Annotated in this window: 51 protein-coding genes and 3 pseudogenes (2 of these 54 cut by a window edge); 16 read left to right on the plus strand and 38 right to left on the minus strand. The window is 67.2% G+C overall.

The window, feature by feature from the left end; all coding sequences use genetic code 11:
- Positions 1–157 carry the start of a peptidyl-prolyl cis-trans isomerase gene (locus ACXJJ8_RS11395; protein WP_499030040.1) on the minus strand. 719 nt of this gene lie to the left of the window's left edge, so 157 of the gene's 876 nt are visible here — the first part of the coding sequence; the start codon lies at positions 155–157; its stop codon lies off the left edge, out of view.
- 6 nt (positions 158–163) lie between these two features.
- Positions 164–2,056 carry a DUF3604 domain-containing protein gene (locus tag ACXJJ8_RS11400; protein WP_499030043.1) on the minus strand — a complete coding sequence of 631 codons (1,893 nt, stop codon included), beginning with the start codon at positions 2,054–2,056 and terminating at the stop codon, positions 164–166.
- A 199-nt stretch (positions 2,057–2,255) separates the two neighbouring features.
- Between ACXJJ8_RS11400 and ACXJJ8_RS11405 the strand changes: the two genes are divergently transcribed.
- A complete protein-coding gene (locus ACXJJ8_RS11405) occupies positions 2,256–2,525 on the plus strand; it encodes a hypothetical protein (RefSeq protein WP_499030045.1) in 270 nt (89 codons plus the stop codon).
- Positions 2,526–2,528: 3 nt separating this feature from the next.
- On the opposite strand, the gene ACXJJ8_RS11410 is transcribed toward ACXJJ8_RS11405, so the two are convergent.
- From ACXJJ8_RS11410 to ACXJJ8_RS11435, 6 genes and pseudogenes are all read right to left on the minus strand, one after another.
- Positions 2,529–4,814: a winged helix-turn-helix domain-containing protein gene (locus ACXJJ8_RS11410; protein ID WP_499030048.1), complete on the minus strand. Its 2,286-nt coding sequence runs from the start codon at positions 4,812–4,814 to the stop codon at positions 2,529–2,531.
- Positions 4,815–4,899: 85 nt separating this feature from the next.
- Positions 4,900–5,211 (minus strand): protease inhibitor I42 family protein, encoded by a 312-nt coding sequence (locus tag ACXJJ8_RS11415; RefSeq protein WP_499030050.1) that lies wholly within the window; start codon positions 5,209–5,211, stop codon positions 4,900–4,902.
- 204 nt (positions 5,212–5,415) lie between these two features.
- Complete coding sequence (locus ACXJJ8_RS11420) at positions 5,416–7,194, minus strand: S8 family peptidase (RefSeq protein ID WP_499030052.1); 1,779 nt, start codon at positions 7,192–7,194, stop codon at positions 5,416–5,418.
- Positions 7,195–7,260: 66 nt separating this feature from the next.
- The gene (locus tag ACXJJ8_RS11425; protein WP_499030546.1) at positions 7,261–7,473 is read right to left on the minus strand and encodes a YadA-like family protein; all 213 of its coding nucleotides are present in this window, start codon (positions 7,471–7,473) and stop codon (positions 7,261–7,263) included.
- Positions 7,474–7,659: 186 nt separating this feature from the next.
- A pseudogene (locus ACXJJ8_RS11430) lies at positions 7,660–7,917 on the minus strand (YadA family autotransporter adhesin); the annotation flags it as partial.
- A 330-nt stretch (positions 7,918–8,247) separates the two neighbouring features.
- A pseudogene (locus ACXJJ8_RS11435) lies at positions 8,248–10,362 on the minus strand (hypothetical protein); the annotation flags it as partial.
- 270 nt (positions 10,363–10,632) lie between these two features.
- Here ACXJJ8_RS11435 and ACXJJ8_RS11440 point away from each other — a divergent pair.
- On the plus strand, positions 10,633–12,228 hold the full coding sequence (locus ACXJJ8_RS11440) for a M20/M25/M40 family metallo-hydrolase (RefSeq protein ID WP_499030055.1): 1,596 nt from the start codon (positions 10,633–10,635) through the stop codon (positions 12,226–12,228).
- Position 12,229: 1 nt separating this feature from the next.
- Here the strand turns inward: ACXJJ8_RS11440 and ACXJJ8_RS11445 are convergent, their stop codons facing one another.
- On the minus strand, positions 12,230–12,922 hold the full coding sequence (locus ACXJJ8_RS11445; protein ID WP_499030058.1) for a response regulator: 693 nt from the start codon (positions 12,920–12,922) through the stop codon (positions 12,230–12,232).
- Entirely contained in the window at positions 12,919–14,370 is a 1,452-nt protein-coding gene (locus ACXJJ8_RS11450; RefSeq protein ID WP_499030060.1) for a sensor histidine kinase, read from the minus strand. Before ACXJJ8_RS11450 ends, ACXJJ8_RS11445 begins: the two co-directional genes overlap by 4 nt.
- Positions 14,371–14,513: 143 nt before the next feature.
- On the opposite strand from ACXJJ8_RS11450, the gene ACXJJ8_RS11455 reads away from it, so the two are divergent.
- Positions 14,514–16,418: a potassium transporter Kup gene (locus ACXJJ8_RS11455; protein ID WP_499030063.1), complete on the plus strand. Its 1,905-nt coding sequence runs from the start codon at positions 14,514–14,516 to the stop codon at positions 16,416–16,418.
- A 2-nt stretch (positions 16,419–16,420) separates the two neighbouring features.
- Here the strand turns inward: ACXJJ8_RS11455 and ACXJJ8_RS11460 are convergent, their stop codons facing one another.
- From ACXJJ8_RS11460 to ACXJJ8_RS11475, 4 genes are all read right to left on the minus strand, one after another.
- A complete protein-coding gene (locus ACXJJ8_RS11460) occupies positions 16,421–17,050 on the minus strand; it encodes a phosphatase PAP2 family protein (protein WP_499030065.1) in 630 nt (209 codons plus the stop codon).
- A gap of 74 nt (positions 17,051–17,124) precedes the next feature.
- Positions 17,125–17,640, minus strand: a complete 516-nt coding sequence (locus tag ACXJJ8_RS11465; RefSeq protein WP_499030068.1) for a hypothetical protein — start codon at positions 17,638–17,640, stop codon at positions 17,125–17,127.
- An 8-nt stretch (positions 17,641–17,648) separates the two neighbouring features.
- Positions 17,649–18,947 carry a PQQ-dependent sugar dehydrogenase gene (locus ACXJJ8_RS11470; protein ID WP_499030071.1) on the minus strand — a complete coding sequence of 433 codons (1,299 nt, stop codon included), beginning with the start codon at positions 18,945–18,947 and terminating at the stop codon, positions 17,649–17,651.
- Positions 18,944–19,375 (minus strand): DUF2231 domain-containing protein, encoded by a 432-nt coding sequence (locus ACXJJ8_RS11475; protein ID WP_499030073.1) that lies wholly within the window; start codon positions 19,373–19,375, stop codon positions 18,944–18,946. The genes ACXJJ8_RS11470 and ACXJJ8_RS11475 overlap by 4 nt, the downstream gene beginning before the upstream one ends.
- A gap of 191 nt (positions 19,376–19,566) precedes the next feature.
- Between ACXJJ8_RS11475 and rnk the strand changes: the two genes are divergently transcribed.
- From rnk to ACXJJ8_RS11490, 3 genes are read left to right on the plus strand one after another with little or no spacing between them, the layout of a single operon-like run.
- Entirely contained in the window at positions 19,567–19,947 is a 381-nt protein-coding gene (rnk, locus tag ACXJJ8_RS11480) for a nucleoside diphosphate kinase regulator (RefSeq protein ID WP_499030075.1), read from the plus strand.
- Between the two features lie 30 nt (positions 19,948–19,977).
- Positions 19,978–20,841, plus strand: a complete 864-nt coding sequence (gene ygiD / locus ACXJJ8_RS11485) for a 4,5-DOPA-extradiol-dioxygenase (protein WP_499030077.1) — start codon at positions 19,978–19,980, stop codon at positions 20,839–20,841.
- Positions 20,842–20,846: 5 nt separating this feature from the next.
- The gene (locus tag ACXJJ8_RS11490) at positions 20,847–21,698 is read left to right on the plus strand and encodes a universal stress protein (protein WP_499030079.1); all 852 of its coding nucleotides are present in this window, start codon (positions 20,847–20,849) and stop codon (positions 21,696–21,698) included.
- A 228-nt stretch (positions 21,699–21,926) separates the two neighbouring features.
- On the opposite strand, the gene ACXJJ8_RS11495 is transcribed toward ACXJJ8_RS11490, so the two are convergent.
- From ACXJJ8_RS11495 to ACXJJ8_RS11520, 6 genes are all read right to left on the minus strand, one after another.
- Positions 21,927–22,700 (minus strand): metal ABC transporter permease, encoded by a 774-nt coding sequence (locus ACXJJ8_RS11495; protein ID WP_499030082.1) that lies wholly within the window; start codon positions 22,698–22,700, stop codon positions 21,927–21,929.
- Positions 22,697–23,593: a metal ABC transporter substrate-binding protein gene (locus ACXJJ8_RS11500; RefSeq protein WP_499030084.1), complete on the minus strand. Its 897-nt coding sequence runs from the start codon at positions 23,591–23,593 to the stop codon at positions 22,697–22,699. Before ACXJJ8_RS11500 ends, ACXJJ8_RS11495 begins: the two co-directional genes overlap by 4 nt.
- 17 nt (positions 23,594–23,610) lie before the next feature.
- Entirely contained in the window at positions 23,611–24,963 is a 1,353-nt protein-coding gene (locus ACXJJ8_RS11505; protein ID WP_499030087.1) for a hypothetical protein, read from the minus strand.
- A gap of 60 nt (positions 24,964–25,023) precedes the next feature.
- Complete coding sequence (locus tag ACXJJ8_RS11510) at positions 25,024–25,404, minus strand: hypothetical protein (RefSeq protein WP_499030089.1); 381 nt, start codon at positions 25,402–25,404, stop codon at positions 25,024–25,026.
- A gap of 200 nt (positions 25,405–25,604) precedes the next feature.
- Positions 25,605–26,171 carry a peroxiredoxin gene (locus ACXJJ8_RS11515; protein WP_499030092.1) on the minus strand — a complete coding sequence of 189 codons (567 nt, stop codon included), beginning with the start codon at positions 26,169–26,171 and terminating at the stop codon, positions 25,605–25,607.
- 34 nt (positions 26,172–26,205) lie between these two features.
- On the minus strand, positions 26,206–27,489 hold the full coding sequence (locus tag ACXJJ8_RS11520) for an FG-GAP-like repeat-containing protein (protein ID WP_499030094.1): 1,284 nt from the start codon (positions 27,487–27,489) through the stop codon (positions 26,206–26,208).
- Between the two features lie 135 nt (positions 27,490–27,624).
- Between ACXJJ8_RS11520 and ACXJJ8_RS11525 the strand changes: the two genes are divergently transcribed.
- Positions 27,625–28,404, plus strand: a complete 780-nt coding sequence (locus ACXJJ8_RS11525; RefSeq protein WP_499030097.1) for a hypothetical protein — start codon at positions 27,625–27,627, stop codon at positions 28,402–28,404.
- 29 nt (positions 28,405–28,433) lie between these two features.
- A complete protein-coding gene (locus ACXJJ8_RS11530; protein ID WP_499030100.1) occupies positions 28,434–29,090 on the plus strand; it encodes a glutathione S-transferase family protein in 657 nt (218 codons plus the stop codon).
- On the opposite strand, the gene ACXJJ8_RS11535 is transcribed toward ACXJJ8_RS11530, so the two are convergent.
- A complete protein-coding gene (locus ACXJJ8_RS11535) occupies positions 29,080–30,072 on the minus strand; it encodes an FG-GAP repeat domain-containing protein (RefSeq protein WP_499030102.1) in 993 nt (330 codons plus the stop codon). The genes ACXJJ8_RS11530 and ACXJJ8_RS11535 overlap by 11 nt on opposite strands.
- A gap of 148 nt (positions 30,073–30,220) precedes the next feature.
- Between ACXJJ8_RS11535 and ACXJJ8_RS11540 the strand changes: the two genes are divergently transcribed.
- The 3 genes from ACXJJ8_RS11540 to ACXJJ8_RS11550 all read left to right on the plus strand — a co-directional run bounded on the left by ACXJJ8_RS11540 (position 30,221) and on the right by ACXJJ8_RS11550 (position 35,534).
- Entirely contained in the window at positions 30,221–32,056 is a 1,836-nt protein-coding gene (locus ACXJJ8_RS11540; protein ID WP_499030104.1) for a tetratricopeptide repeat protein, read from the plus strand.
- A 134-nt stretch (positions 32,057–32,190) separates the two neighbouring features.
- Positions 32,191–32,424 carry a WGxxGxxG family protein gene (locus ACXJJ8_RS11545; protein ID WP_499030106.1) on the plus strand — a complete coding sequence of 78 codons (234 nt, stop codon included), beginning with the start codon at positions 32,191–32,193 and terminating at the stop codon, positions 32,422–32,424.
- Positions 32,425–32,714: 290 nt separating this feature from the next.
- A complete protein-coding gene (locus tag ACXJJ8_RS11550) occupies positions 32,715–35,534 on the plus strand; it encodes a hybrid sensor histidine kinase/response regulator (protein ID WP_499030108.1) in 2,820 nt (939 codons plus the stop codon).
- Between the two features lie 9 nt (positions 35,535–35,543).
- Here the strand turns inward: ACXJJ8_RS11550 and ACXJJ8_RS11555 are convergent, their stop codons facing one another.
- The 5 genes from ACXJJ8_RS11555 to ACXJJ8_RS11575 all read right to left on the minus strand — a co-directional run bounded on the left by ACXJJ8_RS11555 (position 35,544) and on the right by ACXJJ8_RS11575 (position 40,697).
- A complete protein-coding gene (locus ACXJJ8_RS11555; protein WP_499030110.1) occupies positions 35,544–36,566 on the minus strand; it encodes a histone deacetylase family protein in 1,023 nt (340 codons plus the stop codon).
- A 54-nt stretch (positions 36,567–36,620) separates the two neighbouring features.
- Entirely contained in the window at positions 36,621–37,505 is an 885-nt protein-coding gene (gene ppk2, locus ACXJJ8_RS11560) for a polyphosphate kinase 2 (protein ID WP_499030112.1), read from the minus strand.
- Positions 37,502–39,151 (minus strand): SulP family inorganic anion transporter, encoded by a 1,650-nt coding sequence (locus ACXJJ8_RS11565; RefSeq protein WP_499030115.1) that lies wholly within the window; start codon positions 39,149–39,151, stop codon positions 37,502–37,504. The genes ppk2 and ACXJJ8_RS11565 overlap by 4 nt, the downstream gene beginning before the upstream one ends.
- 10 nt (positions 39,152–39,161) lie before the next feature.
- On the minus strand, positions 39,162–40,247 hold the full coding sequence (locus ACXJJ8_RS11570) for a CHAD domain-containing protein (protein ID WP_499030117.1): 1,086 nt from the start codon (positions 40,245–40,247) through the stop codon (positions 39,162–39,164).
- Positions 40,248–40,325: 78 nt separating this feature from the next.
- On the minus strand, positions 40,326–40,697 hold the full coding sequence (locus tag ACXJJ8_RS11575) for a hypothetical protein (RefSeq protein ID WP_499030119.1): 372 nt from the start codon (positions 40,695–40,697) through the stop codon (positions 40,326–40,328).
- Positions 40,698–41,021: 324 nt separating this feature from the next.
- Between ACXJJ8_RS11575 and ACXJJ8_RS11580 the strand changes: the two genes are divergently transcribed.
- From ACXJJ8_RS11580 to ACXJJ8_RS11595, 4 genes and pseudogenes are all read left to right on the plus strand, one after another.
- Positions 41,022–41,285 (plus strand): hypothetical protein, encoded by a 264-nt coding sequence (locus tag ACXJJ8_RS11580; protein ID WP_499030121.1) that lies wholly within the window; start codon positions 41,022–41,024, stop codon positions 41,283–41,285.
- A 51-nt stretch (positions 41,286–41,336) separates the two neighbouring features.
- Positions 41,337–41,741 (plus strand): annotated as a pseudogene (locus tag ACXJJ8_RS11585) (ScyD/ScyE family protein); the annotation flags it as partial.
- Between the two features lie 170 nt (positions 41,742–41,911).
- A complete protein-coding gene (locus tag ACXJJ8_RS11590) occupies positions 41,912–42,820 on the plus strand; it encodes an alpha/beta hydrolase family protein (RefSeq protein ID WP_499030123.1) in 909 nt (302 codons plus the stop codon).
- Positions 42,817–44,454 carry a bifunctional AfsR/SARP family transcriptional regulator/alpha/beta hydrolase gene (locus ACXJJ8_RS11595; protein ID WP_499030125.1) on the plus strand — a complete coding sequence of 546 codons (1,638 nt, stop codon included), beginning with the start codon at positions 42,817–42,819 and terminating at the stop codon, positions 44,452–44,454. The genes ACXJJ8_RS11590 and ACXJJ8_RS11595 overlap by 4 nt, the downstream gene beginning before the upstream one ends.
- A gap of 20 nt (positions 44,455–44,474) precedes the next feature.
- Here the strand turns inward: ACXJJ8_RS11595 and ACXJJ8_RS11600 are convergent, their stop codons facing one another.
- The 5 genes from ACXJJ8_RS11600 to ACXJJ8_RS11620 all read right to left on the minus strand — a co-directional run bounded on the left by ACXJJ8_RS11600 (position 44,475) and on the right by ACXJJ8_RS11620 (position 48,683).
- On the minus strand, positions 44,475–45,056 hold the full coding sequence (locus ACXJJ8_RS11600; RefSeq protein WP_499030128.1) for an SCO family protein: 582 nt from the start codon (positions 45,054–45,056) through the stop codon (positions 44,475–44,477).
- A complete protein-coding gene (locus ACXJJ8_RS11605; protein ID WP_499030130.1) occupies positions 45,053–45,838 on the minus strand; it encodes a formylglycine-generating enzyme family protein in 786 nt (261 codons plus the stop codon). The genes ACXJJ8_RS11600 and ACXJJ8_RS11605 overlap by 4 nt, the downstream gene beginning before the upstream one ends.
- A gap of 1 nt (position 45,839) precedes the next feature.
- The gene (gene nirK, locus ACXJJ8_RS11610; RefSeq protein ID WP_499030133.1) at positions 45,840–47,354 is read right to left on the minus strand and encodes a copper-containing nitrite reductase; all 1,515 of its coding nucleotides are present in this window, start codon (positions 47,352–47,354) and stop codon (positions 45,840–45,842) included.
- Between the two features lie 28 nt (positions 47,355–47,382).
- Positions 47,383–47,547 (minus strand): hypothetical protein, encoded by a 165-nt coding sequence (locus tag ACXJJ8_RS11615; protein WP_499030135.1) that lies wholly within the window; start codon positions 47,545–47,547, stop codon positions 47,383–47,385.
- 86 nt (positions 47,548–47,633) lie between these two features.
- Positions 47,634–48,683, minus strand: a complete 1,050-nt coding sequence (locus ACXJJ8_RS11620; RefSeq protein WP_499030548.1) for a PLP-dependent cysteine synthase family protein — start codon at positions 48,681–48,683, stop codon at positions 47,634–47,636.
- A gap of 160 nt (positions 48,684–48,843) precedes the next feature.
- Here ACXJJ8_RS11620 and ACXJJ8_RS11625 point away from each other — a divergent pair, with 160 nt between their 5' ends.
- On the plus strand, positions 48,844–49,251 hold the full coding sequence (locus tag ACXJJ8_RS11625; RefSeq protein WP_499030137.1) for a group III truncated hemoglobin: 408 nt from the start codon (positions 48,844–48,846) through the stop codon (positions 49,249–49,251).
- Here ACXJJ8_RS11625 and ACXJJ8_RS11630 read toward each other — a convergent pair.
- The 7 genes from ACXJJ8_RS11630 to ACXJJ8_RS11660 all read right to left on the minus strand — a co-directional run.
- The gene (locus ACXJJ8_RS11630) at positions 49,243–49,647 is read right to left on the minus strand and encodes a SirB2 family protein (RefSeq protein WP_499030139.1); all 405 of its coding nucleotides are present in this window, start codon (positions 49,645–49,647) and stop codon (positions 49,243–49,245) included. The two genes, ACXJJ8_RS11625 and ACXJJ8_RS11630, sit on opposite strands and share 9 nt — an antisense overlap.
- Positions 49,644–50,879, minus strand: coding sequence for an NnrS family protein (locus ACXJJ8_RS11635; protein WP_499030141.1), 1,236 nt, complete (start codon positions 50,877–50,879; stop codon positions 49,644–49,646). Before ACXJJ8_RS11635 ends, ACXJJ8_RS11630 begins: the two co-directional genes overlap by 4 nt.
- Before the next feature lie 3 nt (positions 50,880–50,882).
- Positions 50,883–53,198 (minus strand): nitric-oxide reductase large subunit, encoded by a 2,316-nt coding sequence (locus tag ACXJJ8_RS11640; RefSeq protein WP_499030143.1) that lies wholly within the window; start codon positions 53,196–53,198, stop codon positions 50,883–50,885.
- Positions 53,199–53,285: 87 nt separating this feature from the next.
- Positions 53,286–54,038, minus strand: a complete 753-nt coding sequence (locus ACXJJ8_RS11645) for a helix-turn-helix domain-containing protein (RefSeq protein ID WP_499030146.1) — start codon at positions 54,036–54,038, stop codon at positions 53,286–53,288.
- A gap of 34 nt (positions 54,039–54,072) precedes the next feature.
- Positions 54,073–55,470, minus strand: coding sequence for an oxygen-independent coproporphyrinogen III oxidase (hemN, locus tag ACXJJ8_RS11650; protein WP_499030149.1), 1,398 nt, complete (start codon positions 55,468–55,470; stop codon positions 54,073–54,075).
- 7 nt (positions 55,471–55,477) lie between these two features.
- A complete protein-coding gene (locus ACXJJ8_RS11655) occupies positions 55,478–55,714 on the minus strand; it encodes a hypothetical protein (RefSeq protein WP_499030152.1) in 237 nt (78 codons plus the stop codon).
- 192 nt (positions 55,715–55,906) lie between these two features.
- Positions 55,907–56,195, minus strand: partial view of a lipase family protein gene (locus tag ACXJJ8_RS11660; RefSeq protein ID WP_499030154.1) — the 3' end only. Its footprint extends 779 nt past the window's final position; 289 of the gene's 1,068 nt are visible here — the last part of the coding sequence; the start codon falls outside the window, past its right edge; the stop codon is at positions 55,907–55,909.

The raw sequence follows: 56,195 nt of genomic DNA on the forward strand, positions 1-56,195 counted from the left end.
GTTCGAAGCGCACCGCGAGGGCGTTGGCCTGCGCCTGGTCGACGACGATGGCCGAAGCATCCGACGCGCCATGCCCGTTCACGGCGGCATTGATCGCGAACAACAAGGCACCGATGGCGAGGAAGTGCAGCAGCGGTTCGCGCAGCAGACGCGGCATGCCCACTTATCGAGGTCCCGCGATCGGCGTGTACCAGATCGGCGAAGTGAAGCCACGCTCTTGCAGCGTCATCTTCACCGACGCCGGCATCTTCGAGTGGAAGCGCACGACGTCGTACGCGGTCCAACGCGGCGTGGGGATCTCCAGCGCGCGCACGTAATAAACGGCGCGCACGCGCGGGTCGAAGTCCGGATCGGTCCAGGCGACCACCAGCGCCGGCGCGCCGATCGTGTTCGAGTACGTCGCCGTCTTCAGGTCGACCGTGCTGCCGACATCGGGCAGGTTCCCGGCGGCGTCGGGCTTGCGATCGCCCGACCACTTGACGTCGTAGACCTTTTCGTAGGTTTGTCCGTCGACCCCCACCCAGCCCTTGATCACCGACACGCGATCCAGGTTCGCGCCGTCGGCATCCTTCATCGCCGCGATGAGGAAGGTCGGCGCCTTCGCGCGTTGCGGTGGGGCCGACAGATCGCCGCCCATGGGCACGCCCTTGGCGTACCCGTTCGCGACGAGCGCGCCCAGGTCGTCGGCGCTGAAGTTGAAGCCGCCGAAGAAGCGCAGCGTCATGCGCGTGCCCGTGGTCGCGAAGGTTTCGCGGCGTTGCATCGCATCCCACAGGGCTTCGCGCGTGTTCGCGGTCGCCCACACGCCCATGTAGCCCGCAGACACCATGTCCGACCCGCGCTTGGCCGCCGGGCCCGACCCCAGGACCGTCGGCTCCCAGCGCGTCGCCGAGGGCTCGACGCCGCGGAACTTGCCCCAGAAGTTGTCCTCTTCCGCGGTGGGCATGCCGGTATGCGTGTCGGTCGCCGCGTTCGCGCCGAGCTTGAAAGGATTGGCACCGAGCTGGCGTTCCAGGCGCAGGCCCGACTTCAACGCTTCGCGCCAATATTCGGTGCGGATCATGCCCGCCTGCTTCGGCAGGCCGACCAGGTTGCCTGCATCCCACAGATCCCAGTTCGCATAGGCGTCCCTGGGCGAAAGGCTGGGATGGCTTTCGCTCTGTCCCTTGATCTGCACCAGTTCGAACAATCGTTCCCAACGCGCGCGCGTCGCCGCGTACTCGCGCGTGAGCGGGCGACCATCGAAGCGTTGCTCTTCGAACATGCGGCCATTCGACAGATTGCCGTTGTGCGGGATCGCCAGCACCTTGCCGCCGGTCTTGCGTTCGTAGTCCGCCATCCAGGCCCACAGCGTTTCGGGATCCTGGCTTTCGAAGGTGGTCAGCGGCAGCATCTGCTTCGCCTTGTCGGCGCCGTCGCGATAGAGGATGTTGCGATGCAGGTTGTTGCCGCCGTTGGCGTTGACGGTCCATTCGTAACCGATGAACGCGGTGAACGTGCCGGGCGCGTTGTACTTGTCGGCGATGGCGACGGTTTTCTGCCATGCCGAGCCCATCCACTTCGGATCTTCCATCACCTTCGGCATCTTGCCGTTGGCCTGGTGGCGGATCAGGTCCATCGCGGCGTCGTGCATGCGATGTTCGTCGCCGCTGCGCAGTGCATTCGACCAGCCCGCGACGACGGGGTCGGCCATCATTCCCGGGTTGCGCGCGATCACTTCGCTGATCGTCCCCATGCCGTCGGAGTGATCGGTGATCGCCATCCAGTCGAGCGGCCGCTTGAGCTTCACCGGACGCCCGGTGTTCGAAGTGATTTCATCGCCGCGTGCCAGGCGGAAGGCATCTTCGGGCGTGGTGATCACGCCTTCGGTGCCCGCATCGACGGACCAACCGGTGTGCACGTGCGAGTCGCCGAAATAGGCGCGCATCGGGTACGCGGTATTGGGGACGGGCTTGGCCTTCGCCATCGGAGTGGGGTTCGCGGGCGCCGGCGCCGAGGGCGCGGTGCATGCGGCCAACAACAGCACGAGGGGCAACGATCGGATGAGCGCGCGCATGGGGTTGGGAGTTGCTCCTCGAACGGTGCCGCCATCTAACGCCGCGCTTGCCAGAAAAGCGAACGAGGTATTTCCGCAGCAGGACACCGAGGATTCGCTTCGAGGACGGAGTCCCCTTGCATGCGGCGCGTCGGTCCTCACGAACTCGCGACGCCGACCGTTTTAAACCACCACGACTCGACACGAAGAGGGCACGACCATGCCACGCGGCGACAAGTCTTCGTACTCATCCAAGCAGAAGCGACAGGCAGCGCACATCGAGGCATCGGAAAAAAAGGAGGGCCGTTCCACCGAAGCCGCCGAGCGCATCGCATGGGCGACCGTCAACAAACAGGACGGGGGCGCGAAGGGCGCGAAGAAGGCAACGAAGAAGGCAACGAAGAAGGCCGTGAAGAAGACGACGAAGAAAGCGGCGAAGAAAGCGGTGAAGAAAACCGCGACGAAGAAACGCGCCCGCAACTCGGCCTGACGATCAGAGCGCGGGTTCGATCCGTACGTCGCGCTCGCCCTGCAAAGCGCGCACGCGTGATTCGGCGCTCGACGCCATCGCGGCCTCACCGAGGCCGCGATACAAGGCGAGCATCCCCCACGCGACGCGATAGTCGGTGTCCGCGAACGCATCGAGGTCGCCCAGGATCGCCGCCGCTGCGTCGCGTTCGCCATTCGCGATGAACAGTCGCGCCTGCAGCACGCCCGCCTGCACGCGATGTTCCGGTGTCCCTTCGCGTTCCATCCGCGTGGCCGCCTCGCGCGCCAGGCGGAGCGCGAGTGCACGATCGCCCGTGGCGTCGGCGAGTAGTGCCCGCGACAGATCCCACGCCACGTCGCCGTCGGCGTGCTTCGGCTCGAGCGCGATCCATCGCCGCGCAGTCGCGACATCGCCATCGCGCAGCGCGCCCTGCACCGCGACGAACGCGAGCGTCCCCGTCGTTTCGGCATCGGCGGGCAACGGTTGCCGCGCGAGCGCCGCCGCCTCCGCCACCGCACCGCGTGCGAGCGCAAGGCGCATGCGCAGGAGGCGCAGCGTCGCGGCGTCGTCGCCCGCCGACGCGGGCACGTCGATCGTCGCGGCCGCCTCTCGCAGGCGGCCATTGGCCAGGGCCACCGTTGCCCGCATGCGTGCGATCGCCGACGACAGATAAGGATCTTCGATCGATGGGGCCAGCGTCGCCGCGTGCGCCATCGACTTCGCCGCGTCGGCCGGTTGCACCTGCACCAACTGCGCTTCGGCCTTGGTCATCCATGCCGCGGCGAGGTAATCGCGCACGTCGAAGCGCTGGAACACCGCGATCGCGCGATCGAGTTCCTGCAGCGCTTGCGGCAGATGCCCGCGCTGCGTTTCGATGCGCCCGAGGTTGACGCCGACGGTCGCGGCTTCCACCAGGTCGCCCGAACGCTGCATCGCGATGCGCGCCATGCTCATGTCGTGCACGGCGCCATCCATGTCCCCCTGCTGCACGCGCGCGACGCCGCGTCCGTTGTAGGCATTGCCTTCGAGAACCGGATCGTCCGGCTTTCCGCGCGCGATGATCGACAATGCCTGACCGTAGTGTGCTTCGGCGGCCGGGTAAAGCTCGCGGCGGATGTCCACCGCGCCGCTTCCCATCAGCGCTTCGGCGCGTACCTCGTCGTCGGACGTGGCTTGCAGGATCGAAGCGAAAAGACGCGCGGCCTCGTCAACGCGCCCGGCGCGAAATGCGAGCTGGCCTTCGCGCAATCGAAGGCGGGGGTCGGTGCGTTGGGATGCGGGCGCGGTTTCGATGAGGCGCCTTGCATTCGCAATCTGCCCGACGAACAGTTCGGCGTCGACCTGCTGCAGCCGTTCGATGAGCGCACTTGGCGCTTCGTCGGCGGTCGTGCGGCCGATGCGCCGCAGCCACGCGTCGGTGGCGGCCGCGGCGGCGGTGAGCGCCGTGTTGCCGCGCGCTTCCACCACGCGCGACTGCTCGTCGTGCACATCCAGTCGCACGCGCCAGCCGCGCGCATCGTGCATCGCCTGCGTGGAAAACACCCAGCGCGCACCGCTGGATTCATGGAGAGCTTGCGGGCGCGCGCGTGTCTTCGTCGACTCTGCCAATGCGCCCAGGCGCAGGCTCTGGTCGCTGGGGACCACCTTGAGCCCGCTGCGTCGCAAACGACTGGCGATGTAATCCATCGCGCCCAAACGAACCCACGCATTGTCGGCGTCGTTGGGCGCGACCGCGACGGGGAGCACGAGGACAAGGTCACCGGCCTGCGTGGTTGCGACGTGCGCCGGTCCGTTGCGTTGCGTCCACGAAAACCAGCCGCCCAGGACCGCGAGCGCGACGCACAGCGCGGCAACCCACCAGCCCCATCGGGATCGTGATGGCGCGGTGTCGGGCACCGGTTCGATGTTCGGCGCGAGGGGAGGCTCGGACACGCGCGCCTCGTCCGGCGGTGCGGATGCAGCGCGCGACCCGATGTCTTCCGCAGGCGCGATCCACTGATACCCGAACCGCGGCACCGTGCGCACGAACGCCTGCCGATCGCCGGTGTCGTCGAGCGCCTTGCGCGCGCGCAACATCGTCTGCGCGACCACGGTATCGCTGACTTCGACGCGGCCCCACACCGCGGCGATCAATTCGTCGCGGCCGACCGCGCGATCGCGATGCGCGATCAGGTACGCAAGGCATTCGAACGATTTCGGTGGCAACGCGACAGGACGCCCCTCGCGCGTGAGTTCGCGCGATGCCGCGTCCAGTTGGAACTCGCCGAATCGATACCGTGAAAGGCGCATGCGCCCGCTTCGCCCTTCTCTCGCGCCGGGACCCGGCGCGGCGGGTCAATGCTAAACCAAACCGCGTGGCACACGGCCTGTCATTTCAGGGGGAAACGCGGATCTCGAACGCCACGGTGCGTTCGTCCCCGAGCGCCGGCGACCAGTGCCGCCCCATGCGGAACCGCAGCGCACCCTGGCCTGCGCGTTGCGCTCGGAACGTCCACGCGTCCACGGTGTCGCCCGGATGCGCGGCGCGAAAGCCGTCGCCGCCCGGATCGGATTCGATGCAGAGGAACGCGGGCACGCCGGGCGCAAGCGTCCAGGCCTCGCCGCTCGCCGGGCTGGCCGGCAGGCGGATGCGCACGAGTGTGCCGAGACCGACGGTGGTGCGTGAGCCCGCGTCGCGCGCATCCATCTCGACGATGCGGCCATCGATGCGTTGGTGGGTGTCGTTGCAGGCGGGAGGGTCGACTTGCGCGACGGGCGCGGTCGGGCCGGGGTTGCAAGCGGCCAGGCACGCACAGACGCACGCCAGCCCGAGGCGGAAAAACGAAGCAGCGATGACACCTCTCCGGATTGCGGGCCGGGCGCTAAGCCCGGCCCGCGTTTCGACAATCGATCAACGCACCGTGGCGCGCATCGACACGCCGGCCACGTCGGCGGCGGCGGTGACCTTGACGTAGTAACGGCCCGCTACCGGCGCATTCAGCACGATCGACTGATTGGTGCCCGGTCGCGCGGAGGCGCCAAGGTTGCCGGTCGTCATCGGCTCGGCTTCGTACTGCGCGTACAGGCGCACGGTGCCGCGGCCGCCGAAGGACAGCAGTTCCAGGCTCTTGGCGTTTGCGGGCACGTCGACCTGGTAGATCACGCTCTGCCCCGCCGCGAGCGGCGGCACGATGTCGGCGATGCCGCTGGTCAGCGGACGGCCGACGACCGGCAGGCCGAAGCTCTGTGCACGCTGCACCGCGGCCGCCGCATCGACGATGCCCGCACCGATCGGGCGATCGGCCTTGACCGGGAACGGACGCGCGGACGCGACGAGCAAGCCTTCGACCTGCGCCGGCGTCAGCGGCTTCGGCGCCACGCTCTGCATCAGCGCGACGATGCCCGCAACGTGCGGCGTCGCCATCGACGTACCCGTGTAACCGGCGTAGACGAAGGCCGCGGGCACGGTGGTGCCGGCGTTGAGCGTCGACCAGATGTAGCCGTTCGGCGTGCCTTCGACGCCTGCGCCGCCCGGTGCGGCGATGTCGACCTTCGTGCCGTAGTTCGAATAGCTCGCACGCTGGCCGGCGTAGCCCGTCGCCCCGACGGTGACGACGTTCGCGCAGCTCGCGGGCGAATGCGTGGATGCATCCCCGTTGTCGTTGCCCGCGGCGACGACGACCGTTGCACCGAGCGAGGTGGCGATGTTGATGGCGTCCTGGGTGATCTGCGGGCAGGTTTCCGAGCCGCCCAGGCTCATGTTGATCACTTCGGCCGGATTGGGATTGACCGGCACACCGGGCACGTTGCCGCCCGCCGCCCAGATGATGCCGTCGGCCACGTCGGAGGTGTAACCGCCGCAATGACCGAGCACGCGCACCGGCACGATGCGCGCATCGGGCGCGATGCCGGCGCCGCCGGTGGCGTTGTTGGTGACTTCGGCGATCGTGCCGGCGACGTGCGTGCCGTGCCAGCTGCTGTTGCGCGCACTGGAGCCGGAACCGCACTGGTTCGCGGTCGTCCAGTCGCCCAGGTCCCAACCGCCCGGTGCGCGATCGTCGGTGCCGCGACCGGAGAGTTCCATGTCGCTGATCATGTCGTAACCCGGCAGCAGGTTCGGTTCGAGATCGGGGTGGTGCGTGGCGCCCGTATCGACGACGGCGACGACGACTCCCGTACCGCGCGCGCCCAGATCCCACGCGGTGGTCACGCGCGCGCCGCCGTTGCCCGTGCCGTAATGCCACTGCTGATGCGTGGCGAGCATCGGATCGTCGGGCTGCACGTCGGCATGCACCCGGCCGTCGACCGCGACGTATTCGACGTTGGCATCGGCGGCGAGCGACTTCATCAGCGCTTCGGCTTCGGTGCGCGTCAGGCGCTGCGAGGCACGCACCAGGTGCATGCCGTTGGCGGTCGCGCGCACCGTCGCCACGCGCAGGCCGACCTGCTTGCCGGTCTTGTCGGTGGTCACGTGGATCAGCGGTTGTGCGCGCGTCGCCGCGGCGGTCAGCGATTGCTGGCGCGCGAGGGCCTGCGTGCGCGGTGCGGTTCCAACTTTGTATTTGACGATGAAGCGCGGCGCGGCGCTCGTGGTGGCGTCGTTGATCGCGCTGAAGTCGACCTGCGCGGCGAGCGCCGGTGCGCACGCGCCGGCGAGCACGAGGCCGATGAGGGAATGGCGAAGCGTCATGTGTGCTGTTCCTGGAATGGATTGGATGGAATCCCCGCGGCGCGTGCCGCGGGGATTTCGAATCGCTTAGAGGTCGATACCGAAGCCGACGCCCGCGCTGGAATCGCTGCCGCTGAACGCGCCGCCGATGCTGACCGACGCGCGATCGCCGAGCTGCTTCGAATAGCCCACCGACAACGCGCTCTGGCCGTTCTGCCAGCCCGCGCCCACGCCGATGCGGCCCTTTTCGCTGCGGCTGTTCGCGGCGTTGATCGCCATGTTCAGCATCGCCGCGCTCATCGCGCCCTGCGTGTCGATGCGCTCGTCCTGCTTGGAGAGCTTGCGGTTCCAGTCGTCGGCGAACGCCGTGAAGCTGTCGCTCAGCGCCTGCACGCGCGCATCCGTGTAACCGTTGGCGCTTTGCAGCGTCGAAGTCGCTCGTGTGTCGGTGTAGGTGTTCGCGCTGGACAGCGTGTTCGCTGCACTGGTGTCGGTGTAGGTGTTCGCACTCGCAAGCGTCGCCGCGTCGCCCGATTGCACCTGGCCGACATTGGCCGCATCGGTCGACGCGGTCCCGGTGGCGACGTTCGTCACGCGACGTTCGTTGCCGGCCGACCCGACGGACACGGTGTTCACCTGGTCGGCCACCGAACCGGCACCGATCGCGACGCTACCCGTGGCCGTGGCCGTGGCACCCGCGCCGATCGCGGTGCCGCTGTCGGCGGTGACGTTGGCATTCGCGCCGAACGCGGTGTCGGTTGTGTCGGTCGCGTTGCTGCCCGCGCCGATCGCCAGGCCGTTGCCCGAGCCCATCGGCAAGCCGAGACCCGGCGTCGCCTGCAGTGCATCCACGCGACTGGTCAGCGTGGCGATCGTCGTGTTGTACGTCCCCATCGTCGCGTTGAAGGCGTCGAAGGTCGCGTCGATGGCGCCGAATGCAGCGCCCACGTTCGAATAGCTGCTCCCCTGGATCGTGTAGCCGGGCATCGACAACATGCCGTTCGCATCGATCGCGGCGCCGCCGCCGAAGGCATCGGCGATCGACTGCAACTGCAGCGCCTGGTTCGCGCCGACCGCGGTCAGTGCGTTGTTGAGCTGGCCGACATTCACCGCGTCGGTGTCTTCCGTGCCTTCGGCGACATTCGTGAGCTGGCGCTCGTACCCGACCGCACCGATGGACACCGTGTTCGCGCGATCAGCCACGGAGTTGGCACCGAGCGCAACGCTGTCGTCTTCCATCGCGATGCTGTTGTAGCCGAGCGCCGCGCTGCTGGCGCCGAGGGCGAACGCATTCGTGCCGTTTGCCATCGCGTAATCGCCGGAGGCATAGGCGTAGCTGCCGGTCGCCGTCGAGAACTGGCCGACGGCCTGCGCGTTGTCGCCGTAGGCGGCGGCGGATTCGCCGGTCGCCATGCTCGACGAACCACTGGCAATCGCGTTCAGGCCCGTGGCCGATGCATTGGCGCCCAACGCGATCGCGTTGTCGGCCATTGCCTGCGAGGCGCTGCCGAAGGCGATCGCGTTGCTCGTGTCGCCGCCATCGGCATTGTCGACGAGCGCGTCCGTGCCGAGGGCGATGTTGTCTGTCCCGAAGCCCCCCAGCGTCTGGGCATTGGTGCCGAGCGCGACGTCCTCGTGCCACGAGGCGATCGCGCCGTCGCCAATCGCGAGGCTGTCGATGCCCCACGCCACGCTGTTGGCGCCCATCGCGATGGCGTACGCATCGTGTGCCTGGCTCTGGAGGCCGATCGATACGCTCGAATGGCCGTGCGCGTCGGCGACGAAGCCCATGCCCACCGAGCCGTTGATCACGGTCGGATCGATCTCGTTGAACTGGCCCGTACCGCCTAGGCGGCTGTCGAAGTCGCTCGTCTTCGTGGCGGGGCCGACCGCCGTGTCGTAGTTGCCCCAGGTGTAGGCCCCGGCGCCAAAGGATTGCGCCCCCAGGCCGAGCGCGGTCGTGCGGCCGTACGCATTGCTGTAAGCGGGAGTGCGCGCGGGCGCCCCGTACGCCAGTCCGTAATCGAGGAAACCGCCGATCGCGCTCGAGCCCTTGCCGACCGCGTAGGTGTACGTGCCAAGCGCGGTGGACTGGTTGCCGTAGGCAATCGCGTTGTAACCGATCGCCGTGCCCCAACCGCGCGCGGTCGCCGCACCGGTGCCGATGACGGTGCTGTTCTGGTCCTTGAAAATCGGTTCATAGAGCGTGAAGCCGGTGACGGGATCAGTGAGCGCAACGCCGAAATCGTCCACCTTCCTCAGCACGACATCGCCCTGTGTGGACGCGCCGGCGCCGATCACGACGTTGTTGGTGCCCTGCGATGCAGCGCCCGTGCCCATCACCGTCGAGTTGGTGGCCAACCCGGGGACGTAGACCGGGCTCACATCGCCGAAGCCGGTGACCATCACGGCGACGCGCCCGTCGGCGCGCGCGCCCTGGCCGATGACGATCGTGCCGTTGCCGTTGGCCTTGGCGCCGGTGCCCATCGCGATCGCGCTGGACGAAGGCGTGGACAGCGTGGTCTGCACCATCGTCCTCACGCCTGCGGTCGTCGTGGCGGTGACGCCGCTGATCGCGTTCTCGGTGGTCGCGCCGTTGCCGATCGCGATGTTGTCCTTGCCGTTGGCGCGCGAGGCGTTGCCGATCGCAACGCTGTTCGCATTGCTCGACGGACCGTTGGCGGTCGTCGTCGTGGTGGTCACCGTGTTGGGCGTGCCCTGCACGGTGGTCTTGGTGGTCGTCGTGTTGAGCGACTGGGTCTGCGACTGGTTGCCGATCGCCACGCTGTTGTTGCCGGTGGCCACCGCCTGCACGCCCACGGCGACGGTGCCGCTGCCCAATGCCTGTGCGGCCGCGCCCATGGCGGTCGAATTGGCGCCCTTGGCCCAGGTGATTTCGTTGGCGTCGACGAGGCCGTCGGCGTCGAGGTCGATCCACGATCCGATGGCCGTGGCGTTCGCACCGTCGGCGACGGTTTCGGCGCCTTCGGCCACCGCCTCTTTACCGTTCGCCTTCGCGCGCGGGCCGCAGGCCAGGGCGTCGAGGCCCGGCGAGGTGCTGTCGACGGGAAGCGGAAGGCCGGTCGCCTGGTCCACGAGCTGGCAGTTGGTCCCGGCGAAGGCCGGCATGGACAGCGCCGACATCAGCGCAAGGGTGAGGACACGGCGTTGCAGCGGTTTGGATCGCATTGTGAGGTCCTTGAGGGAAATGGCAGGGGACGGCTCCGCGGCGACACCGCCCCCTGCCAACTCCCCGGACCGACCCTCGCCCGACGCCGCCTCACCGGCTTGAACGGACGATCACAAACGCACGGCGACGCATCACTTTTCGATGACAACGGCGCAACAGCGCGCCCGGAATGCGCGCGATGTCCGATCCACCATGACTCTTGGCCCAGCTCCCGCCACTGCGCGAAGTGGCAGACTCGATCCTTTGCGTCTTGATCCCGGGGAACATCCATGAAGCGAATGCTGCTGGCGGCCGCTGCCGCCATGCTGGTCGGCGGTGTGCACGCCGAAGAAAAGATTGACCTGTCGATGACGGGCAAGATCCGGCAGGAAGCCTTCACCCATTCGCAGGTGATGCCGCTGCTGACGCATCTCACCGAAGAAATCGGACCGCGCCTCACCAACTCGCCGGCGATGGCGAAGGCCAATGTCTGGACCCGTTCGAAGTTCAACGAGTGGGGCCTGGCCAACGTGAAAGACGAAGCGATGACCGAGCCCTTCGGCCGCGGCTGGGAATTCCGTTCGGCCAGCGTGGAGATGCTGAGCCCGCGCGCGTTCCCGCTGCACGCGCTGCCGAAGGCCTGGACGCCCGGAACGAACGGGCCGGTCGAAGGCGATGCGTTCGCCGCCAAGCTCGAATCGAAGGCGGACTTCGACAAGTTCAAGGGCAAGTTGAAGGGCAAGGTCGTCTTCATCGCCGACGCACGCGCCTACAAGCCGGGCGAGAAGCCCGACTGGACCCGCGAGTCCGACGAAACGCTCGGCGCCATGAAATCGCTGGAAGTGCCGGCCGACCCGACGCCCGAATCGCGCGAGGAAGCGCGCGAGCGCCGCCGCAAGCGCATCGAGTTCACGCCGCTGCTCAACCAGTTCCTCGTCGATGAAGGCGCGCTCGCGTCGATCAGCCCGAGCGGCTGGGACAACGGCATCCTGATCGTGACCGGCGGCGGCTCGCGCAAGGCGGGCGAATCGGTCGGCGTGCCGTCGCTGGCGATGTCCGCGGAGAACTACAACACGGTGATGCGCGCGCTGGGCCGCAACGAAACCGTGCGCCTGCGCGTCGACGTGGATGCGAACTTCACCAGCGAGGCCGATCAACCGGCCTACAACACCATCGCCGAAATCCCCGGCACCGGCCCGCATCGCAACGAAGTGGTGATGATCGGCGCGCACATGGATTCATGGCATGCCGGCACGGGCGCGGCCGACAACGGCGCGGGCGTGGCGGTGATGATGGAGGCGATGCGCATCCTCAAGGCCGTCGGTGCCAAGCCCGATCGCACGATCCGCGTCGCGCTGTGGACGGGCGAAGAGCAGGGCCTGCTGGGTTCGGCGGATTACGTCTCGCGCCATTTCGGCAAATATCCCGACCCGACCGACCCGCAGGAAAAAGCGATGCCGCTGTCCCTGCGCAAGGTGAAGGGCACGCTGCAACCCACGCGCGACTACGGCAAGGTCGCGGCGTACTTCAACCTCGACAACGGCGGCGGCAGGATCCGAGGCGTCTATGCGCAGGAAAACATGGCGGCCGCGCCGATCTTCGACGCCTGGCTCAAGCCCTTCAACGACGTCGGCGCCACCATCGTCACCCAGCGCACCACCGGCAGCACCGACCACATCTCCTTCGACAGCATCGGTTTGCCCGGTTTCCAGTTCGTGCAGGACGACCTGGACTACTTCACCAACGTCCACCACACCAATCTCGACGTACTGGACCACATCGCGCCGGAAGACCTGAAACAGGCGTCGGCCATCGTGGCCTCGTTCGCGTACAACGCGGCGATGCGTGCGGAGAAGTTGCCGCGGAAGGCGTTGACGGAGAATTGAGTCAGGGGGAAACCAATCGCAGCCCGACACCGGGCTCGGTCGCCAGCCAGCGCGGGTGCGCTGCATCGTCGCCGAGTTTCTGGCGCAGCTTGGCCAGCAGGACGCGCAGGTCATGCGCGTCGCGCTGGTGCGTCGGCCCCCAGATTTCGCGCAGGAGCTGCGGCTGGGTCACCACGCGGCCGGCATGCCGCACCAGGAACGCGAGCAGCGCGTATTCCTTGCGCGAAATTGCGACCAGGTCGCCGTGCAGCCGAACTTCGCGCCGTACCAGGTCCACACGCAGCGTCCCGTCGTCGAAGACCGGCTCGGGCGCGCCTGCGGGCAGCGCCTGGGTGCGTAGCAGCGCGCGCAGGCGGGCCATCAATTCCTGTACGCCGAAGGGTTTGGTGACGTAGTCGTTGGCGCCCGCGTCGAGTGCGGCGACCTTTTCCGCTTCGTCGTCGCGTGCGGTCAGCACCAGTACCGGGACCTGCGACCATTGCCGCAGGTCGGACAGGACCTGCAAGCCATCGCGATCGGGCAGGCCGAGATCGAGGATCACCAGTTCGGCGCCTTGCGTGGCGAGTGCTTCCAGCCCCGAGCGCGCGTCGGCCGCATGCAGCACCCGGTAGCCCTGCGTGCGCAGGCTGATGTCGAGGAACCGGCGAATCTGCGGTTCATCGTCGATGACGAGGATGCGGGCGGCGGCGTTCATGCCGCCGTGTCCGGTCCGGGCCGGAGCAATGGCAGGACGATGCGCATCGTCGTACCGCGCGCATCGCTTGCGCCGAGTGCGACGAGCGTGCCGCCGTGCGCGGCCACCATGCCGCGGCTGATCGCCAAGCCAAGGCCGGTGCCTTCGCGTTCGCGATCGCCGCGCGCGACGCTGTAGAACAGGTCGAACACGCGCTCGCGTTCGTCCTGCGGGATGCCGGGGCCGCGGTCGATGACGTCGATGCGCAGCTGGCGCGGACCATCGTTCGCCTCGATCGCGCGCGCCTCCACGCGCACGGGCGCGCCTGGCGGGGAAAAACTCGCGGCGTTGTCGAGCACGTTGAACAAGGCCTGCTCCACGAGCGCGGGCTGCACCCAGACCGGCCCGATCTGCCCCGCGACATCGACGTCGAAACGCACGGACGGATGCGTGCGCCGCAATCGGCCGATCGCCGCGCCGATCAGTTCGTCGACGCCGATCCAGTCGCGTCTCGGCGCGATGCCCTGCCCCACGCGCGTCATGTCGAGCAGATTGCGGATGAAACGTTCCAGCCGCAGCCCTTCCTCGCGCACCGTATCGACCAGGCTGCGTCGATCCGTCTCGTCCATCGCGTCACCGTACAGGGCCAGCGTATCTGCCGCGCCGATCATCGCCGACAGCGGCGTGCGCAAGTCGTGCGAGACCGACGACAGCAACGCGTTGCGCAAGCGCTCGCGTTCGACTTCCATGCGCCGCAATTCCAGCGCCGACGCCAGGCGCACGCGCAACAGCGCCTGCGCGACGTCGTCGGCCATCGCACGTGCGAGCGCACGCTGCGCCTGGTCGATGTCGGCGCCCGGATCGCGCAACTTGATGCCGATGGTCCCGAGCGCGTCCTCCGGCGATTGCAAGGGCAGGAACCACCAACCGTGGTCGTCGGCCGTTCCGCCGATGCGCACGCGCGCTTCGTCCGGCGCTTCGATGCGCACCCAGGTTTCCGCGTCGAGGCTGGCATCGAATGCCTGCTGCGCGGCCTGCAGGATGTCGCGCTCGTTGTTCGCCATGCCCAGTCGCTGCGAAAGTTCCTGGCGCGCCGCGATGTGCCTGCCCGTCGTGCGCAGCGCATCGACCTGCATCGCCAGGCGCGCCGCCATGCGCCCGGCGACCAGCGCGGCTGCGAGGAACAGCACGACCGTCGCGATGCCGTGCTGCGCGTCGATGTACAGCGAGTAACGCGGCGAAATGAAGAAATAGTTGTAGGCGAGGAAGCACAGCAGCGCCGCGAGCGCGGCGGGGCCCGTGTGCGTGCGCGCGGCGACGAGGAGCACCACGAGCATGAAGACCAGCGACAGGTCGTCGATCCCCAGGAAGTGATCGACGAGTGCGGCGACGCCCACGCCGACCGCCGTGCCGAGCACGGCGAGCATGTACCCGAGTGGATCGCGCCTGGTGCGCTCGACGGTTCGCATGGCGCGATTGTGCCGCTTGCGCGCCGGGGACGCAGCCACCTGCCCGGAGAATTGACGAAGAATTGATGCGCGGCGCCCGTTCGCGGATTCCGCCGTGACGGCCCGCGACCGGACACTGGCGGCACGCCGTCCGGATCGCATGCATGAACACCACCACCCTCCCCCACGCGACGCTGCCGACGTCGGGCACCCGCCTGCGCACCATGATGCTCGGTGCCATCGGCGTGGTGTTCGGCGATATCGGCACCAGCCCGCTGTACACGATCAAGGAGGCGTTCTCGCCGCACTACGGTTTGACGCCCGATGCGGCGACCGTGCTCGGCGTCCTCTCCCTGGTGTTCTGGACGCTGGTGATCGTCATCACCGTCAAGTACGTCGCGGTGATCATGCGCGTGGACAACAACGGCGAAGGCGGCATCATGGCGCTGACCGCGCTGGCGCAGCGCACGCTGTCGAAGACCTCGCGCGCCGCGTATCTCGTCGGCATCCTCGGCGTGTTCGGCGCGGCCTTGTTCTTCGGCGATGGCGTGTTGACGCCAGCGATCTCGGTGCTGTCCGCCGTCGAGGGCCTGCAGGTCGCGACACCTGCGTTTTCGCATTGGGTGTTGCCCCTCACCATCGGGGTCCTCGTGGTGTTGTTCGCGACGCAGCGCTTCGGGACCGACCGCGTCGGAACGGCGTTCGGGCCGGTGATCATCGCGTGGTTCCTCGCACTCGCCGCCGTGGGCGCGCACAACATCGCGGGCCATCCCGACGTGTTGCGCGCATTGAATCCCTGGTGGGGCGCGCGCTTCTTCCTCGACCACGGGCCGCACGGCATGTTCATCCTGGGTGCCGTCGTGCTCGCGGTGACGGGCGGCGAGGCGTTGTACGCGGACATGGGCCACTTCGGACGGCGGCCGATCCAGTACGCGTGGAATTTCCTCGTGCTGCCGGCGTTGACGGTCAACTATCTCGGCCAGGGGGCACTGCTGTTGCACGACGCGCGCGCGGTCGCCAATCCCTTCTACCTCGGTCTCCCCGGCTGGGCGCAATTGCCGATGGTCGTGTTGGCGACGGTGGCGACGGTCATCGCATCGCAGGCCGTCATCAGCGGTGCGTATTCCGCGACACGGCAAGCCATCCTGCTCGGCTACCTGCCGCGCATGGACATCCGCCATACCTCGCACGCGACCATCGGGCAGATCTACATCCCGTCGATCAACTGGCTGCTGATGCTCGGGACCATCGGCACCGTGCTCGCCTTCGGCAATTCCACCGCGCTCGCGACGGCTTACGGCGTCTCCGTCACCGGCACGATGCTGATCACCAGCATCCTGTTGATCGTCGCCGTGCGCCAGCGCGCTTCGATGCCGCACGTCGTGTTCTGGCCGCTGGCGGCGGTGTTCGTCCTGGTCGATGTCGCGTTCCTGTCGGCGAACCTGGTCAAGTTCATGGACGGCGCATGGTTCCCGCTGCTGCTCGGTGTCGTCGTGTTCACCCTGCTGCGCACGTGGGCGCGTGGCCGCCACTTGTTGAACGCGCAGATGCGCGAAGACGGCCTGCGGCTCGACGCGTTCCTGCCGGGCCTGATGCTCGCCCCGCCGGCGCGCGTCCCCGGCACGGCGGTGTTCCTCACCGCGCAGCCCGACCTCGTCCCCAAGGCCTTGCTGCACAACCTCAAACACAACAAGGTGCTGCACGAACGCAACGTGCTGCTGACGGTGCAGACGCTGGAAGTGCCGCACGTCGCCCCGGCACAACGCCTGCAGGTCCACACCATCGGCGAGGACTTTCACCAGGCCACGGTCGCCTTCGGCTTCATGGAAACACCCGACGTGCCGATGGCCCTGATGCGTTCGACCGACGCGGGCGGCCCGGTGTTCGACCCGATGGAGACGACTTACTTCGCGAGCCGCGAATCCGTCGTCGCTACCCGGCGCCGCGGCATGCCGACCTGGCGCGACAACGTCTTCCGCTTCCTGCATCGCAACGCGACACCGGCGACGGATTTCTTCCGCATTCCAGGGACGCGCCTGATCGAGTTGGGATCCCGGGTGGAGATCTGAGTTCAGAACCGTTTCTGGTACGCCACCATGACGCCACCGTGGGGCAACAACCCCATGATCAGCGGATGCTCGCGTTTGTGCGCCCAGATGCCCCACGCAACGCCGATCGCGGCGCCCACGATGACATCGCTTTGCCAGTGCCCGTGGACCTTGACGCGCGCGATCATGTCGTAAGCGGGCAGCAGCGTCAGCGCCCACACGGCGGGGTGGTCCTCGTGGTATTCGGCGATGAAGGGCGTCACGATGGAACTGATTTCCGCAGCCTCCCCGCTGGGGAAACTGCCGTACCCGCTGCCGTCGAAGAAGTCGCCGGGATCGGTGTTCTGGCTGGGGCGCTCGCGCGAGAACACCGCTTTCATGACTGTGGTCGTGCCCGCGGTCAGCACCATCGAATCCAATGCCTGGTCGAACGTGCGCCCCATGCGCGAGTCGTTGTCCACGATGAGCGCACCGCCGATCGCGACGACGGCGGCGGTCAGCGCGAACTTCTTCTGCGTGTCCCGGTTCCAGATGCCGGAGTCGTCGTAGGTGACGACGTGGTCGATCAGGAGCGGGTTGCCGGCGCGCGCTGCACACGGCAGTAGCAGGCTGCTTCCCAACGCAAGCACGACGGCGACGCGACGAGGGTCCATGGGCACGCTCCTTGCTGTGCCTACTTATTGGACGAGTCGCGTTAGGCGAAGCTCGGTGGAAACTCAGGCCGGCGTTAAGTCCGTGCCGCGCGTGCGGCGCGGAACTCGATGATCGCCGGCAATGCGCACAACACCGCGGCCGGCAACACGACCGCGATCCAGGCGCCGACCGGCACAGCCGGCATCCGCCATGCCACTTGCCAGTCGCCGCTCAGCACCGCCGGCCAACCGCGCGCAACCATCCAGGCGAACGCGATGATCGGCGCCATGTCCAACACGCTGTGGATGTGTTGTTCCACGGGCAGCAGGACGCGCTTGCGATCGAAGGCGATCCGCGTGTCCCAATAACCGACGAGCGCATGCATCACCACCAGCGCAAGGATCACCAGCGTCGTGGTTCGCCCGGTTTCGAACGCCAGGCCGACGACGATGGCCATGCCGAGCAACCCCAGTTGCAGCAGGTGCGTGAACGACTCCGCGACACCCGAAGTGTGCGGCAAGTCCGTGCGCCGATGGCAAAGGAAATCGGCGAAGCCCGCCGACAACCAGACCAGGTAACCGCAATACGCGAGCCAGGGGTCGGGTTGCATGCGATGCGTCAGTGGGCCGGCACCACGCGCCAGATCGTGTTGGACAAATCGTCGGCGACGATCAGCGCGCCGCGCGGATCCACGCTCACGCCGACCGGGCGGCCCCGCGTCATGCCGTCGCTTCCGCGAAAACCGGTGACGAAATCGATCGGCGCGCCCGCCGGGCGCCCACCGCGGAACGGCACGAAGACGACCTTGTATCCCACCGGATCGTGGCGGTTCCAACTGCCGTGCTCACCGACGAACACGCCATCGGCGAACTGCGCGCCCATCGACGGTTTCGAGAATGCAACGCCCAGCGCGGCGACATGCGACCCGAGCGCATAATCCGGCCGGATCGCGGCGGCCACCTTCTTCGGATCGGTGGGTCGCACGCGCGGGTCGACGTTGTTGCCCCAATAGCTGTAGGGCCAACCGTAGAAGCCGCCTTCGCGCACGGAGGTCAGATAGTCGGGCACGAGGTTCGGGCCGAGTTCGTCGCGTTCGTTCACCACCGCCCACAAACGGCCGGTGCCCGGCTGGATCGCCAGCGCGGTGGGATTACGCAGCCCCGTCGCGTAAGGCCGATGCGCACCGGTCGCCGCATCCACTTCCCAGACGCGCGCGCGGTCGGCTTCGGCCACCATCCCGCGTTCGGTGATGTTGCTGTTCGAACCGATGCCGACGTAAAGCAGCCGGCCGTCCGCGCTGGCTGCCAGCGACTTGGTCCAGTGATGATTGATCGCCGATGGCAGGTCGGTGACTTTCACCGGCGGTGCGCTTGCCCGCGTCTGCCCATCGCGATAATCGAAGCGCACCAACGCGTCCTGGTTGGCGACATACAAACGCCCGTCGACGAGCGCCAGGCCATACGGCGCATTGAGATCGTCGGCGAAGATCATCCTGCCTTCGTACTTGCCGTCGCCGTCGGCGTCGCGCAGGAGCGTGAGGCGGTTGCCGCCTTTCACGTGGGTCGTGCCTTTTGCCTTGATGTAACCGGCGACGATGTCCTTCGGACGCAGCTTGGGTGCGCCCGCACCACCGCGGCCCTCGGCCACCAGGATGTCGCCGTTCGGAAGCACCAGCGTCTGTCGCGGAATCGCCAGGTCCGTGGCGATGGCGGTGATCGTGAATCCCGCGGGCACCCTCGGCCGCGCGTTACCCCATGGCGCCGGTTCGGCGATCTCCATGTCGGGAAGCAAGCCGCTCTGTCGTTCCGGCAACGTCGGGTTCGCACCGAACTGCGCGGCGTCTGGATCGTGGCCGCCGCCGCATGCGCCCACCAGGGCCGCGGAAAGCACGACGACGGAACCTCCGATACGGCTCATGGGCGCAGGCTCCGGCCAGGACGTGCGAAGCCGAGCCACGTCGCGATCGCCGCCAGCACGAGCACCACGATCGACAGCGCGAGTCCGGTCGGCATCGTCGCCCATGCATCCCGGGAGTGCACGAATGCGTCGATCAATCCGATCACCCACATCGGCACCAGCACGATCAGTCCGACCACGCCCAGGTGACTACGTCGCTGCGCGCGCGTGACATTCCACGATTCGCACACGATCGCCAGGCCACCGAACACGAGCGCACCCGCGATCAGCCAGGAGGCGAAGTTGGACCACTGCACTTCGTAGGTTTGCGTATACGCGTAATCGCTCAACACCGCGCCGAGGAACAAGGGCACCATCGCCGCGAGGAAAAACGCATGCGCCGGATGCAACGGCGCGGCGCGTACGGGATCGACCAACGTGGAGGCCATGGGGTTTTCCTCTGATCCACCGCACATTCCGTGCTCCGCCGTGTATGAGGCGTGTTGTAGCGAACGAACTCAGCCGTCGTGCGTGCGTTCACGTGCAGCGTTGACCTTTCGTGCGCGCGGGGCTAGCGTGGTCTTCATTGTCGAGGCAGGGGCGAAGGCCGCTGCCTCTTTTTACGTTCCGGAGACTTGACGTGCCTGCGACGCCGAACATCGTTGTATCGACAAAAGATGCTGCCCGACTGGAAGCACTGCTGGCATCGGCCCAGGCCGGTGACGTCGTCCGCGACCTCGAGGTCGAACTGGCGCGTGCGGAATATCGCGAGCCCGGACAGATGCCCGATGGCGTGGTCAGGATGGGTTCGCAGGTGCGTTGCATCGATGAAACCACCGGCGAGGAGCGTGCGTTGACGTTGGTGTATCCGGCAGAAGCCGATTCGGCCACGGGGCGCGTTTCGATCCTCGCGCCCGTCGGCGCGGCCCTGCTGGGCCTTTCCGCCGGACAGACGATCCAGTGGCCCTTGCCGGGCGGGCGCACGACGCGCCTCACGGTCGGGGCCGTCAGCAACGACTGAACCGGCTCTGGCGCAAACGGAGCGTTCGACATGGCAGACAACATGCAGATGCCCGCTGTCTTCCTCGGCCACGGTAGTCCGATGAACGCCCTGGAACGCAACCGTTACTCCGCGGCGTGGCGCTCGGTCGGTGCGTGCGTGCCGCGGCCACGCGCGATCCTGATGGTGTCTGCGCATTGGTACGTCAACGCCACCGCGGTGACGGCGATGGCGCGCCCGAAAACCATCCACGATTTCTTCGGCTTCCCGCAGGCCCTGTTCGACGTGCAATACCCGGCGCCCGGGTTGCCCGCGCTCGCCGAGGAAATCGCCGACGTCGTGCAGCCCGAGTACGTCGGCGCCGACCACGACAGTTGGGGGCTGGACCACGGCACGTGGTCGGTGTTGGTGCACGCATTCCCGGACGCCGACATCCCCGTCGTGCAACTGTCGATCAATGCCGCCAAGCCCGCCGCCCATCACCTGGCGATGGGCGCGAAGCTCGCCGCGTTGCGCGAACGCGGCGTGCTGGTGATGGGCAGCGGCAACGTCGTGCACAACCTGCGCGCGATGGATCGCAACGCGAAGGACGACGGCTTCGACTGGGCGAAACGGTTCAACGAGAAAGCCATCGGCATCGCGACATCGCGGCCGGAAGACGCGGCGTCGCTGGTGCAGGACGCAGGCTTCCTGCAGGTCGCGCCCACGCCGGAACATTTCCTGCCCTTCCTGTACATCGCGGGTTTCGGCGCGCAAACGCGGCAACCCCTCGAGGTGTTGATCGATGGCTATGCCTTCGGCTCGTTGTCGATGACCTCCTACCTCGTCGGCATGGCGCCCCCGGAGAATGACCGCAGCGTCGGCGGCACCGCACCCCTGGGCAGCAGCGCGCCGCCCGAGGACGCGAACATCTGACGCCCATGAAGAAGATCGCGGTCGCCACCGATTTCTCCGTTCGATCCGACCGCGCGCTGATGCGCGCGACGTTGATGGCGCGGAAGACCGGCGCTGCGCTCGTGTTGCTCCACGTCGTGGACGAAGACCAACCGCGTGAATTGATCGCTTCCGGCGAACTGGCGGCCTCGGCCGTGCTCAACGCCACGGTCCGCACGTTGCGCGACCAGGGCCTCGCCGCCGAAGCGCTCGTCACGGTCGCCGACGTGGCGGGCGGCATCCTCGATGCCGCGGCGCGCACCGGATGCGACCTGGTCGTCCTCGGTCCGCACCGCAGCCGCGCGCTGGATGTCTTCGTCGGCACCACGGTGGAACGTGTCGTACACGTCAGCCGGATGCCGGTGCTCGTCGCCGTCGACACGCCTTCGCGCCCGCACGTGCGGACGCTGGTGGCGCTCGACTTCGACGCGCCCTCGAAGGCCGCCGGCCAGGCCGCGATGGCGCTTGGCGTGTTCGACCATACCGACGTGGCGATCCTGCATGTCTTCGATGCATCGGCCGAAGAGGCGTTGCGCACGCGCGCGATGCTCGACCCCGGAACGATCCACGAATATCGGTCCTCGCAGCAGCACAACGCCACGCAGAAGCTGCATGCGCTGGTGGAGGAACTCGGCCTTGCGAGCGCGAAGCTGCATGTCGTCCCGCTCGCGAGCACGCTGGCGAAGACCATCCTGGACACCGCGAAGCGCGACCTGGCCGACCTGATCATCATCGGCACGAGTCAGCGCAAGGGCTTCGAACGCATCCTGATCGGCAGCGTCACCAGCGACGTCATCAAGGACGCGCACCGGGACATCCTCATCGTTCCCGTGCCGTGAGCCGACGCCCGGCGTTTCCACCGGCGCGCCACAACATCGCCATGCCCAGCACCGCGGCCAACGCGGAGGCTGCGGATGGCCGGATCGATCGGCCGGTCGAGTCCCGCGTTCGTCGTTGAGTGGGCGCTCACCGCGCGATGATTTTCCAGTGCCGGTCGGGCTGGCGTGATTGCAGCGATCGATGACAGCAAGCGCGGCGGGACCCAGGCCCGCCGCGCTCGTGGTTTGTCAACGCGCGGGATGCATCCTTCGCACGGACTGCACCAGCTGCGCCAACATCCCGCAAGCCGCGAGCAACCACACGATCAACGCGCCGCTCGGCAAGTCGAACACCGCTGACAACGCGAGGCCGAGGACATAGCCGGCAATGCCGATGACGTAAGCGGCGATCAACTGTCGTTTCCCCTTGCCGCCGACCGTCGCCAATGCCGGGATGATCAGGCTCGCGAACACCAGGTACACGCCGACCAGTTGCACCGATACCGTGATCGCGAGGGCGAACGCAGCGTAGAACGCGATGCCGCGCAGATTGTTGCGCCGCCACCAGACGAACGCGAGCAACCCCGCCGACAACAGCGCGGCGGGCCACAACTGGTCGTAGCTCACCCACAGGATCTGGCCCACCAGCAAGTCCTTGAGGTGCTCCCCACCCTGCGGATTGTTCGCGAGCAACAGCAATCCACCGGTCGCCGCCAACACGAACAGGGTGCCGATCAGCGGTTCCTGCAACTTCGGCCAACGCTTGTCCGTCCACGCGAGCAACCCCGCGCCTGCGAGCGCGGCAATTGCCGCGGCGATTTCCACGCCGTAACCGTGCTCGTCGACGCCGAGATACTGCGCGAGGATCACGCCGAGCGCGGCGACCTGCGCGATCGCCAGGTCGATGAAGATGATGCCGCGCGACAACACCTGTCGACCGAGCGGCACGTGCGTGGAGAGCACGATCAGGCCCGCGACGCACGCGGGCCCGAGGATGCTGGCATCGAGGCCGTCGAGGTTCATTTGGCGGCACCGAGCAGCTTGTCGATCGTGGAGTCATACAGGCCGAACAGATCCTTCGACTGCGCATCGCCGCCGACGGAGAACGGCAGCACGACGACCGGAACGCCCGTGCGATCGGACAACCAATGCGCGGGCTTGGGATCCTGGTAGGCCGCCGAGATGATCGCGTAGGTCCCCGCGGCCTTCGTCGTCGCGATCAGGCTCGACAGATGTCCGCTGGTCGGCGGCACGCCGGGCTTCGGTTCGAGCGCGCCGATCTGCTGCAGGCCCAGCCACGTGTTGAGATACACCCAGCTGATGTGGTGCACGACGATCTTCTTGCCTTTCAGCGGTGCGGCCTTCGCTTCCCACCGTTTGATCGCCGCCTGCCAGCGCGTCGAGAAATCGGCGAGTCGCGATCGATACGTCGCCGCATTCGCCGGGTCGAGCGTGACCAGGCGTGCATCGAGCGCCTTGGCGATCTTGAGCACGCGATACGGATCGAGCTGCACGTGCGGATTGCCGCGCGGGTGGACGTCGCCATTGGCGCGATCCAGTGCGGTCGGGCGATCGAGCGTCGCGACCTGCTCGCTCGCCATGAAGTAACCGTTGCCGCTGGCCACGCGTGCGTTGCCCGATTGCTTCAACAGTTGCGGCAGCCAACCCACTTCGAGTTCGCTGCCGGTGCAGGCGATCAGGTCGGCCTGGCGCACCTTGGCGATCAGGCTCGGCTTGGCTTCGATCTGGTGGACATCCTGCAGCGCGGTGGTGCCGACGCTGAGTTCGACCTTGTCGCCGGCCAGTTCGGTGACCAGCGCGCCCCATTCGGGTTCGCACGCGAAGACTTTCGGCTTTGCGAAGACAGGCGTCGCGATGAGGCCGAACAGAAGGACACAGGCAAGTTGCTTTTTCATTTCGATTGACCTCGCGATCAGAATTTGTGGGCGCCGTGGGCGCCGAATGCCGCCTGGTATTGCAGGCTGATGATGTTGTCGGTGTCTTGCGCGTTGGGCCGGTCCTGCCCCAACTGCAGCCGCACGAGACTGAATTCGCTGTTGCGCCAAGTGAGCATCACGCTGTTGCGGAACGGGTCGAAGTCGCTTGCGTACGGCCCGCTGTTGTCGGCCCACAATTGGTCGTAACGGTAGCCCGCTTCCCAGGTGCGGTTGATGCGCCAGACGCCTTCCACGTAGGCGCCACGCCGCTGTCCCGACCACGGCTGGTCGAGTGTGGCGTCGACCGGATCGAGATAGAGGCCATCGCGATCTTCGTGGAAGTATTCGCTGCGCAGGGTCACGCCGCCGTCCTTGGTGTTGCCGCCCGGCGCCCACTTCCAGGTGAAATCGGCGACGTACAGGTTTTCGTCGCCGCGGAACCCGTCTTCCGCGCCATCGGTCTGCGAACGCAGCATCGACACGCCAGCCAGCCATTCGTTCTCGTCGCCGACATCGCCGCCCGCATGCGCGAACAGCGTCTTGACGCCCGCGCCCGCGTGGCCTGCGCCGCCGCTCGGGAAACGATCGCCACGCAACACCTCGCCACCGACTTCGAAGAACAGGTCGGTCGGCGCGACCCAACGCACCTGCACGCCGTCGTCGCCGTACTGGTTGCCGAGGAAGGCCTGGTAGGCCAGCGGACGGTCGGAAAATGCATCGGTGTGCGCGTGATGGCTGTTGAGGTAGCCGATGTTGGAGAAGAAGCGGCCGGCGCGCAGCGACAGCCCACCCGGCAGCGCGGTGGTGTCGATGAACGCCTCTTCGACGCCGAGGTGGTCCTCGCCGTCCTCGTTGCCGACAGACAGCGTGACCTGCCCGTAGAACTTGTCGTCGATGTTCGAGGAGAACGCGAACTCGCTTTCGCCGAGCGACAACCCCTGCGGACCGGGGCCCGCTTCGCCGGCGAGCGGGAAGCCTGCGCGCACGTAGTTGTCGGGATTGAGCGAGTTGTAGGCATAGCGGCCATTGAGGAGCACGCTGATCGCGGGGTTGAACGCATTGGGGTTCGACGCCGCGCTTTCGGCCGGCGCGGCAACGTCCTCTGCGGGGGCTTCCTGCGATTCCTGCGCGACCTGCGCTTGCGGCGGGTTGGCCTTCAGCGCATCGATTTCAGCGCGCGCGTCCTGCAGCGCCTGCGTCGTCTGCGCCTGGGCTTGTTCGAGTTGCTGGATCTTCGCTTCCAGCGCGGACATGCGCTGGTCGGCGGTTTGCGCGTATGCGGGTGTGGCCAACACGGCCAGGAGTGCGCTCGCGAGCAAGCCGCGACGCAACGGGTAAGACAATTCCACGGATGACCTCCGGATCGAATGAACAACGGAAAACGCTGCGCAAGGCAGCGGCAAACCGCGTCAGGCGATCGGTGGTCGGAATGGAGAACCCGTTGCTTGCGGGTCGATGGAGGGCGCTTCCATCGGCGGAAGCGCGACGTGCGGAAGTTCCAGCAGCGTGAGCGCGAATACGGGCGCGACCGGCGCGAACGACGGCCCGCCGCCCAGGTTCCAGATGCCATCGGCGCCGTGCGTGTGCTTCGCGCCCGACTGGCCCATGTCGCCCGGATCGTCCTTGTCGCCCTCGAAGTGCACACCGTGCGGATCCTGCGCGGCCAGCAGCGCATGTTGGATCGAATGCACTTCGCACATCACGTGCATGACGGGCATCGCGACCAGGCCCAATACCAGCACCGCCAGCAAGCTGGCGCGCAGGAGTCGGTGGAGGCGGCGAAAGATCATCGCCCGAGCGTAACGGAGGTGCGTGGGCCGTACAACGGCCGGAGGTCACCGGCCTCAGGACCCGTTCGAACGCGTGTTCACGTTGGGCAGCGCGGCATCGCGCTCGCGACGCCGCGCATGGGTGAGCCCCTGGACCTCGGCGCATCGTCCGGGACCACGGCGTGGTGGGGCGACGCAGGCGTTGCGTAGGCCGTTGCCCGTTACTGCGTGGCGTGATCGTGATGCGCCGCCAGTGCCTTCACCGCATCGAGCGTTTCTTTCACGTGCTTGTTCGGATTGAGGTCGGAGTACACGTGCGCGATCGAACCCGACGGCGCGATCACGTAGGAGGTGCGGTTCGACCATTCGGGCTTCTGCGCCAGGATCGCGTCGTATTGCTTCGCGATCTTCGCGCCTTCGTCGGCGGCGACCGCGAACTTGCCGCCGCAGTGTTCGGTTTCCTTCGAGAAATCCGCGAGTTCGCTGGTGTTGCCGGCGGTCACGCCGATCACGGTGGCGTGCGCGGCCTTGAACTGGTCGATCGCCTCGGAGAACAGGTGCGCTTCCAGGTTGCAGCCGGAGGTGTGCGCCGCAGGAAAGAAGTACACGACCACCGGTCCCTTCTTCAGGGCGTCGGCCAGGTTGAAGGTGAACGGCTTGCCCGCCAGGTAGGCCGGCGCACTGAAGTCGGGGGCCTTCGCATCGACTTTCAACGCCGCCAGCGACGGCGCGGCGAATGCAACGACGCCGATCACGCCGGCAGCGGCAAACTTCAGCAGGGCGTTCATGGTGGGGCGGCTCCTCGGTGACTGTCGCTTCAGCCTACTCCGTAAAGGCGACGGGAGACCACGACTGGCTCGTCATGCTGGTGACCGCCTGCGTGGTCGCCGAGCTGGCCGAACGCCAGATCACGTTGGCGCCGGTGCTGGTGTTGCGCCACAGGATGTCGGCACGCAGATCGCCGTTGTAGTCGCCCGCGCCGACGGCCCGCCACGCCGTCGCGACCGTCGCCACCGCCTGCGTCGTGGCCGAGCTGGCCGAGCGCCAGATGACGTTCGCGCCGGTGCCGGTGTTGCGCCAGAGGATGTCCGAGCGGCCGTCGCCGTTGTAGTCGCCCGATCCGACCACGGTCCACGCCTGGCTGGCCATCGTGGCAACTGCCTGCGGCGTCGCCGAACTGCCGGACCGCCAGATCACGTTCGCGCCCGTGCTGCTGTTGCGCCACAGGATGTCGGCGCGGCCATCGCCGTTGTAGTCGCCCGAGCCCACGACGCGCCAGGCGACCGCGAGCGTGGACACCGCCGTCGTCGTCGCCGAACTGGCCGAGCGCCAGATCACGTTCGCGCCGGTGCTGGTGTTGCGCCACAGGATGTCGGCGCGGCCGTCGCCGTTGTAATCGCCCGAACCGGCCACGGTCCAGGACAGGCTGATCATGCTGCCGACGGATTGCGTCGTGGCCGAGCTGCCCGAACGCCAGATGACGTTCGCGCCGGTGCTGCTGTTGCGCCACAGGATGTCCGAGCGACGGTCGCCGTTGTAATCGCCCACGCCCACCGCGCGCCAAGCCACGGCCAGGGTCGCGACCGCCGTCGTCGTGCTCGATGCCGCCGAACGCCAGATCACGTTCGCGCCCGTGGCCGAATTGCGCCACAGGATGTCCGAGCGATTGTCGCCATTGAAATTGCTGAGTTTCGCGATGGGCGCGGTCACGGTGACGCGGCCCGACATGCCCACGCCACCGGCGGCGCCATGGCGCTCGCAGAAATAACGAATGGTGCCGGCCGTCGGGAAGAACACCGTCCCCGACCATGCCGCACTGCTGAGATTGCCGTTTCCGCCGGTGCCATCGCAGCCGTTGGCGCAACGGAACGTCGTCACCGACCCGGGATCGGACCGCACGTTGTGGGTGCCGCCGTTGTTGTGGAACGTGACCGTGTCGCCCGCGGGAATCGTGAGCGTGTTCGGCGAAAACGTCATGTTGGCATTGGCGTTCACGACGTGGTTCGCCGCGAACGCCGTCGTCGAAAGGAGGACACCGGGGGCGACCGCCGACCACGCGACGGCACGGAACCACCCATTGGCGATCGATGTTGGATTGCATTGCATGGCGCGCACCTCGCCGGTTCGACCGGACCGGCCAACCCGTGGATACGGGATCGCGCGATTTTGGTTCGCGCATCGGCGCGTGGATTTCCGGTCCCGCGTGGCCGGGCGCGCCGATTCCGCACGTTGGCATGCAACATGCCACGACGACTCGCCCGGCGCTTGCGCGACCACGATTGGGTCGGCGCACTCATCGACCTGGTGATCGTCGTGGCGGGCATCCTGATCGCGCTGCAGGTCGGCAACTGGCACGAGGACCGCGTCGATGCCAGGCGCAAGCATGCCTACCTCGGGCGCATCGTCGCCGACCTCGAGACCGACCTGCTCGTCAACGCCAATCGCGAACGCTTCCTCGCGCAAGTGCGCAACCATGGCGAACAGGCGCTCGTGCATGCGGAGACCGGTCAATTGGTCGAGGGCTCGGCATGGAAGACCGTGCTCGCGTATTTCCAGGCGGGACAGTTCTACGCGTATTCGCGTGAGAGCAACACCTTCGACGAGATGCGCGACGCGGGCGACCTCGGGCTCATCGCCGATGCGAAGTTGCGCAGCCAGTTGGCGTTCTATTACGCGTCGAGCGCCAACCGCACGGCCGACAGCATGATCATGAACCTGGTGCCGCAATACCGGCAGGACATCCGGAGCGTCACGCCCATCGCGGTGCAGGACTACATCTGGACGCACTGTTTCCGGCTCATGCCGGGGAGCGGACGCGATCAGCGCATGATCGATTGTCCTTCCCCCGTCGACGAAACGCGGGCGCGCGGTATCCTCGCGGCGTACGCGCAATCGCCGGAACTGGCCCGCGAACTGCGATTCTGGTTGTCCAACCAACGTATCGCTTCGATCACCGCGCCCGAGGACAGGCGCGACGCGCTGCAACTCAAGGCACGCCTGGAAGCGGAGCTGCGCGATTGAAACCCTACCCTTCCCGGGAGGCGCCTTCGATGACCCCCACGATCACCGCCTTCGAACATTCGCCCGACCGCGGCAGGGGGTTGTCGCGCGACATGCGCGTGCGCTGGGCGCTCGAAGAAGTGGGCCAGCCCTACGACGTCCGCCTGCTTTCGTCCGAAGCGATGAAGGCGCCGGCGCATCGTGCGCTCCATCCTTTCGGGCAGATCCCGACGTATGAAGAGGGCGGACTGGCCTTGTTCGAATCCGGCGCGATCGTGCTCCACATCGCGCAACACCATGCCGGCCTGTTGCCGGACGATGCCAGTGCGCGTGCGCGCGCCATCGGGTGGATCTTCGCCGCGATTTCCACGATCGAGCCGCCGATCCTCGACCTGGTGATCGTCAAGTTCGTCGAGCGCAACGAACCCTGGTTCGCGCAGCGCCTGCCCCTCGTCGAACAACGCATCCGCCAACGGCTCGGCGAACTCGCCGACCGCCTGGGCGACGCGGAGTGGCTCGACGGCGCGTTCAGTGCCGGCGACCTGATGATGGCGACGGTGCTGCTGCGGGTGAAAGCGGCGGGCCTGCTGGACAGCTTTCCGAACCTCGCCGCCCTTGTCGCCCGCGCCGAAGCGCGGCCCGCTTACCAGCGTGCGTTCGCTGCGCAATTGGCGGTGTTCCAAGCGAGCGAAGCGCCTACTCCCTGAAGTTGATCGGCGACCAGAGATAGAACTGCATCGTCGCGACACCCTGCGTGGTCGCTGCGTTCGCCGAACGCCAGATCACGTTGGTGCCCGTGTCGCGATTGCGCCACAGGATGTCCGCGCGCGCGTCGCCGTTGTAGTCGCCCGATCCACCGACCCCCCACGCCAGGGACACCGCGAGCATCGCTTGCGGCGAAGCCGAATTGGCCGACCGCCAGATGACGTTTGCGCCCGTGTCGAAGTTGCGCCAAAGCACGTCCGATCGACCATCGCCGTTGTAATCACCCGATCCGACGACGACCCACGCCCCGTTGGCGACGGTGTGCACGGCTTGCGGCGTTGCCGAACTCCCGGACCGCCAGATGACGTTCGCGCCGGTGCTTTGATTGCGCCACAGGATATCGGCGCGACCATCGCCGTCGTAATCGCCCGAGCCCACGGCGTCCCAGGTCACGGCGAGCGTGGACACGGCCTGCCGCGTCGCCGAATTCGCCGAGCGCCAGATCAGGTTCGCGCCCGTGATGCCGTTGCGCCACAGGATGTCGGCGCGACCATCGCCGTTGTAATCCCCCGAGCCTGCGACGCCCCAGGCCATGTTGCTCACGCTGCTCACGGCCTGCAGCGTCGCCGTGGCTGCAAGCGAGATCCGCATCGTCCCCATGGTGTCGCGCCACAGGATGTCAGTGCGGCCGTCGCCGTTGTAATCCCCGAGGCCCACGAGCAGCCAAGTGGAGGGCATGGGCAGCACGGCCACCGGCATCCGGGTGGTCGCGTCGGCCGAAAGCCAGATGACATCGGCCGGACCCAGTCCCGGAATCACGAAGCGCCACAGGATGTCCGAGCGCGCGTCGCCGTTGAAATCACTGCGCTTCGCGCCGGGCGTCGTGGCCGATGCCGCTGTCGACACCAGCGTCCCGGCGGACGCCACCAACCCCATCAGTCCGGGCAACAACCCTTTCGCAATCGATGTTCGCGTTGCTTGCATGGCGTGCACCTGCCAGGTTCGCGCGGATGCCCCATCTCCACAAACGGGTGCGTTTCCCGCATCCGTCCATCCCCGGCGTCGCCACCACCCGCTTGCTGTATGGTTGCCTCCGGCGGAAGAGCCCGCCACGCCACGGGCGGCCGCACGCATGGCAAGTGCTCTTTTCGCCGAATTGAAGCGACGCAAGGTCGTGAAGGTCGGCGCCGTCTACCTGGTGGCGGCGTGGCTGGCCGTGCAGGCCGCGAGCATCGGTTTCCCCGCCTTCGATGCACCCGCCTGGGTGCTCCGCGTTTTCATCCTCGTGTTGCTGCTCGGATTCCCCATCGTGGTGGTCCTGACGTGGGTGCTCGAACTCACGCCCGAGGGCATGCGCATCGAGGCCTCGCCGGTCGGCAACAAGCGCGTGGTCGGCATCGCCATCGTCCTGGTCGTTCTTGGCGTGGCCTGGTATTACTTCGGACAGCCGAGCGTGCGGCCCGGCCAGCAGGTCGTCGAAGCCGCCGCGAAACCCGCACCGGTTTCCGCGCCAGCGCCCGCGGTCGACAACAAGTCGATCGCGGTGCTCGCCTTCACCGACCTGAGCCCGAAGCACGACCAGGATTATTTTTCCGACGGCATGTCGGAGGAGATCCTCAACGCACTCGCGCAGATCCGCGACCTGCGCGTGGCCGGGCGCACGTCGTCGTTCTTCTACAAGGGGCGCAACGTCGACCTGCGCACCATCGGCAAGGCGCTCGGCGTCGCGCACGTACTCGAAGGTTCGGTGCGGACGCAAGGCAACAAGGTGCGCATCACCGCGCAGTTGATCCGCAGCGTCGATGGCATCCATCTGTGGTCGAAGCAGTACGACGGCGAGTTGTCGGACGTGTTCAGGCTGCAGGACCAGATCGCCCGCGCGATCGCCGACGAGTTGCAGCTCGTGCTGGACGACGAGCAGAAATCGCGCCTGGTGACGAAGGCCACCGACAACCCCGAGGCCTACCGGCTCTACCTGCGCGCGAGCGAGTTGTTGAACAAGCGCGACTACCCGCGCGCGAAGGACGCGGTCGCGTGGCTGGAACAGGCGCTGGCGCTGGATCCGGAATTCGTCCGCGCGCGCTCGCAACTCGCGCTGGTGCAGATGGTGCTGAACGTGCGCGATCCCGCGCATGCGGCGGAAGCCGAGCGTCACGCGCGCGCAGCGATGACGATGGACCCGCACCTTGCGCAGCCGGTGTACGTGTTCGGGTTGACGCTGCGCTATGCCCGCCATTTCGCCCAGGCGCGCCAATATCACGAACGCGCCGTCGCGATGGCGCCGCAGGACGCTTCGGCGCACATGTACCTGGGCCAATGGTTGATCGTCACCGGCTACACGAAACAAGGCATCGCCGAACTGGATCGCGCGATCGCGATCGATCCGATGTTGCCGAACGCAGTCAATTGGCGTGGCTACCAATATTTGTTCGCCGGCGACATCGACAGCGCGCAAGCCTTGTTCGCGCGCACCGACGCGCTCGGCCTGAGCCTGGCGAAGTCCGGGCTGGGCGAGGTGCAGTATCGACGCGGCAACGCGACGCAGGCGCGTCGGTTGCTGGCCATCGCGCCGGGGCTCGACCCGACCACCTGCGGCAGCGTAGGTCCCGGCCGTTACGACACCTTGCTCGCGGGCACGATCGATGGCGATGCAAGCGCACAGGCACGCTCGCTGCAATTGATCGACGAATGCCTTGCGACGCGTCCCGCGGAACTGCCTTCATGGACGGTGCTGTCGCTGATGCGGCTCAAGCAGTACGCGCGGGCATTGGACCTCTTCGGTGGACGCATGACTTCGGATGACGCCGGCGTGATGCTTCGCATGTGGGCACCGGACAAGGCGCCGATGCGCGCGCTGCCGCAGTTCACTGAGGCCGCGCGCAAGCTCGGATGGATCGAGGCGTGGGAGCAGTACGGGGCGCCGGATGCGTGCGAGCGGTTGGGGCCGCGGCGATATCAATGCCACTGAATTGCTGCGCGCAGCTCAGGTCGATGAACGCCGTTACGTGCGCACTCACCGCAACGTCCCCGGCGAATAACGCGAGAGCGTCCATGCTGCCTTTGACCACAAGGTCATCCCGCTCAAGAAAAAAAGGAATCGCAATGCGCAAACAGCTCCTGCAGGCCTCCCTCATGACGGCGCTCGCTACCGTCTCGTCCCTTGCCCTGGCACAGCCGGCGAACGACACGCCCGCAACGACGACCGTCCAGACCGCCGACCATGATCGCGGATTCGATGATTGGGGCCTCCTCGGCTTGATCGGTCTGTTCGGCCTGATGGGGCGCAAGCGGCACGATGTGGTCACCGACAACCGCACGACGAATACAGCACGCTGAATTCGAACAGAGGGCCCCATTCGGGGCCTTCGTCATGTCGCAGGGATTTTCAGGTACTGCACGCGCGCAGCAGCAGATTGAGCACGACCGTCAAGACGATCGACGCAACGATGCTGAACAGACAGCCGCGTGGAGGGGAAAAACGAGGCATGGCTTGCGAACTCGGAGCGTCTACCCTGGCAAGTCGTGCATCAGCGGGGCGTGAGTCGCTCTCGCCTGGTGTGTCGATCTCGTGAAAGCGGGACACCACCGAAGCTCCATAATCGGGGTTGCCCGTCGCGACCCATCCCATGAACACTGACCCCAACCTGCGCTTCCTCGATGCACCGGGGGAAGTCGCAGCCCTGATGCGCGACCACGATTGGAATCGCTCGCCGCTGGGTCCGCCTGACCGATGGCCACAGTCGCTGCGCAGCGTCGTTAGCCTGATGCTGCACTCGAAGTTTCCGATGTTCGTCGCGTGGGGCCCGTCGCTCGGGTTTCTTTACAACGATTCGTACATCGAGGTACTCGGCGCCAAGCATCCCTTCGCACTCGGGTTGCCGTTCGAGGAAATCTGGTCGGAGATCTGGGAGGACGTCGGCCCGCTGGCGCGTCGCGCGCTGGCCGGCGAAGCGATGTACGTGGAGAACCTGCCGCTGATGATGCGGCGCAAGGGCTACGACGAACCGACGTGGTTCACCTTCTCCTATTCGCCCGTCACCGACGAGCAGGGCGATGTCGCCGGCATGTATTGCGCCTGCACGGAAACCACCGCGGGCGTCACCGCCGAGCGCACGCGCATCGCGCAGATGCAGCGGTTGATTTCGCTGTTCGAACAGGCGCCGGGGTTCGTCGCCGTCACGCGCGGCCACGATCATGTGTACGAGATCGCGAATCCGGCGTACATGGACTTCGTGGGGCGCGAGCAGATCGTCGGCATGACGGTGCGCGCCGCGTTGCCGGAGCTCGACCAGAAGTTCATCGACAAGCTGACGGAAGTTTTCGAAACCGGCGAGCCGTTCATCGGTCGCCGCATTGCCGTCGGCCTGCGCCGGGGCAGCCAGGGCGAGATCGAAGATCGCATCGTGGACTTCGTGTTCCAGCCGATCGTGGACGACCACGGGCGGGTCGACGGCATCTTCATCCAGGGCACCGACATGACCGACCAGGCGATCGCCGAACGGCAGGCCGAAACCGAGCGCTTGCGCCTGGATGCGGTCATCGAGTCCCTGCCCTCCGGCGTCGCGCTTGCCAATCCAGAAGGCGTGATCACGCGCGTGAACGCGGCCAATCGCGAGATCTGGGGCATGCACCCGGTGGCCGGCGAGATCACGGCCTATCGCGCGCGACAGGGTTGGTGGGCGGACGATTCCGCGCGCCGCGGAGATCCCTTGCACGATGAAGATTGGGCGCTGGCACGCGCGTTGCGCGGCGAGATCGTGCGCGGCGACATCGTGGAGGTGCAACCCTTCGACGACCACCCGCGGCGCACGGTGCTGATGCAGGCAACGCCCGTGCGCCTGGACGACGGCGCGCTCGCCGGCGCGGTCGTCGTGCAAACCGACATCAGCGACCGCGTGCGAGCCGAAGCGGACCTGCGTGCAAGCGAAGCGCGCTTCCGGACGATGACCAACGCGATGCCGCAGATGGTGTGGTCGGCGCTGCCCGATGGCGAAACCGACTACTACAACCAGCAGTTCCATGCGTTCACTGGTTTGGCCGAGGGCGCGGCGAACGGCGCGCGGTGGCTGGAAGTCCTGCACGGCGACGACCGGGCGCGCGTGGGCGTGCAGTGGGAACGCAGCCTGGCGACAGGCGAGGATTACGATGTCCAGCTGCGCCTTCGCCACCACTCCGGCGAGTATCGCTGGGTGCTCGTGCGCGCGGTGGCCGTGCGTGCCGACGACGGCACGATCGTCCGCTGGATGGGTACCGCGACGGACATCCACGAACAACGCGTCGCGCAGGACGCCCTGGAGCGCAGCGAACGCGCGCTGCGCGACGCCGACCAGCGCAAGGACGAGTTCCTCGCGATGCTGGCGCATGAACTGCGCAATCCGCTGGCACCGATCGGCACGGCTTCGCAGTTGCTGATGTTGTCGTCGGATCCGGCGCGCGTGCGCTCGGCGGGCGAAGTGATCGCGCGCCAGGTGCGGCACATGACCGAGCTGGTCGACGACCTGCTCGATGTCTCGCGCGTCACGCGTGGCCTCGTGCACCTGGACATGGAAACCCTCGACCTCAAGGCGGTCGTGACCAGCGCGATCGAGCAGGTGCGCGCGCTGATCGATGCGCGCGGCCACGCCTTGCGCACGCGCCTGCCCGCGGGCCAGATGTGGGTGAACGGCGACCGCACGCGGCTCGTCCAGATCCTCGCCAACCTGTTGAACAACGCCGCCAAGTACACACCCGAAGGCGGCGAGATCCACCTGGTCGCGGACGTGCAGGACGGCAACGTGTGCGTGTCGATCCGCGACAACGGCCAGGGCATCGAACCGGCGCTGCTGCCGAAGATCTTCGATCTGTTCACGCAAGCCGACCGCTCGCCGGATCGCACGCAGGGCGGGCTCGGCATCGGACTGGCGCTCGTGCGGAGCCTGGTGGTGTTGCACGGCGGTTCGATCACGGCAGACAGCAAGGGCAGGAACCAGGGCGCCGCGTTCACCGTGTCCCTGCCGCAGGTGCAAGCGCCGGCGCAGGCGCCGCATCGCACAAGCGACGACATGGCGCACGACGGGGCCGCGTTGGACATCGTGGTCGTCGACGACAACGTGGATGCGGCGCAAACCCTCCAGGTGTTGCTGCAGGCGATGGGACATCGCGCACGCGTGTTCCATCGCGCGCGCGATGCCTTCGAATCGATCGTGGCCGAGCCGCCGGAAGTCGCGTTCCTCGACATCGGGCTGCCCGACATCACCGGACACGAACTGGCGCGTGGCATCCGCGAACGCCTCGGTGCGCGTACCGGTGTTCTCGCGGCGCTGTCGGGTTACGGACAACCGCAGGACCACGCGGCATCGCGCGAGGCCGGCCTCGACTTCCACCTGGTGAAGCCCATCGACCAGGCGATGTTGATGGAAGTGTTGGCGCGCGCCAGCGACGCCGCGGACGCACAAAAGCAGCGGTAAGGCCCTGCGTCAGCGAAAAGCGGCGAGGACGCCGGCCACGTTCTCGCCGATCTGCGCAACGGCATAACCGCCTTCCTGCACGAGCACCGTAGGCAGGTCGAGCGCGGCGATGCGCGCGCCGAGCCGCGGGAAATCCGCTGCCGCCAGTCGAAACTGGCTGATCGGATCGCCTTCGAAGATATCCACGCCGAGCGAGACGACGAGCGCTTGCGGCGCGTAGTCGCGCACGTGGGCAAGCGCAGTCTCCAGCGTTGCCGCGTACGCAGTCCAATCGGTGCCGCGCGGCAGCGGAAAGTTGAAGTTGCATCCCGTGCCCGCGCCGGTGCCGCGCTCGTCCGCGTAACCGAGGAAGTACGGGTACTCGGTGTTCGGGTCGCCGTGGAGCGAAACGAAGAGGACGTCGTCGCGATTCCAGAAAATATCCTGCGTGCCGTTGCCGTGGTGGTAGTCCACGTCGAGCACCGCAACCCTTGCCAAGCCCGCATCGCGCAGGCGCTGCGCCGCCAGTGCCGCATTGTTGAGAAAACAATAGCCTCCGAACATGCCGCGACCTGCATGATGGCCCGGCGGCCGACACAGTGCGTACGCACTGCGCTCGCCCGCAGCGACGAAATCCGCCGCCGTCAGCGCGCAATGCGCCGATGCACGCGCCGCAGGCCAGGTGCCGGCGACGATCGGGCTCCCCGCATCGAAGGCGTAGTAACCCAGTTGTCCGTGCAAGCCCGTCGGCGCCCGATCGCGACGCATCCCGCGCGCCGGAAACGCACCCGGCAACAGGAACCCGTCGCGCCCCTCGGCCTGCCATTCGTCGTACGCGCCGCGCAGGAACGCGATGTAGTCGGCGTCGTGCACGCTCGCCAACACCGCATCGTCGTACTCGCGCGGCCCCTCCAACGGCCATCCGGCGCGCGCGATCGCCGTGAGAATGTGGTCGACGCGGCTGGGCATCTCGTAGCAAGGCACGAGCTTGCCGCGATGGAGTTCCATGCCGCCGTCGTGCAGCGCATGGAGCGGCGAGTGAATGAGCTTCATGCGCCGATCATAGGACGCATGCGTGCCGGCTGCCCATGGGGAGCGGCCGCCCGATCAGTACCGCTCCTCGACGTACTTGCACGGATACTTCGGATCGACGTAGCCGTGCGGCTTCTGCCGTTTCGGGAACTTGATCTTCTCGCGCGGCAAATCTTCGTAGTGCACATGATCGAGCAGGTGGCGGATGACGTTGAGGCGCGCGCGCCGCTTGTCGTCCGTACGCGCGACGTACCAGGGGGCCTGGCCGGTGTCCGTGGCCGTGAACATCTCGTCGCGCGCACGCGAGTAGTCGTACCAGCGGCTGAAGGATTTCATGTCCATCGGCGAAAGCTTCCAGAGCTTGCGGCCGTCCTGCGCGCGATCCTTCAGGCGCTTGGTCTGTTCTTCTTCGCTCACTTCGAGCCAATACTTGATCAACACCACGCCTGACTTGACGATCGCCATTTCCACCGCGGGCACCGTCGTCAGGAAGGCGCGCACGTGTGCTTCATCGGTGAAGCCCATCACGCGCTCCACGCCCGCGCGGTTGTACCAACTGCGATCGAAGATCACGATCTCGCCGGCCGCCGGCAAGTGCTTGATGTAGCGCTGCAGGTACATCTGGGTCTTCTCGCGTTCGGTCGGCGCGGGCAGGGCGACGACGCGGAACACGCGCGGGCTCACGCGGTCGGTGATCGCCTTGATCGTGCCGCCCTTGCCGGCGCCGTCGCGGCCCTCGAAGAGGATGCAGACCTTCAGGCCCTTGGCGACGACCCATCGCTGCAGCTTCACGAGCTCCACGTGGAGCTTGTCCAGTTCCGCTTCGTACTCGCTGGATTTCATCCTGGCGACGGGTGCTTCGCTGCCCTTGTCTCCGTCGACGTGTTGGGTCGCCGTCTTCGTCGCGCGTGGTTTTTTCGCGGCTTTCTTCGTCGCGCTCGTTTTCGCGGTGCGTGTCATGTGGAAGGCTCCGTGGAAGTTGCAGGCGGTGCGGTCAGCGCACGCACCGCCATTTCGAGATTGAAGAACATGCGCGATGGCCCGAGCGTTTCGTCGAGGGTCGAGCGGCGCACCATCGCCAGCGCATCCGGCGCCAGACCGGCCAGCACCACCTCGATACCTGCTTCGCGCAGGCGGCGTTCGCCGGCGATCAGCGACTGCAACGCCGAATACTCGATGTCGAACACGCCCGACATGTCGATCGCGACAACCTGCGGACGGTGCTCCGCGACCAGGGCCTGGAAGCGTTCGGCCAGGCGGTCGGTATTGAGGAAGAACAGGCGGCCCTCGGGTCGCAACAACAACACGCCGGGGAAGGCTTCATCGTCGGGGTTTTCGTCCGACACCGGCCTGAAGACATTGGTCCCGCGCTTGCGCCGCAGCACATGGAGTCGCGGCTGGGTCGCCTGCTGGCTCAGCGCGACCAGCGAAACGATGATCGCGACGATGATGCCTTTCAACGTTCCCAGCAGCATGACGCCGCCGAAGGCAACGACCGCCCAAATGAACTCGACGCGGCGGATGCGCAGGATGTCGCGGAAGTCTTCCAGCTTGAACAAACCGACCGAGTACACGATCACCAGGCCTGCGAGCGTGGCCTGCGGCATCATTCCGATCAGCGGTGCAAGCCACAACATCGTGATCAGCGCGGTCGCCGCGGTGGCCAGGCCGGAGGCTTGCGAATGCGCGCCCGCGCGACGGTTGACCGCCGTTTGCGACATGCCCCCGCCTGCCGGCATCGCGCCCAGCAACGCGCCGATGGCGTTGCCCGCCCCGGTCGCGATCAACTCGCGATCGGGGGAAGGTGCCGGTTCGTCCTGGCCCTGGAACGCGCGCGCGACGGCGATGGTTTCGGTGAAACTCATCAACGCGATGCCGAGCGCGGCCGGCCACAGTGCTTGCACGAGAGACAGGTCCGGCATCGTGATGTGCGGCAAGCCCCCGGGGATGTCGCCGACCAGATCGATGCCGAAGCGCTGCCACGCGAACAGCCCGGCACAAGCGATCGCGACCGCAACGGCGATCAGCGGCGCCGGCCATCGGGGGCGGACGTGTTCGAGCGTCGTCAGCAGCGCGATGGTGCCGAGGCCGACGGCGAGCGTCGGCCACGACACATGCCCGAGCCCGCGCACGATTTCGCCGATGTTGTGCAGGAAGCCGGCCTTCTCGAAGTGCAGGCCCAGCAGCTTCGGCAACTGGTCGACGATGATCACCACCGCGATGCCCGCCTTGAAACCCACCAGCACCGGCGTGGAGATGAAGCTCGCGATGAATCCCAGGCGAAGGACTGCCGCGAGCATCAATGCAACACCGACGAGCAGGGCCAGCGTCGCCGTTGCCGCGAGCAATTGCGACGGATCGCCGTTCGGCACGACCTGCGAGAGTTCGGCGCCCGTGAGAATCGCGATGGTGGTGGTCGTGCTCACCGACAACGGCCGCGATGTGCCGAGGAAGGCGTACACGGCCATCGGCACGAGCACGGTATACAGGCCCACTTCGACCGGAAGCCCCGCGATGGTTGCGTAGGCCATCGCCTTGGGAATGACGACCGCGGCGGTCACCAACCCGGCGACGATGTCCTCGCGCAACTTCAGTCCCGGGAACATGCGTCGTGCCTCACGCGCCTTTCTGTTCGTTTTCGAGCGCCTTGCGCATGATCTGGCTGTAGAGGTCGACCAGTTGCCCTGCGAGCGAGTGCATTCCCGGATGCTGCATGACGAAGCTCGTGCTGCGGTTGGCGTCGTCGAGCATTTCCTTGAGGAAGGCGATGTCGCCGTCGCGCAGGCGTTCGCCGCCGTCGACGCGCTTCTTCAAATCCAGCGTCCGTGGCAGGCGTTGATTGACCAGCCGCTCGATCAACGCCTGGCTGGTCGCTGCATCCATCTTGTCGGACATGCCCAGCCTCCGCAGCGCGGCCCTGTCGCACAATGGCAACACCGGACGGCGGCGGATTCCATTGGACCTCGGGCCAACGGCGGAGCGACTTGGCTCGGCAGTGGCGCCATCCACCCCCGCCATCATGCGACGCAGGATGTCGCGGAGGACCGCTTCATCCTGCAGGCGACCGAGCCGATCGGCGAGTTTTCGCAAGGACCGGGCGTCGGCCCTGGCGGCGTGTTTCGACTGCTTCTTCGCGACGGCTGGCGCGATCTGCGCGATGGCGTCCACCTGCATGCGCAGTTTTCGCACGCGGCGGCGCCAACGATGGAGGTTGGGCGCCGATGGATCGCGCTTCACGCGCCGTCCGGCTTTGCCGACACGGCGGCGGCTCCGTTTCAATGCCGATCGCAGGTCCACCGCCCGCAGTCCCCGCCAATCCATCGCTTCCAACCGCGAGGCAACACGTTCGATCCTGGCGCGACGCAACTGGAACCAGGCATCGCGTGCAAGCGCGCGCCGGAGGATCCCATCGCGGCGGAGCACCAGGCGCTCGATGACCGGAAGCCACGCTTGCGTCCGGCATTGCTTCGACAGTCGCTCGGCGGTGGCGATCGCGACGTGCGCGTCGCGCAATGCAGACAGGCTCTTGCCGACACGCTGCAGGATGCGATCGATGTCGTCGACCTCTCCGAAGGGATCTCCAAGCAGCGCCAGCAACGCGCGCAGGCGCCGAATGCCCGTGCGCGCATCGTGGATCGAGGCGTGCACGCGGTGGTGGGAGATCAGTGCGCGCAGGATCGAGCGACACGCCCCACGCGCCATGGCGCGTGCCGCGTGACCGAGATCGCTTGATCGTCCGGATGGCATCCTGGTGCCCGGTAGCCGATGCGTGCGCAGCCGCTATCGACCCTCGCCGTCGAGCCAGGCCACTGCCGCGCGGTGGCTGTTGAAGCGTCGCACGGGGTAGCCGATCTCGCTTCCAATGCCTTCGGTCGGCACGGCATGGAATTCCGGCGGATTGACCAATGCGATCCGACACTGCTTGAGATAGGGCTCGCTGCGCAAACGGGAATCCAGCGCCTGGAACACGGCCGGGGATGGCTCATGCACCCATGCGCGGGAGTAGTCGATCAGGATGTGCTTCAGGCCATGCGCGACAAGCAGCGGGAAGACATCGTCCATGGTGACGATGCGGTCCAGGAAACTGACGGGGCCACGAAACCTGATTTCGATCCGGCCCTGTTCCTCGAAGATCTGAATGTCCCGTTCCAAGATCGGTGACCCGCAGCGTTCCGTGTGTCTCAGCAGTGGAATGGCGAACTTCCTACAATACTCCGTCAACGGATCGATTGGAGAACAGCGCCTTGGCAAGCGCAAATCGGGAGCGCGGCAACGTGACGACGGCGTCCTGGCAACGCGCTGCGATAGTCGGCGTGTTGGCGCTCTGCGGCTGCGTCGCGCGAGGCGACGTACGCGAACCCGCGCAAGATGCACCGCCACCGCAAATGTTGATCGGCGAATTCGTCGACGACTACGGCATCGCGTATCGCATCTCGTCGCAGGAATGGCATCAACAGCCGAACACACGCTATCGTGGTGGAATGGCACCCGCATGCGCAGTACCTCGTCGCGCAAAACGACGCGTCCAACGCGAGCGACGCCGGCCTGTGGACACGCATCGACTGGATCGCCCTCCCCGACATGGCGCCGTACGCATGGGGGTTTTGCCTGAGTGCCTACGCAGCGCCCACGCAGGTCGATGCCGAGCGCACCACCATCGCGCGTCGCGATGATCCGAGGACCGGCTGCAATGGCTATCCGTTTTCGCGGATGCGGCGTGCGGGTAGCGGCGGAGAGTAACGACCGAGTCACCCACGATGCGCCACTGCCGGGTTTCCTGGTGCGCCCGGTGCGCACAGTGTCCCGACCGCGGTCGCGCGTCACGACGGTTACTTCTACATCGCCAACCTCGGCACCTTCCCCATCGTCGATGGCTCGCAACGCGTGTGGCGCGTGTTGTCGAATCCGACACGGCTGCAGGCAGTCGCGCGCGGCACGGCGATCGTCGGCATCGCCTTCGACAGGAACGATGCGCTGTACATCCTGCAGATGACTTCGGGCGCGCCCGACCCGACGCCCGGCTTGGGCAGCATCGTGCGCATCCGCCCCGGCGGCGCCCCGCAAACCATCGTCAGGGGACTGACGTTGCCGACCGCGATGGTCATGGGGGCCGATGGCGACCTGTACGTTTCGAACGTCGGCTTCGGTCCGCCGTTGCCCGGTTCGGGACAGATCCTGCGGGTCCATCTGCCCTGAGGCGTTCATTCGCCATACGCCGGGATCGGCGTTGATTCGCCCCGCGCTCGATGCGCGGGGCAGCGGCTCACCTTCGGTCGCAGTGATGCGCGAACGCGCGGTGGCTTCAGCGGACGATCAGCGGACGCTCGCTCGCTACGCTCGCGGCTCCTTTCGAACAGGAGCCGCTCATGGCGATCTTCGATTCCATCCGAACGTTGTTCGCCGATGACGTTCAGGCCTCGCCCGTCGTCATCTTCAATCATTCACGGCCGCGTGCGTGCGCGCCGTTGTTTGTCTGCCTGCCGGCGATGGGTGTCTCGGCGAGCTTCTATACGCCGTTCGCCGAAGCGCTTGCGCAAGCCACCGCGGGCGTGGCGGTGCTGGCCGATCTGCGCGGACAGGGCGAAAGCGTGGCGCTTGCACGACGCGGTGCACGATTCGGCTACCGCGAAATCGTCGCGCAGGACATTCCGTCGTTGATCGCCGCGATCGCCGCGCAGTTCCCCGGTCGGCCCATTTATCTCGTCGGCCATAGCCTGGGCGGTCAGCTGGGCAGTCTGGCGGCCGTGCACGCGGCGCGCGATCTTGCCGGTTTGATCCTGGTGGCGAGTGGTACCGCGCACTTTCGCGCGTGGCCAAAAGCGCTGCGGTGGCGCGCCGCCCTCACGGTGCAGGCCGTACGCGCCGTGGCTGCATTGCTGCCGTGGTACCCGGGGCGGCGGCTGGGCTTCGGCGGCGATCAGCCGCGCCGATTCATGGCCGATTGGAGTTACAACGCCAGCACCGGCCGGTACCGCTGCGCGGGCAGTAGAATCGATTACGAGGAGGCGCTGCATGACCTCGCGTTGCCCGTCCTGTCGGTCGAACTCCGCGGCGACCCGGTGTCGCCGACGGGCGCGGCGGCCGAGTTGCTTGCGAAGCTCGCCTCCTGCGCGGTCGAGCGTCGGCAGATCGACGGTGTCGCGGCAGATGCACCGTGGCGGCGACACTTTTCCTGGGCGCGAAGGCCGGACGAAGTGGTCGTTGAGATCGCCGCCTGGGTGCGCACGCAATTGCGCCGAGCCAAGGTCGAAGCGCTCGAACGGGCCGTCGCATGAGCCTTGAGGTCGCGGCACCGCTTACGCTTCGCGTGCTCGGGCCAGTGCGGTTCGAGCACGCATCGGGGCTTTTCGAGCCGGGCGCACGGCGCGAGCAGGCATTGCTCGCCCTGCTTGCCGCCGAGGCGCGTGCGATGAGTCGCGCCCGGATCGCTGCATTGCTCTGGCCCGATGCCGACGAGGTCGACGCGCGTGGGCGCATGCGCCGGTTGTTGCACGCGCTGTCGAGCCATGCGGGGCATGACGCGCTTGTCACCGATCGTCAAACCGTCGCGCTCACGAACGATGTGTGCAACGCCACCGATCTGGCTTCGCTGCGCCGCGCCCTCGCGCAAGGACTGTATCGCTCGCCCGAAGACGCGAGCGAGGAGAGCCTGACCGCCCTCGAGTGCGCTGCGCACCTGGCCGCCGCCGAGTTCGCGGAAGGTTTGGTGCTCGACGAATGCGACGAATTGTCGGCGTGGCTCGAACGCCAGCGCGAGTCGCTGCGCCAGGCGCGCGCGCAGGCCCTGGCACAGCTCGTCACGCGGCTCGAAGGCGCACGGCAGCACGAACGCGCGCTGCACCATGCGCAAGACTGGGTCGCGCTCGATGCGCTGAACGAAGTTGCGCAACGCCAACTCATGCGGCTGTATGCCGCCGTCGGACAGCCCCACGCAGCGTTGCAGCAGTTCGAACGATGCCGACAACGCCTGCACGACGAGCTCGGCGTCGAGCCCGAAGCTGCAACGCTCCAGGTTGCCGATGACATCAGGGCGCGCGACGCCGCCGCGACGAGGCCTGTCGACAACCCAACCGCGACGATCGCAGTGCGGTTCACGCGCAGTGGCGACGTGCATCTCGCTTATCAAGTGCTTGGCGCCGGTCCGCTCGATGTGCTCCTCATCAGCGGCTTCGTCTCGAACCTGGAGCAAGCTTGGGAGCCTGGCGGGCCCGCGGCGTTCTTCCACGAACTCGCGCGCGATTTTCGGCTCATCCTCTACGACCGGCGCGGCGTGGGGCTCTCTGATCGCACCGTCGATCCCGCCGATACGTCGGTGAGCAGTGCCGACGCGCTCTCGGTCCTCGACGCAGTGGGCAGCCGCCGCGCGCTCGTGTTCGCGGTGTCCGAAGGCGGGCCGATCGCGATTCGCCTCGCGGTCGAGCATCCCGAGCGCGTTGCGGGGCTGGCGCTTTGGGCAACGCTCGCGCGGGGGACCGCCGCGCACGACTACCCGTGGGCGCTGACCGCCGGGCAGTTCGACCGTTGGCTCGATGCGCTCGTCGCACAATGGGGACGACCGGCTGCAATCGACACCTTCGCGCCCGACCACGCGAGCGATCCGCTGCTGCAGCGCTGGTGGGCGCGCATGCTGCGCCTCGGCTCCAGCCCGCGCTGCATGCACGCCGTCCTGCACACGCTCGCGCTGAGCGATGTCCGCGCATTGCTGCCGCAGGTGCGCGTGCCGACGCTCGTCCTGCATCGAACGGGCGACCGCGCCGTGCGCGTCGAGGCCGGCCGGCACGTCGCGAACGCGATTCCCGGGGCCCAGTGGCGCGAATTGCCAGGGACCGCGCATTGGTGGTGGCTGGGCGAGACGGCACCGATCATCGAAGCGATCAAGGGCTTCGCACAGCATTTGGCGCAGCGCTGAACACAAACCCTCGACCGACGCTACCTGGCCAGTTGCGCACGCACCGCCGACACGAAATCCGCATCGGGCTTGACCCCCATCTGCTCGGTGCGCGCAACGATGCGTCCTTGCGGGTCCAGCAGGATCAACGCGCTGGTGTGGTTGAAGTTGCCGTCGGCAAGCTGGCGATAACGCACGTCGAGGACGCCGGCGATCTTGCGCACGTCGGAGGGCGCAGGCACGGCGAGGAGCCAGTGCGTCGTATCGATCTTCCGCTTGGTCGCCGTGCCGCGCAGCACGGCTGGCGTGTCGCGCGCGGGGTCCAGGCTGATCAGCACAACGCCCACGCGATCACGTTCTGCGGGCGGCAGTGAATGGACGACGGCCTTTCCGGACTCGACGATCAGCGGGCACATGTAGGGGCACGAGGTGTAGAACATCGCGACGATGCGCGGCTTGCCCGCCAGCGCGCGCCAGTCCTGCGTGTGGCCGCGCGCATCGGTGAGTGGCACCGACAACTGGTACACCGAATCGGCCGGCCGCGATGCAGGCGCCCCCGCGATCGCACCGACCGACGCAACGAGCAACGCAACGCACGCCGCCATCGCTTTCACGCCCTTCATCGAACACTCCTTGCACATCGGAACCCGAGGTTGGCGGTGGCGTCGTGCGCATCCAGCGACGAGAGCATCGCCACGCGCATCAGCACCGCGTAATTGTCGCGGTCGTCCATCGACAATGCGCCCGCGCCGCAGAACTTCTGCCGATCGGCATCGCCCTGGTTGCGGTTGTCGCCGGAGACGAGCAGCGATGCGAAATCGTCGGTCCATTCCCACACCAGGCCGTGCAGGTCCTGCACGCCGTAGGCATTGGGCGCCTGCAATCCGGCGCGCGGCAGCGCGTCGTTGGAGGGACGTGCGTACCACGCAAGGATGCGTTCGCGCCATGCAGGGTCGTTGCGGGCATCGCGTCGGGTTTCATCGGCCGCCGCCGCGTATTCCCATTCGTTCCAGGTCGGCAGGCGCGCGCCGATCGACGCGCAGTAGGCATCGGCGGCGAACCAACTGACCCAGGTCACCGGTTGTTCCGGCAGCGCGCGGTCGCCGAGCGTCGTCGGGCCTGCCCAGTGCGCGAGATAACGTGCTTCGGCGAAGACCGCCGGTGCGCGAGCCCGCTGCCATTCCGGATGCGCGCGTACGAAGGCGAGGTACTCGCCGTTCGTCACCGGTTTGCGCATGAGCGCGAATGGCGCGATACGCACGCCCTGCTTCGCATCTTCGTACGCGAGCGCGGATTTGAACCTGCCGCCCGGCAATCCCGCGTAGCGCGGCGTGGTGCCGCCTGCCGCCACCGCGAAGGCGGCGAAGCAGGCGAACACGCACAGGCCGGCGACCACTGCGCGCATCTCAATGTCCCGCGGAGGCGGTGGCGGGTTTTGCGGCGCGCAATGTCGCCACTTCGGCCTTCGTCACGTGGCCGCCCGGGTTGCCCCAGCTGTTGAGCACGTAGGTCGCGATGTTGGCCACTTCGTCGTCGGTGAGCTGGCTCATCGGCGGCATGTTGGAGTCGTACTCCTTGCCGTTGACCGTCACTTTGCCGACGAGGCCGTGCAGGATGATGGACGGCACGCGCCCGGGGTCGGCGGCGATGAAGTCGGAGCCCGCCAGCGGCGGGAACACGCCCGGCATGCCCTGCCCGTTCGCCTGGTGGCAGGTCGAACACGTGCCGGCGAACAAGGCTTCGCCTGCCTTGGCCTGGTCCGTGGGCGTCAGCGCGCCGGTCGTCGCGGCCGTCGCGGCCTGGCTCACCGCCGCGAGGTTGGCGCTGGCGCGGTCGCCGATGTACATCGCGTCGACTTCCTTGCCGGAGTAGATGTCCTTCCGTTCGGGGCCTTCGGCTTTCAGGATCGCGAGCGCCCCCTTGTTGAAGGCGCGGAAGATCGAGTGGTCGACGAGCACGTAACTGCCCGGGACTTCGAGATGGAAGTCCATGATCGCCGCACCGCCCGCGGGGATCAGGGTCGTCTGTACGTTTTCCTGGAAACGCGTGCCGCCTTCGAACCACACCTTGTCGAAGATCTCGCCGATGACGTGGAAGCTCGACACCAGGTTGGGTCCGCCGTTGCCGACGTACAGCCGCACCGTTTCGCCGGTTTTCGCCTGGAGCGCCTTCTCGCCGGTGAGCGCGCCTTCCATGCCGTTGAACAGCACGTAGGTCGGGTGCTCCTCGATCGCCTTCTCCATGTCGAAGGGCTGGTGGCCTTTCTCGCGATACTTGCCCGTCGTGTAGAAGTCTCCCTGCATCACGTAGTACTCGCGGTCCACCGGCGGCATGCCGCCCGGCGGTTCGACGAGGATCAGGCCGTACATGCCATTCGCCACGTGCATGCCGACCGGCGCGGTCGCGCAGTGATAGACGAACAGGCCGGCATTGAGCGCCTTGAACGTGAAGCGCGTGACATGGCCCGGCGCGGTGAAACTCGACGCCGCGCCGCCGCCCGGCCCCGTCACGCCATGCAGGTCGATGTTGTGCGGCATCTTGCTGTTCGGCATGTTGCGCAGGTGGAACACCACCGTGTCGCCTTGCCGCACGCGAATGAAGCTGCCCGGCACCGTGCCGCCGAAAGTCCAGAAGGTGTAGGTCACGCCTTCGGAAATCGGCATCTCTTTTTCGACGACGTTCAACTCGACGATGACGCGCGCCGGCGCCTTGCGGCCCGTGGCCGGCGGCACCATCGGCGGCGTGGTCAACACCGCATGGACATCGGGCCCTTGCGGTGGACCTAGATCGCCCTTGAGCGAGCCACCGGATTCGATGGCGACGGGCTTTGCCTCCTCGCCCGCCTTTTCCCTGCCGCCACACCCTGCGACGGCCGCGATGCAGGCCGCCGCAACGAAAACACATGCGAAGCGCTTGATCATCTTCCGACTCCTTTGTGCCTGGCTGTCGTCAGAACGGAACGGACATCGCGTGCGGCGCCGCAAGATCGCCCGCGGCTTGCGCACGTGCGGACTGCGGAACGGGTGCATCCGTGGCGGCCACCAGGCCGGCCACGGCAAGGGCCGCGGCGAGCAGCGCGGCAGTGACGAACGCATAGAGGGTTACGTCTTTCATGGTGTTTCCCCGGTCATCTGTTCGAAGGATGTTGTGGACTTCGGGGGCAGTCTCCGCCCGGCGCCTCCGGGCGGCCCTGACCTAAATCAAGCCCCGGCGGCTTTTGCGACCGCTGTGGTTCCGGGCCGCCCCGCCTCCAGCTCGGCCGGCAGCGTCGGCGGCGCGATGCCCTGCTTGCGCAACCATGTGGGCGAATACAGCGTTTCGGCGTAGCGCTCGCCCCGGTCGCACAGCAGGCCGACGATGCTGCCCCGCGTGCCGTGCGCACGCATCGCCGCGGCCAGGCGCAGGCAGGCGATGAAGTTGGTTCCCGACGAACCGCCGTAGCGGCGGGAGAGCAAATGTTCCAGCGCATGCATGCCCGCGATGGAATCCACATCCTCGACTTCGATGACGCGATCCACGATCTCGAACACGAACCCCGGCTCCACCCGCGGCCGGCCGATCCCTTCGATGACGGTGCGGCGCGAGGCCTTCGCCGCCCGATCGCGCGTGCGCCAGCCTTCGGCGAACGCACCGCCCGCGGGCTCGGCGACGCACAGGCGCGTGCGCAATCCGCGATAACGCAGGTAACGGCCGATCGTCGCGGACGTCCCGCCGGTACCGGCACCGCACACCACCCACGCCGGTTCGGCGTCGGGCTCGTGCGCCATCTGCGCCAACATCGACTCGGCGATGTTGTTGTTGCCGCGCCAGTCGGTCGCGCGTTCGGCCAATCCGAATTGATCCAAGTGGCACGCGCCGCGTTCGGCGTGCCAGCGTGCGCGGTCGTGCACGGTCGCAGGATCGTCGACCAGGTCGCACAAACCGCCCAGTGCGCGCACGTCGGCGATCTTCCGCGGCGCGGTGCACGCTGGCATCACCGCGACAAACGGCAGGCCCAACAGGCGCGCGAACCACGCCTCCGAGATCGCCGTGCTGCCGGACGACGCATCGACGACCGTCTGCCCCCGGTGCAAGCGGCCATTGCACAGCGCGTACAGGAACAAGGAACGCGCGAGGCGATGTTTCAAACTACCGGTCGGATGCGAGGCCTCATCTTTCAGGTAGAACGCGATGCCCGGGAACGTGGGCAAGTCCAGCCGCAGCAAGTGCGTGTCCGCCGAGCGCGCCTGTTCCTGGCGCAGCAGCGCCATCGCGCTGCCGATCCACTCGCGGCAAGGCTCCGGTGGAATCTCGATCAAGGACACGTCGGCAAGCTTCCCGAAGATGTTGCGGTCAGGGTGCGCGAGACCGCACGCGCCGGCCTTGATGCAGGTCAAGCAGGGCTCAGGCACCGTGCCCGACAATGCGCGCATGACCCTGCAGCATGCCGACATCGAGCGTCTGGTCGACCGCTTCTACGAGCGCGTCCAGGCCCATCCGACCCTGGGCCCGGTATTCAATCCCGTGGTCGACGACTGGGCGGTGCACAAGCGCACGCTGGTGGCGTTCTGGAGTTCCATCGCGCTCGGCACGCGGAGCTATCGCGGCAATCCGATGGCGGCGCATCGGGGACACCCGATCGCGGAGGCGCACTTCGCCGATTGGCTGGCGCTCTGGTCCGAGGTGGCGCATGCCCAGTTGTCGCCCACGCACGCGCTGGAGCTCATCGAACACGCCACGCGCATCGCGCGTAGCCTGCGTTACGGCCTGGGTCTCGAACCGCGGCGCGGCGTCCTGCGCAGCCTGCCGCTCATCGACGACGGCTCGCGCTCAGGTTAGCCACCAACGGATCATCCCGAGCGGTTCGTGGGCGCGCGCGGTGGCGTAGATCGCGCCGAACGCCAGCAAGGCAGCGACATATCCGAACGCGCCCCGTTGTCGCCGCGTGCGCGCCTGCTTCAGCGCGATCGTGCCGAGCGCGATGTACGTCACGATCAGCCCGAGCTTGACCGCAAGCCACCCGTTCGCGAACACCGCGCGCGGCAACACGGTGAGCAACATCAGTGCAGCGGTGAGCAAGGCCGTATCGATCGCCCAACTCGTCCAGCGCACCGGGCCGACATACGGCCAGCGCGCGCCGCCCAGGGCGCAGGCGCCGCGCAGCGCGAACAGCACGCCGCTCGTGAGCGCGATGAAGATGTGGAAGGCCTTGATCTGCGGATAGAACTCGATCATCCCGGTTTCCCGTCGATGCGCGGCATGAGATAGATGCGGCCCAGGCGCGCGATCCACGGGGCCAACGCCACGATCCACCCGATCGCCGCCACCGCGTGCCAGCGCATCGGATCGGCATCGAGCTCCGAATACACGCGCACGATCGCGATCAGCTGCAACGCGCAGTAGGCGAACCACGCCGCCGCAGGCATCTTCAACGGCCGGCCCGAGTGGCCTTGCGTCACGCGCGTCACCATCGCGACCAGCACGCTGCCGAAGAAGCCGATGAACAACGCGTGGGCCGGCGCGCGGCCCAGCGCGAACTCGCCCGTCGTCGCATACACGATGCTCTGCGCCGCGTACAGGACGAAGGTGATCGGCAACCACGCCAGGCCGATGAACAGCACGCGCAGCAACGCCGGTTGCGCACCGACCGGCCACCACCGCACGCACATCACCAGCGTGCAGGCGAGCAGGGGCAGGTCCGCGATCCACAGCCATGTGTAGGCGTGCAGGAGTTCGAGCGCCAGGTGCAGCGCGACGAACAGCCACGTGACCGCGAGCAACCACAAGGGACGCCAGGGCACGTAGCCCTTGACGACGTTGCTTGCGAAAAACGGAAACATGCGATGGGCGACGGTGACGTACATCGGCAGCAGGAAACCGAACGTGCCGACCTTGATGGCGACGAACGCCCAGATCGGCGTTGCCCCCAGGACGAACGCCAACCACGCCACCAGCCCGATCGCGCCCAGCGTGAGCGCGGCCAGGCACGAACGCGCGTGCCAAGTCGTGCCACGTTCGCGTTTGACGAGCCATGCGAGATTCGCGAGCGCCCACGTCCAACCGGCAAGCGTCAACGCCGCGCCGATCGCGATCCCGGGCGACCAACCGCAGGCACCGAGGAGCGTCGCGACCTGCCCCCCCAACACGCCGACGCCCACGGGGACGTAACGCGCGCGGCGCAACTCGGGCAACCCCATCCAGCGCGGGAACACCGTGAGCAGGAAGCCGAAGACGAAGCTCGCCAGGACCTGGTATTGCATGACGATCGCATGGAGCCAACCGGCGTAGGGCGTGGGCTGCGGCATGTGCAGCCATTCGGGCCAGCGCGCGGAGACCAGCCACGCAGCCCACCACGCCATCGCCAGCAGCAGGTTTCCCGCACCGATGAAGAACATCATCCGATGCGGGGCTTCCAGCAACAGGCGCGGCGATGCGTTCGCGCGCGCCTGCGGTGCGACTTCGCGCATGCCTCAGCGCTCCGTATCCGTCGCGCCTTCGGTCACCGGCAGGCGCCTGGGCGCAACCCACAGCCGGAACATGAACCACGACAGCGACAGTGCGCCGATGCTGAAGATCGTATCGCCCGGCACGCGCATCCAGACCAGTATGTCGACGATCGGCCGCTGCATGAACTCCGCCGAGCGCGCATACGCGTAACTATGCTCGATGGCCGCGAGCAATTGCATCGTGCCCAGGGGCAGCAACGTGAGCAGCGCCATCAGGGCCAGTCCGATGTTCAGGCACCAGAACGCCACCTTCAGCGCGCGCGTATCCCACGCCATCTGGCCCCGCAGCCCGCGCATGCAGAACAGGAGCAGCGCGATGCCGAGCATCCCGTAGACGCCGAACAATGCGGTGTGGCCGTGCAGCGGCGTGAGGTTCAGGCCCTGCATGTAATACAGCGACAGCGGCGGATTGATCAGGAAACCGAACAGCCCTGCGCCGACCAGGTTCCAGAACGACACCGCGACGAAGAACAGGATCGGCCAGCGATAGCGCGCCATCCACGGCACGGCCTTGCCGAGCTTGTAGGTGTGGTAGGCCTCGAAGCCGATGTAGGCCAGCGGCACGACTTCGAGCGCGCTGAAGCTCGCGCCCAGCGCCACGACCGCGGTGGGCGTGCCGACGAAGTACAGGTGGTGCAAGGTGCCCAGCACGCCACCGGTCATGAAGATGATCGTGGCGAACAGCACGGCCGTCGTCGCGGACTTCGCCTCGACCAGGCCCAGCCGCGTGAAGATCAGCGCCATCACCGCGGTGGCGAAGACTTCGAAGAACCCTTCCACCCACAGGTGCACCAACCACCACCGCCAGTATTCGACTTCGGAGATGTGGGTGTGCTCGCCCCACATCAGCGCGGCGCCGAAGAACAGGCCGATGCACACGGTGGAGAGGAACAACAACCCGACGATCGCCTTGGTGTCGGTGCGCGGACCGCGCAACACCGGCCACAACGCGCGACCCACGAGGGTCAGCCACAGCAACAGGCCGACGAACAGGAACCACTGCCAGAAGCGGCCCATGTCCGCGTATTCCCAGCCCTGGTGGCCCCACCAGAAATTCAGGTCGAGCCCGAGCTTCTGCATCACTGCCAGCCATTGGCCCGCGAACGCGCCGACGACGATGATCAGCAGGCAGACCCAGAGCGCGTTCACGCCGAAGCGCTGGAACCGCGGCTCATGCCCCGACATCGCCGGTGCGATGTACAGGCCCGTGCCCAGCCACGCGACGGCGATCCACAACACCGCCAACTGCGTATGCCAGGTGCGCGTGATCGAGTACGGCAGGATGTCCGAGATCGCGAAGCCGTAGGCCTGCTGGCCTTCGACCTGGTAGTGCGCCGTCATCGCACCGAGCAGGATCTGCACGAGGAACAGCGCGAGCACGACCCAGAAGTACTTTGCCGTGGCGCGCATCGACGGTGTTACGCGCAGCGCGGCCATCGGATCGCTCGAAGGAATCGTGTGCGGTTTTTCGCCGCGTGCATGCGTTCGTGCGTGGTGCCAACCGAGCAAGCCGATGCCCGCGATCAGGAAGATCACGCTGAAGGCGGACCAGACCCACATTGACGGCGGTGGCGTATTGCCCAGCAAGGGTTCGCTGGGCCAATTGTTGGTGTAGGTGACGCGCTTGGATGGGGTGCCTGCTTCGTTCGCGACATTCGCGGCGCCCGGGCGTTCGGTGCCCGCGGCCCACGCCGTCCACCAGAAGAAGGCCGTCAGCGACCGGCGGTTCGCCGCGTCGGGCACCGTGCCCTCCTTCATCGCGTAGGCTTCGCGCAATCGCGCGGTGGCCGGATCGTTGCCGAACAGACTCTCGTAGTGCGCGGCCACGTTGGACACTGCGACGACGCGCTCGCGCGTCAGGGTGATCACGCCGTTGGAGGCGTCATAGGTATTCCGGCGGACCTGCGCTTGCAAGCGTCCGCGCAGCGCGGCCTGCCGTTCGGCGGGCAGCCGTGCGTACGAGGCGCTGCCCTCGGCGCGCGCCCACTGATCCAGCATTGCAACGGCTTCGCGATGCAGCCAGTCGGCGCTCCAGTCCGGCGCGACGTAGCCGCCGTGCCCCCAGATCGAGCCCAGTTGCATGCCGCCCATCGATTGCCAGACCTGGCGGCCGCGTTCGATGTCGTGTCGCGTGTACACCGTCGCGCCCGTGGTATCGACCACGCGCTCGGGCATCGGCGGCGCGGCGCGGAAGATTTCCCCGCCCGCCCACAGCAACACCGCGAACGACGCGATCAACAGCGTCGCCAAGCCCAACCACAGCTTCCGCGTGCTCTCCATATCGCCTCCCTTGAGTATGGGAAGCATCGTGCGTGCGGGCGCTCGCGGCCGCCTTGACCCAGGTCAAGCGGCGGCGATACGGGCGGATCAATTCCTGAGGACGGGCCCGGCCAATGCGTGCAGGGCATCGACGTCGAGCAGTTCGAGTTCGCGCCCCTCCACGCGCACCAGGTGCTCCTGGTGGAAGCGGCGCAACACGCGGCTCACGGTCTCCGGCGCCAGGCGCAGGTAATTGCCGATGTCGGTGCGCGGCATCGAGAGTTGGAAACGGTGCGCGGAGAATCCCCGCGACTGCAGGCGCCGCGACAGCCCGATCAGGAACGCGGCCATGCGCTGGTCGGCCGACCAGTCCGCCGCGAGCAGCTCCGCGCGTCCGATGTCGCGGCTGAGCAGGCGGAACAACTGGCGTTGCAACCCGGGCAGCCGCGCGGCCAGCACCGCCATCTTCGGGAACGAGAAGCGGCACAGCATGACGGTGTCGAGCGCGACGGCGTTGCACGGATAGTGTTCGCCGTCGATGCCATTGAGGCCGATGAGCTCTCCGGGCAGATGGAACCCCAGGACGTGTTCATGCCCGTCGGGATCGACGACGTAGGTTTTCACGGTGCCCGCGCGCACGGCCGCGATCGCATCGAAGCGATCGCCCTCACGGAAGATGTGGTCGCCCGGGGACAACGGACCGTAGTGTTCGACCAGCACGTGCAGGTCCGCCAGGGCGCCCTTGTCCATGCCCTGGTCCATGCAGGCCTGCGAGAAGGCGCAGGTCGAACAGAAATGGACCGCATCGCCATCGTCGGACAGCGTGCGCGCGTCGGTGTTCGGAAAGACGGCCGGCCTCATCGGGGGCCTATCGTACGGCAGGAGCCCAACCGGGTCAGATCGCACGGGAGAAGCGCGGCGCCGCCACGTCGGCGGGTGCATCGAGATAGCGGTCGAAGCACATCGCGATGTTGCGCAGGAGCAGGCGCCCGCGACCCGTGACTTCGATGCGGTGTTCCCCGACACGCACCAGCCCGTCCGTCACCAACGGCGCGAGCCGCGCGAGCGCTTCGCGGAAGTACGCGCGGAAGTCGATGCCATGACGCCGCTCGATCTCGTCGATCGCGATCGTGCCCTGGCACATGAGCGTCTGTATGAGGCCCGCGCGCAACTGATCGTCCTCGCTCAGGCGCATGCCGCGGAACACCGGCAGGCGTCCGGCATCGAGCATCGCTTCCCACGTGGGCAGATCGCGCGCGTTCTGGCTGAAGGTCTCGGAAACGTGGCTGATCGCACTGACGCCGACGCCGACCAGGTCGCTGTCGGCATGCGTCGTGTAGCCCATGAAGTTGCGGTGCAATCCACCGCGCGCCTGCGCGCGGGCGAGGTCGTCGCCCGGCAGCGCGAAGTGGTCCATGCCGATGTACGTGTAACCCGCCTGCGTGAGGCGCGCGATCGCCTGCCGCAACAACGCCAGGCGCGCTTCGGGGTCGGGCAGCGTGAACGCGTCGATCCGGCGTTGCGGCTTGAACAGGTTCGGCATGTGCGCGTAGCCGTAGACGGCGACGCGGTCGGGCCGCATGTCGACCACGGTGTCCAGCGTTCGGTCGAAGCCGGCGATGGTCTGCTTCGGCAAGCCGTAGATCAGATCGATGTTGACCGAGTCGAATCCCTGCGCGCGGCACGCATCGACGACTGCACGCGTTGCATCGACGCTCTGTACGCGATTGACCGCCACTTGCACGTCGTGGTCGAAATCCTGCACGCCCAGGCTGGCGCGATTGAATCCGCACACCGCCAGCTGCGCGATGTCGCGCGTATCGACATGGCGTGGGTCGAGTTCGATCGAGACGTCGCGATCGGCCCCCTGCGCGATGCGGAAGTGTTTGCCGATCGTGTCGAGCGTCTCCCGCAATTGCGCTGGCGACAGGAAGTTCGGCGTGCCGCCGCCAAAATGCACCTGGATCAACTCGCGATCGCGATCGAAGAGCTCGGCCGCAAGGGCGATCTCGCGGTACAGGCGCGCCAGGTAGGCATCCGCGCGCGACTTGTCGCGCGTGATGACGCGATTGCAGCCGCAGTAGAAGCAAGGGCTCTCGCAGAAGGGAACGTGCACGTAGAGCGACAGGCGCCGCGGAATCGGATCCCCGTTGCTCGACGCGGCGGCCTGGCGGAGTTCCCGTTCGCCGAAGCCGGCATGGAATTGCGGCGCCGTCGGGTACGAGGTGTAGCGCGGGCCGGGCCGATCGTAGCGGCGCAGCAAGTCGGCATCGAAGGCGAGCGTGGTGTCCATTGCAGGGTCAACCGCCGCAACCGCCGCAGCATTCCGACGGCAGCCGCTCCACGTCGCACGGCGCGACGAGCAGGCCGGCCAGGCCGAGCGCCAGCACGAGTTCCGCGTCGTGGAGCAAGGTGGAGATGCGCAGGCACCCCGCGGCGTCGACATCCACGAGCGCGCCGGGATCCAGGTGGTTGAGTCTGCCGGCGATGCTGTCGAGGCTCGCCACGTGGCACGAAGGGGAAACGCGGTACTGCATGGAGGCGGCTCTCGTTGAGGATGCAAGAATCCTCGGCGATGCCACGCAGGTCGGCCTTGATCCAGGTCAAGGCCGCCGCCGATTCGGGGGCTGTTTTGAAGATGGTGGGCCGTGATGGATTCGAACCATCGACCAGCCGACGGCCGAGCTCAAGGTTTGGGGATACGACTGAGCACGCGCAGCTGACGTCCCTTAGCGCGAGAGGTCCTCTTCGAGGAATCGCAGGAGGGCCTCCAGCAGCGCCTCGCGTGGATACGCATTCTGCGTCACGAAGATGGAACCGATCATGGGGTGCGTGCGCGAAATCGGGACTGCCACCGCCCAGTGGTCGGCGTTGAGATAACCGACGAGCGTGCTGCCCGGCACGAGTTGGTCGTAGAAGATCACCTGGCTGTCGTTGCGCGCGTCGATGCGCGCCAGCTTCTTGTAGCTGGACTTCAGGATCGACGAAATCCGCTCCGGCTGCGGGAAGGTCGCGAGC

The organism is Lysobacter sp. P5_C4, assembly GCF_054049695.1.

What these genes read in the sequence shown, in the direction of transcription:
- ACXJJ8_RS11500 (WP_499030084.1), bottom strand. Translation starts at nt 23,593, where the DNA reads ATGAAAAAGCAACTTGCCTGTGTCCTTCTGTTCGGCCTCATCGCGACG.
- ACXJJ8_RS11490 (WP_499030079.1), top strand. Translation starts at nt 20,847, where the DNA reads ATGAAGAAGATCGCGGTCGCCACCGATTTCTCCGTTCGATCCGACCGC.
- ACXJJ8_RS11640 (WP_499030143.1), bottom strand. Translation starts at nt 53,198, where the DNA reads ATGGAGAGCACGCGGAAGCTGTGGTTGGGCTTGGCGACGCTGTTGATC.
- ACXJJ8_RS11550 (WP_499030108.1), top strand. Translation starts at nt 32,715, where the DNA reads ATGAACACTGACCCCAACCTGCGCTTCCTCGATGCACCGGGGGAAGTC.
- nirK (WP_499030133.1), bottom strand. Translation starts at nt 47,354, where the DNA reads ATGATCAAGCGCTTCGCATGTGTTTTCGTTGCGGCGGCCTGCATCGCG.
- ACXJJ8_RS11455 (WP_499030063.1), top strand. Translation starts at nt 14,514, where the DNA reads ATGAACACCACCACCCTCCCCCACGCGACGCTGCCGACGTCGGGCACC.
- ACXJJ8_RS11445 (WP_499030058.1), bottom strand. Translation starts at nt 12,922, where the DNA reads ATGAACGCCGCCGCCCGCATCCTCGTCATCGACGATGAACCGCAGATT.
- ACXJJ8_RS11400 (WP_499030043.1), bottom strand. Translation starts at nt 2,056, where the DNA reads ATGCGCGCGCTCATCCGATCGTTGCCCCTCGTGCTGTTGTTGGCCGCA.
- ACXJJ8_RS11645 (WP_499030146.1), bottom strand. Translation starts at nt 54,038, where the DNA reads ATGAGGCCGGCCGTCTTTCCGAACACCGACGCGCGCACGCTGTCCGAC.
- ACXJJ8_RS11410 (WP_499030048.1), bottom strand. Translation starts at nt 4,814, where the DNA reads ATGCGCCTTTCACGGTATCGATTCGGCGAGTTCCAACTGGACGCGGCA.
- ACXJJ8_RS11635 (WP_499030141.1), bottom strand. Translation starts at nt 50,879, where the DNA reads ATGCGCGAAGTCGCACCGCAGGCGCGCGCGAACGCATCGCCGCGCCTG.
- ACXJJ8_RS11535 (WP_499030102.1), bottom strand. Translation starts at nt 30,072, where the DNA reads ATGCAAGCAACGCGAACATCGATTGCGAAAGGGTTGTTGCCCGGACTG.
- ACXJJ8_RS11595 (WP_499030125.1), top strand. Translation starts at nt 42,817, where the DNA reads ATGAGCCTTGAGGTCGCGGCACCGCTTACGCTTCGCGTGCTCGGGCCA.
- ACXJJ8_RS11625 (WP_499030137.1), top strand. Translation starts at nt 48,844, where the DNA reads ATGACCCTGCAGCATGCCGACATCGAGCGTCTGGTCGACCGCTTCTAC.
- ACXJJ8_RS11520 (WP_499030094.1), bottom strand. Translation starts at nt 27,489, where the DNA reads ATGCAATGCAATCCAACATCGATCGCCAATGGGTGGTTCCGTGCCGTC.
- ACXJJ8_RS11420 (WP_499030052.1), bottom strand. Translation starts at nt 7,194, where the DNA reads ATGACGCTTCGCCATTCCCTCATCGGCCTCGTGCTCGCCGGCGCGTGC.
- ACXJJ8_RS11555 (WP_499030110.1), bottom strand. Translation starts at nt 36,566, where the DNA reads ATGAAGCTCATTCACTCGCCGCTCCATGCGCTGCACGACGGCGGCATG.
- ACXJJ8_RS11530 (WP_499030100.1), top strand. Translation starts at nt 28,434, where the DNA reads ATGACCCCCACGATCACCGCCTTCGAACATTCGCCCGACCGCGGCAGG.
- ACXJJ8_RS11590 (WP_499030123.1), top strand. Translation starts at nt 41,912, where the DNA reads ATGGCGATCTTCGATTCCATCCGAACGTTGTTCGCCGATGACGTTCAG.
- ACXJJ8_RS11425 (WP_499030546.1), bottom strand. Translation starts at nt 7,473, where the DNA reads ATGAGCGCGGCGATGCTGAACATGGCGATCAACGCCGCGAACAGCCGC.
- ACXJJ8_RS11510 (WP_499030089.1), bottom strand. Translation starts at nt 25,404, where the DNA reads ATGATCTTTCGCCGCCTCCACCGACTCCTGCGCGCCAGCTTGCTGGCG.
- ACXJJ8_RS11540 (WP_499030104.1), top strand. Translation starts at nt 30,221, where the DNA reads ATGGCAAGTGCTCTTTTCGCCGAATTGAAGCGACGCAAGGTCGTGAAG.
- ppk2 (WP_499030112.1), bottom strand. Translation starts at nt 37,505, where the DNA reads ATGACACGCACCGCGAAAACGAGCGCGACGAAGAAAGCCGCGAAAAAA.
- ACXJJ8_RS11470 (WP_499030071.1), bottom strand. Translation starts at nt 18,947, where the DNA reads ATGAGCCGTATCGGAGGTTCCGTCGTCGTGCTTTCCGCGGCCCTGGTG.
- ACXJJ8_RS11515 (WP_499030092.1), bottom strand. Translation starts at nt 26,171, where the DNA reads ATGAACGCCCTGCTGAAGTTTGCCGCTGCCGGCGTGATCGGCGTCGTT.
- ACXJJ8_RS11600 (WP_499030128.1), bottom strand. Translation starts at nt 45,056, where the DNA reads ATGAAGGGCGTGAAAGCGATGGCGGCGTGCGTTGCGTTGCTCGTTGCG.
- ACXJJ8_RS11525 (WP_499030097.1), top strand. Translation starts at nt 27,625, where the DNA reads ATGCCACGACGACTCGCCCGGCGCTTGCGCGACCACGATTGGGTCGGC.
- ACXJJ8_RS11615 (WP_499030135.1), bottom strand. Translation starts at nt 47,547, where the DNA reads ATGAAAGACGTAACCCTCTATGCGTTCGTCACTGCCGCGCTGCTCGCC.
- ACXJJ8_RS11565 (WP_499030115.1), bottom strand. Translation starts at nt 39,151, where the DNA reads ATGTTCCCGGGACTGAAGTTGCGCGAGGACATCGTCGCCGGGTTGGTG.
- ACXJJ8_RS11450 (WP_499030060.1), bottom strand. Translation starts at nt 14,370, where the DNA reads ATGCGAACCGTCGAGCGCACCAGGCGCGATCCACTCGGGTACATGCTC.
- ACXJJ8_RS11460 (WP_499030065.1), bottom strand. Translation starts at nt 17,050, where the DNA reads ATGGACCCTCGTCGCGTCGCCGTCGTGCTTGCGTTGGGAAGCAGCCTG.
- ACXJJ8_RS11620 (WP_499030548.1), bottom strand. Translation starts at nt 48,683, where the DNA reads ATGGCGCTGCTGCGCCAGGAACAGGCGCGCTCGGCGGACACGCACTTG.
- ACXJJ8_RS11440 (WP_499030055.1), top strand. Translation starts at nt 10,633, where the DNA reads ATGAAGCGAATGCTGCTGGCGGCCGCTGCCGCCATGCTGGTCGGCGGT.
- ACXJJ8_RS11570 (WP_499030117.1), bottom strand. Translation starts at nt 40,247, where the DNA reads ATGGCGCGTGGGGCGTGTCGCTCGATCCTGCGCGCACTGATCTCCCAC.
- ACXJJ8_RS11465 (WP_499030068.1), bottom strand. Translation starts at nt 17,640, where the DNA reads ATGCAACCCGACCCCTGGCTCGCGTATTGCGGTTACCTGGTCTGGTTG.
- ACXJJ8_RS11405 (WP_499030045.1), top strand. Translation starts at nt 2,256, where the DNA reads ATGCCACGCGGCGACAAGTCTTCGTACTCATCCAAGCAGAAGCGACAG.
- hemN (WP_499030149.1), bottom strand. Translation starts at nt 55,470, where the DNA reads ATGGACACCACGCTCGCCTTCGATGCCGACTTGCTGCGCCGCTACGAT.
- ACXJJ8_RS11605 (WP_499030130.1), bottom strand. Translation starts at nt 45,838, where the DNA reads ATGCGCGCAGTGGTCGCCGGCCTGTGCGTGTTCGCCTGCTTCGCCGCC.
- ACXJJ8_RS11475 (WP_499030073.1), bottom strand. Translation starts at nt 19,375, where the DNA reads ATGGCCTCCACGTTGGTCGATCCCGTACGCGCCGCGCCGTTGCATCCG.
- ACXJJ8_RS11630 (WP_499030139.1), bottom strand. Translation starts at nt 49,647, where the DNA reads ATGATCGAGTTCTATCCGCAGATCAAGGCCTTCCACATCTTCATCGCG.
- ACXJJ8_RS11495 (WP_499030082.1), bottom strand. Translation starts at nt 22,700, where the DNA reads ATGAACCTCGACGGCCTCGATGCCAGCATCCTCGGGCCCGCGTGCGTC.
- ACXJJ8_RS11415 (WP_499030050.1), bottom strand. Translation starts at nt 5,211, where the DNA reads ATGGATGCGCGCGACGCGGGCTCACGCACCACCGTCGGTCTCGGCACA.
- ACXJJ8_RS11655 (WP_499030152.1), bottom strand. Translation starts at nt 55,714, where the DNA reads ATGCAGTACCGCGTTTCCCCTTCGTGCCACGTGGCGAGCCTCGACAGC.
- ygiD (WP_499030077.1), top strand. Translation starts at nt 19,978, where the DNA reads ATGGCAGACAACATGCAGATGCCCGCTGTCTTCCTCGGCCACGGTAGT.
- ACXJJ8_RS11545 (WP_499030106.1), top strand. Translation starts at nt 32,191, where the DNA reads ATGCGCAAACAGCTCCTGCAGGCCTCCCTCATGACGGCGCTCGCTACC.